The sequence below is a fragment of the Microcoleus sp. MON1_C1 genome (assembly GCF_036701945.1).
Lineage (GTDB): Bacteria > Cyanobacteriota > Cyanobacteriia > Cyanobacteriales > Microcoleaceae > Microcoleus.
In genome coordinates, this window is sequence record NZ_JAUBRO010000008.1 from 115,344 (window position 1) to 165,430 (window position 50,087).

Below are 50,087 nucleotides of genomic sequence, written 5' to 3' on the forward strand. Positions count from 1 at the left end.
CTTGCAACAAACTCAAGCAGAAATTTATTGCCTAGTCCGTTCAGCCGATGCAGAATCAGCCAAAAAACGGATTCAAAGCAGCCTCGAATCCTATTTAATTTGGGATGAAAGCAGCAGCGATCGCATTATCCCAATTGCTGGAGATTTGTCTCAACCACTTTTGGGGCTTTCCGAGGAGCAGTTCGGAGTTTTAGCCAGTAAAATTGATGTCATTTACCACAATGGCGCGTTTGTCAAGTTTACTTATCCCTACTCGGTTCTCAAACCCGCTAACGTTTTGGGGACGCAGGAAGTTCTGAGATTGGCGAGTCAAAGTAAGCTAAAACCAGTCCATTTAATTTCTACGATTTCCGTTTTCTCGGCAATGGGAGAATCTGGGATTAAGCTCGTGCGAGAGGAGGATGAACTCACTCCGGGAGAGGATCTAAAAGGCGCTTACACTCAGACTAAATGGGTGGCAGAAAAGTTAGTAGAGGTCGCGCGCGCTCGCGGAATTCCTGTTAGCATTTACAGGCCAGGCCGCATTTCTGGGGACAGCCAAACAGGGGCCTGCAATCCCAGCGACTTGCTGTACAGGTTAATCGCTGGTTGCGTGCAACTTGGATGTGCGCCCGATGACGATAAGCTGATGAATGTAGCGCCTGTTGACTATGTGAGCCGAGCGATAGTTCATCTTTCGAGCCAAAAAGAATTGCTCGGAAAGACTTTTCATTTAGTCAACACTCAGTCCTTTCAAATGAGTGAATTGCTTGGCTGGATTTGCTCAATGGGTTATCCAATCAAACGAGTTTCTTCTGAGACTTGGCAAGCAGAAGTAATCAATCGCGCGGGCTCTTCTCCAGAAAATGCGTTGTATCCGCTTGTCGGTCTTTTTTCCGAAAAAGTTTCGGAAGCAGAAATGCCTAAATCTGCGACGCTGAAATTCGATTGCCAGAATGCGTTGAAGGGACTTTCTGGAACAAATATTATCTGCCCGCAAGCGGATGCGAGTTTGTTTCGGACTTATTTTTCCTATCTCGTCGATCGCCAGTTAATAGAGGCTCCCAAACATCTGGTCTAAAAATGTAGAGGCGCGAGCGATCGCGTTTCTACCTTGCTCACTTTGAGGAGAATTGTAAATCAAGCATCACTTAGACTTGCGGAATTCCTGATTAGTTTATTCAAGAGAAGGCAAAAGATTTTTATGTTAGGAAGTAGTAATGCGATCGCGATCGCAGGCAGAGCTACCGCAGAAGGAACGCGGCGTTACAGGGAACGGCACAACAAAAATTGTGCAGCCGATCACTTCCGAGAAACTGGCTCGCTCGTTGCCAGCTCGATTGGAATTGGCACTTACCTTGGCGAACCAGATGAGTATACTGACACTCTTGTGGCGTCCGCTGTAGTTGAATCGGTTCGGCGGGGTACCAACCTAATTGACTCAGCAATTAACTACCGCTACCAGTACGGAGAGCGGAGTGTCGGAAAGGCTATCCGGCGTCTCCTGGAATCGGGAGAAGCCTCAAGAGATGAACTAATTATCTGTACGAAAGGCGGCGTTGTTCCGCATCCAACTCCCAACCATGTAGAGTGGTTTTATCAGCAGTACGTTGAGCCAAACAACTCTACTGTCAGCATGGCAGATTTGGCTGCGGAGCGTTACTGCATCCACCCAGAATACATTCAAGATCAGCTTAATTGGAGCCTCGCCAACCTCGGCATTGAGACAATCGATGTCTACTACCTTCACAATCCAGAAAAGCTACTTTCTCAAGTTGAACCCGATACTTTTTATAATCGGTTGCGAGAGGTTTTTGAGGTACTTGAAGGTGCGGTTTTAGCTGGAAAAATTGCTAATTACGGTGTGGCAACTTGGAATGCTTTTCGCGTACCTCCAACTGAAAGGAACCACATCGATCTGGCGCGCGCGAAGTCCATTGCTCGGGAAGTAGCTGGGAACAGAGAAGATCGGTTTCGGTTTATCCAGCTTCCTTTGAATATGGGGATGCCGGAAGCGGTGCTAACCCCAACTCAAACAATCAAAGGAGAACAAGTCTCAGTATTGGAAGCTGCCGATCGCTTAGGCATTTCCGCGATCGCCAGTAGGTCGATCTGTGAAGCGCAGGTTATCGGTCAGATCCCAGAAAAGATTGCTTCGGCCTTTGGCGATCGCTTGCGGACAGACTGCCAGCGGGCGCTCCAATATACCCGCAGCGCCCCTGGCCTCTTGAGTGCCCTTGTAGGGATGAAAGCGCCAAAACATATAGAAGAGAACCTAGCCCTTGCTGCTGTCCCGCGGCTTGGGAGAGCAAGCTTTCAGGAACTTACTGATTCAATTGTTCAAGTGTTAAACGGAAATTGAAGTTCGCCTTGCCGGAGAACGGCTGAACTTAAAATCTTAAATGGCGTTACCGAACCTTACCCCTCTTCTGTCACTCTCCGAGTATTAAAATAAAAGTGTGAAAAGATAAAAACGCTACAAATGAGGCAGAGCAATGGATGTAGGGTTACAAGTTCTCAAACATTTGGCGAGAGACGCATAATCAACAACGAGAGTGATAGAGGACTATTGTGTACAGTATAAAGACATATTTAAAGAAGTAAGAAATTATGAAGGTTGTAAGTATTTACATTTAGGAATAATTGCACCCCTCGCAAGAAAACCCTTACTCTCAATAGGTAAAGTAGTAGCAATAAAATCTGCACATTGGTTGCATCATTTTATTACCAAATCACCTGGGTCGGTAATTGAAATGAAGCCAAAAAGATTAATAAAAATTCTCAAATAATTAAAGGGCAAGAAAATTACCCTAGTAATTAATGAAACAGGAGATAAATAAAAAAAAGGGGGGAAAACTGACTATGTAGCTACACAATATCTGGGAAGTGTAGGAAAAGTAGATAATGGAATAGTTTCAGTTAATGTTTATGGTTCTTCCGTACTTAGTGTGCTAAAATTGGATATTATTGTAACATTTTAGCCCATTAAGTACGGAAGAACCCTGATTACTGACTAATTCAATTATTGATAAATTCACTTTCACAGATAATCGAGTCTCGGTTCTCCAAATCTTCTTGATTCCAGACCGCGTTTAATGCTGCGGAACTTAAGGAAGTTGACATCGTATTTAAGGTTGTGTTGTAGTATTCGGCACCATTATTAAGTTCTACCTGTGGCGCTTCCTTGAAGTATGAATTAATATCAGGCGTGCACCGCTGGGCCTGGTAGTATAAATAAGCTTCAGCATTAATGCACATTACGTGGTAAAAATCTCGATTTGCTGCGGTAACATCTCCAAGTTTATACAGCGCTAAACCCCGGTTGAGATAAGCTTTAACATAGTTCGGATCGAGTTTTACTGCTTTGTCAAAGTCTTCAATTGCAAGCTGCATTTGTTTTAATTTATAGCGAACACAACCTCTGTTATAATAGGCATAAACATTTTGTGGATCGATGCCAAGTGCAGTGTTGTAATCGGCGATCGCCTGCGTATTGTCTCCTAATTGGTGGTAACAGAGACCTCGATTTATGTAAGCTTTGATATATCTAGGATTCAACCGCAGCGTTTCGTTAAAGTTTTCCGTTGCTGCCTCTTTTTCTCCCAAAAGGTAGTAAGCGCGCCCCCGGTTGTAATAGGTTTTATAATTGTGGGAATTGAGAGATAGAGCTCGATTGTAGTCTTCTATTGCTTCTTCGTAATTTCCTAAATTAGCAAGTACAAGTCCCCGGTTGTTGTAGATAGCGTGGCTGTTAGGCTTATTTGCTAAAGCACAGTTTAGATCATCAATTGCTTTTTCGTGTTCTCCGAGATGACGCCAAGCATTGCCTCGATTCAAGTAAGCCTCGAAGAAATTAGGATTGATATCTAGGGCTTGGCTGAGGTCTGCGATCGCTTTTTGGTAGTCTTTCATGTAATAGTAAACCAAGCCGCGATTGTTATAGGCTTTGGCATCGGCGGGATTGACTTGCAGTATCTGATCGAAGTCCTCAAGTGCCGCTTCATAGTTTCCTTTCTTGGCGCTGTGCAAACCGCGCTTGTAAAATTGTTTGAGGTTCATAGGTCAACTTTCAGGATTGCTTGATGCTGGGGGTTGATTCCTGTGCAGTCAGTTTTGAGTTCGACAGCCGTTAATCTGTTGAAAGAGCAGCCACCTGCGGTCAGAGTAACTCTTAAATGATTCCCGGCAATCTACCCTAAACAGGCTTTTTGGTTTATTTTAACAGTAGTTAAATCCTGTTGAAAGGATCTGCACCTCGGCTGGATTTACTTAGTCAGTTCGATTGTTTACCCGACGATCGACTTGATCTCAAAAGTCTAGTTTTACTTGGTGTTCTGTGTCTCTTGATGCGGCGGCGATCGGCTCGATCGGCAAATTAAGTTTGATACCGCTACTCAGTATAAATTGTTGCCAGCAGTCCTACCGAGTAAACTCTATATTTTTTTGACAAACTTCGTCTCAGTATTTGCGGTAGTACGTCTCTACAAACTTTTGTTGCCTAATTACCAATTACCGATTGATTTCCTCTTCCACATAAACAGTCAATTTCTCCAAATCTGGAAGTTCGATCAATTCTTGTTCCTTTTCCTTAACCGACACGGGCATCATCACAGGTTGACGCTGCTCGATCCAGCAACTCGCCAGCGGTAAAGTTTGTTCCAAATCTTCCAAAGGCCTCGGAATTACCATCACCGCGTTCAACTCGCCAATTCGCTCAGCTTCGTACATCCCGGCTTCTACGGCTACTGCTACATCTGCTACTGCACCGCGAATAATTGCCGTACACAAACCGGCGCCTATTTTCTCGTAAGCTGCCAAGTGTACGTCTGCGGATTTGAGCATAGCGTCGCAAGCGCCGACCATTGCCGGAAATCCCCGGGTTTCGAGCAAACCGATCGCCTGATTGCTAAGCCGAGAATAACTGCCTTTTTCCGACAGTTGAGTCAGGCGAAAGCCGATCGGCAAAACCACTTCCAAATTAGCCAAAGGTCTAGCAATCACCAACTTAGAAACAAACTGCCCGAACTGTTCGGCAGTTTGAGCTCCAGCTTCCACAGCCAAACGCACATCCGAAATTCTGCCCCGGACGATCGCGGTACAGTGACCGGAACCAATTTTTTCGTATCCTACTAAAATCACTCCTGCCGACTTCAGCATCATGTCAGCAGTCCCCACAATTGCCGGAAAACTCTTGGTGGATACCAAACCCAAAGCAGTGTCTTTGAAGTATTCCTGGCGCTGCGATCGCTCTTCGTGACTGTTACGATCTGTTTGTCCGTCCATCTTCTATTACCCTTAGAAACTTCCCAAAATAAAAATTTGTTGATAGTTTATAGTTTCTCAGATGAGAAGACAGACTGCACGAGCTACAATACACTGATTGCTGCTGCAAGGCCTGACAAATTGCTGAGCTACCAATAATATGAGATTACCTATTTATATTTGATCTTTCTGCCTTCAGCATAGCTGCCTTTTGCCGAAATGACGGCTACCCGGAACCGCCCGATAGAGTTTGGCCGTTTTCCTCCGATCGATTAAAAGCTTGCCGGTGTGGAAACAGCGTCCCCAGCAGTCGATTGATGTGAGCTTGGCCGTACAGAATAGTTGGCGTTTCCCCTGGTTGGGGCGGCTCTGCGGCGGTGGATTCCGGCGGCTCTGGGGCAGTCTCCGGCGCAGTTTGAGGCGGTGTTTGGGCGGGTTGTGGCGGCTCGATCTGCTCGATCGGTCGATCGACTGGTGGCGTAGGGGCTTCGGGGGTTTCTGGTGATGTTGGCGCTGCTGTTGGCGCTGTTGCGGTTGCTTCTGCGGCGGCTTGGCGGCTGGTATCTCCGATTAGAGAACCTGCTGCCATAATTTGCATTTTGTCGATACAAGGATTGATTAGGGTCGTCCCGGCGCCAATACAGGCATTTTCCCCGATCGTTCCCGCACCTACCACCAGAACTCCTGCACCTAGAATAGCGCCCGCCGCGATTTCCAGAGTACCTTCACGGGCGTGAAGGATAACTCCCATACCGATACAGGCACCGGCGGCGATCGAGATCCGGCTGCCCGGAGCTGCTTGCAGGATTGCTCCAGGGGCGATCGCCGCACCCTCATTCACAACTACATCGCCACTCATCAAAATCTGAGAGTTGCTACTTAATTGCAGTGGCGATAAATACATTCGACTTCACCATGAAAGGAGCTATTTTTTTCGATAAAAGGACTTTAAATTATGGGTTTTCTCGACTGATAAATTTAACCATGTCAATCTAAGAAACGATAATTTACTAATACTGAGAAGCTTGATGCTTTAACGTTTTATAGAAACTTTCAGAAGATTCTAAATTTTGACCAACATTTCTCAATCGAGCTTTTTAACTATCTCAAATCCAACTTCAATCCGCTGGGGTTTCTCCCGTTGGCCCCTGTGCGAGGGCTTAACGGGAGAAACAGGCTAATTACCAGGCAAATTAAGGTCGTTGGATAATTTCTTCGAGTACCCGGCGCTTCGCCTTGGAGTCGATGCCAAGCAAGCGGACGTACTCGCCGCTGTGTTCTTTGAGACAGCTTTCGAGAGCCGAAATCACTTCGGATTCGCGGTTGGATGCGATCGGCGCGCAACTGTTCCAAGAACCGGTGCGGAAACGGCGCGCGTCGGCGTGTTCCGTGCCAATTTTGTAGCCTTGGGAAAGCAGGTTGCGGATTTGGTCGATCGTCTTGCCGGTCAAACTTCCGCTGCTCGCGGCACCAGTCGAAGCTGCTTTGTATCCCGATGTTGCTGCCGACTTAGATGTTGCGGCCGGCTGAGCCGATTGACCAACCGGGCCGTCGGGACGCTGAATAATTTCTTCAACTATGCGTCGCTTAGCTTTCGGGTCAATCCCGATCAAGCGCACGTATTCGCCCGGGTACTCGTTCATCACAGCTTCCAAAGCGGCGATCGCCTCAGATTCGTTTCTCACTTGCAGCGAAGCCCCGCTTTGCCAAGAACCTGTGCGGAAGCGGCGCGCGTCGGCGTGTTCCGTACCCACTTTGTAGCCTTGAGCTAGCAAGCTGCGAACCTGAGCCACTGTTTCGGCACTCAATTTCCCGCTTGACACGGAACCGGCATTGTGGTGTCCGGCTTGTGCAACTTTACCGTTAGATTGGTAAGTTTTTGCACCGTTAGAACCGTTAGAGCCATTGTCTCCCGGTCTTTGGACGATTTCTTCTAGTACGCGGCGCTTGGCTTTGGTGTCAATCCCGATCAAGCGGACGTATTCTCCTTGGTGTTCAGCCATGCAAGCTGACAAAGCCGCGATTACTTCAGAGTCGCGGGTTGAGGAAATCGGGCCGCAAGTGCGCCAAGAACCGGTACGGAAGCGGCGCGCGTCGGCGTGTTCAGCTCCCACGCTGTATCCTTGGGCTAGTAAATTGCGGATGCTATCGGCAAGAGTTGGACTCAATTGGGTGCCGGCATTGGTAGAATATTTGGTTTGAGTCATATTTGGGTCTGTACTTTTCTCGTTGCGAATTGGTGCTAGACAGGCGATGTTCTCAGCGCAGCGATAACCCGTTCTCAGAGCGTCATTGATGCCGATGACATGGGTCGCAAATTGAACGTCAGAATCTTGAACGTCAGGCAAGCGATCGGCTTGCTTCTGATTAGTGATGATGGCTCCCGAAGGCACGTACTTACCGGCGGGAATCTCCACATCTTTAATTAGTACGTGCATCATGACAATGCAGCCTTTGCCCACTCTGGCATTGAACACCGTAGAGCGAAAGCCGATAAAGCTATCCTCGCCCACGTAGGCAGGGCCGTGAATTAAACTCATGTGGGTGAGGGAAGTATTTTTCCCCACCCACACAGAATAGGACTTGCCGTCGTCTCCTGTGACTCGGCCTTGTTCTAGGCCGTGAATCACTACTCCGTCTTGAATGTTGCTTCCTTGTCCGATATAAAAAGGAGTGCCTTCATCGGCGCGGATAGATGTCCCCGGGGCAATCATCACATTAGAACCGATATGCACATCCCCAATAATGTTAGAAAAGGAATGTACGAATGCGGTATCGTGAATTTTGGGCTCAGCCAAGTTTTTCGACCAAGGCGTCGGGGGAGCCGCAACGTTGCGGACTGCCATAAATTAAGTTCTCCTAAACTGAAAAATCTTTTTGTTAGTTGTTAGTTGTTAGTTGTTAGTTGTTAGTTGTTAGTTGTTAGTTATTTTTCCACTAACTGCTAACTGCTAACGGTTGCAACTAGCCGTATGGGTCGTCTTTTTTACTGTAAATGAGGCGATTTTCTACATTGACAGTATCTATAATGCCTACTACCAGAGCATCGATCGGACGGTTTTCGCTTCCGGGTGCAATCCGGGCTGCGCTGCCTCGGGTTACTAAAACCCATTCATCGATACCAGCACCCACACAGTCAGCGGCTACCTCATAGCCGGGAACTGGCGAACCTTCCTCATCGATGAATTGCAGCAGTAGAAATTTCGATCCTCTCAGCGTCGGCTCTTTTTGGGTACTGACAACTGTGCCGAGAACTTTGGCCATTTGCATTTTAGGTAATAGGTAATAGGTAATTGGTAACTGTCATTTTTACAGTGTCACTTGTCTTTTTTTAATTAGCTCTTTCCTCAGTCCGCTGTCCGCTTTTTAGAGCTTCGTCTAGTAACTAATGACTAATGACTCCTGACTCATGACTAATAACCAATATCCCATACCCACCTCAATTAAAAATTAAAAATGCTAAATCAAAAACAGCGCGATTTTTAATTTTTAATTTTTAATTACCAAACGCCCCTAACAGCCGATCGCCTGTCTTAAGATCTGTTGAGGGGGCGAATGCCGCTCACGCCTTCGCGGAACTGTTCTACAGCTTCGGTGTAGCGAATGGGCAACACGTACTCTAAGTTTTCGTGAGGGCGGGCGATAATGTGGGTGGACATCACTTGTCCGCCGTTAACGCGCTTCACTGACTCTACTCCGGCTGCGACAGAAGCTTGCACTTCCGAGACATCTCCTCTTACAATTACCGTAACCCGAGCGCTACCGATTTTTTCGTAGCCTACCAAGGTGACGCGGGCTGCTTTGACCATCGCGTCAGCGGCTTCTACCACTGCGGGAAAGCCTAAGGTTTCGATCATGCCAACTGCAATTGCCATTGGTTTTACTCCTGATTGAATATTGGGGGAACTAAACTGTTAATTTTTGACAATCGCACAAATTTTCGTTTAAGGAATTTTTTGTGCGCTAAGAACTTAGTAGCCTCGGAACTGTTCTACTGCTTCTGTATATCGAATCGGCAGAACGTATTCTAGGTTTTCGTGGGGGCGAGCGATAATGTGGGTAGAGACGACTTCTCCGCCGTTCACGCGCTTGACGGATTCCACTCCTGCGGCGACTGAGGCTTGGACTTCCGACACGTTGCCGCGCACAATTACTGTGACGCGGGCGCTGCCGATTTTTTCATAGCCCACGAGGGTAACGCGGGCAGCTTTGACCATAGCATCGGCAGCTTCCACAACAGCGGGAAAACCTTTTGTCTCAATCATTCCCACGGCAATTGACATTTTTGAATCTCCTTTGAGGATGAGCGAAATTACCGTTACAAATCTTTGAGAAATCTAAAAATTTGGACGGGGAGGCCCACATTTTTTAGTAATGCAGTGTAAAGCTTCCTATCCTATAAGAATAGGGGAAGCTGTCCACCTTGACAATATAAACTAACATCATAATGTTTAATAACAAAAATTAAAATTTTTTATGTTACTTAAAATATTTTAATATTTATTTAATAATCTTAATATAGAGAGGGGTGGATGCCGACGGCGAGGAGGATTAAAGTAAGTAATAATACTCATATAAAGTAGAGTTCGGTATGTGAAGCCGGAGCGGAGCACTGCCGGGAAACTTGGGGATTCCCAAAGGGGGATCGCGGGGAAATCGGCAAAAAAGCAGTCTTGGCCGATCGGCAGGCATTTTTTTCTTTGAGTGCCTCGTCTGCTCAGCTACTAATTTTGTCTTGAGAGAATTATCAGTTTTGATGCTTTAATGTATAGTTAATCTGGAGTGCAAATTATTTTGCCACAACTATACGATCGGGTTTAGTCAAAGTTTTAGGGTCTCGCGCGATCGCCTGCGACTGTTTTTGTATAAAGGCAGCCAGTAATTTGAAGTTTAAGGGATAAATTAAATGACTCAATTTCTCCTCCAAGCCTGTTGGTGGGTACCTTTATATGGCTTGATAGGCGCAATTTTAACTTTGCCGTGGTCTACCGGCACCGTTCGCAGAACTGGCCCGAGACCTGCAGCTTACTTCAATTTGCTGATGACGGTGTTGGCTTTCCTGCACGGGTCAGTTATTTTTACAGCGACTTGGGATCAACCGCCCCAACAGTTGCTCGTGCACTGGGTGCAAGCAGCCGATTTAGATTTGTCTTTTGCAATAGAAATCTCCACAGTCAGCGTCGGAGCAATGGAGTTAGTTAGTGTTCTGAGTTTGCTAGCACAAATTTACGCTCTCGGCTACATGGAAAAAGACTGGGCGCTAGCTCGATTTTTTGGGCTGATGGGTTTTTTTGAAGCAGCAATTAGCGGCATTGCCATTAGCGACTCGCTGCTTCTAACTTACGCTTTGTTGGAAGTGCTGACGCTTTCAACTTACTTGTTAGTCGGGTTTTGGTACGCTCAACCGCTGGTAGTAACAGCCGCTAGAGATGCGTTTTTAACCAAGCGTGTAGGAGACGTGCCACTGCTGATGGGAGTAGTGACGCTTTCAACTTTAGCGGGAAGTTTGAATTTTTCCGATTTGGAAACATGGGCTGAAACTGCAACTTTGTCTCCTGTAGTCGCGACTCTTTTAGGTTTGGCTTTAATCTCCGCACCTACGGCAAAGTGCGCTCAATTTCCCTTCCATTTGTGGCTTGACGAGGCGATGGAAGGGCCCAACCCGGCTTCGATTATGAGGAATACCGTAGTTGTGGGCGCTGGGGCTTATGTTTTGATTAAACTTCAGCCTGTTTTAGCGCTTTCCCCGGTCGCAGATGCTGTGCTGGTGGTTTTGGGTGCGGTGACGGCTGTTGGCGCTTCCTTGGTGGCGATCGCCCAAATCGACATCAAAAGAGCACTATCGCATTCTACCAGCGCTTCTATGGGTTTGGTGTTTATCGCCGTGGGGCTAAATCAAGTTGACATTGCTTTGCTGTTGCTGTTCGCCCACTCGATCGCCAAGGGCCTATTATTCATGAGCGTAGGGTCAATTATTACCACAACTAACACTCAAGATTTAACAGAAATGGGTGGGTTGTGGTCGAAGATGCCTGCCACGACTACGGCTTATTTAGTAGGCGCTGCGGGGATGGTAGCGCTGTTGCCTCTGGGCAACTTTTGGGCGATGCGGCGCTGGCTCAACGGTTTTTGGACGGTGCCTTTGTGGTTGGTAATTGTGCTGCTTTTAGTTAACGGTTTGACAGCGCTAAATTTAACTCGCATATTCGGTTTAGTGTTTGTGGGAAAACCGCAGCCGAAAACTCGCAGAGCTCCGGAAGTCGGTTGGCAGATGGCTTTGCCGATGGTAATTTTGACGGTGATGGGGCTGTTGGTGCCTTGGATGTTGCAGGAGTGGCAACTATTAATTAGTTGGACTGGGCCTTGGGCGGAAACGGGAGATTTTGATGCTTTAAATTTGCTTTTGAAGACGCTGGATACGCCGCTGTTGTTGTTATCTGGGTTGATTGGCGTTGCGGTTGGGGTGGCGATTTATTGGTACGGCGTTTTACCTCGACCGGTACGACTGCCGGTGCCGGCGTTGCAGGATTTGTTTGCTTACGATTTTTATATCGATCGAGTTTACCGCTTGACTGTCGTTTGGGCTGTGGCTTTTATTTCTAAAATCAGCGCTTGGACTGATAAGTATGTGGTGGACGGGGCGGTGAATTTGTTCGGTTTTGCCACAATTTTCAGCGGTGAAGGGTTGAAGTACAGCGGCACCGGTCAGTTGCAGTTTTATGTGTTGACTATTGCGGGGGGGGTTGCTGTGTTGCTGGCGTTGATTATTTGGCAGTTTTAAACCGCAGAGGTTGGCAGATGAATTTATTCTGGATTTGTCTGCTTGGGATCTAGTTTTATTTAATTTTAAACCGCAGATGAGGGCAGATGAACGCAGATGATTTTAGTCTGGGTTTGTCTGCTTTTTTATCTCATTTTACTCAAAATCGATCGGCCACAATTCTGTCACCGCAACTTCCCAACCGGGCAAAAGTTCGGGAATTGAAATCATGTCGCCGTCTCTCAATACCACTGGCTCTGCAGTCGGAATGTAAATTGTTACTGTACGTTTGTCTGGGTCGATTAATATTCCTACTTTTGCTCCGAGTTCGAGAAATGATAAAATTTTTTCTCGCAGGGGTTTGAGGCGATCGGACTGAGATTTGATTTCTACAACTAAGTCGGGAACGAGTTCGGCAAAATACCTTTTACTTTGCTTGAGGCGATCGGCTACCACAAACGAAACGTCCGGTGCTGTAAGATTTGAATTGGGGAGAATAAACCCGCCGCTGGACTCAAACACTCGTCCGAGTTTGCGGGGTTTGACCCAGTTACGCAAAAGACTGCCAAACTCAAGTCCAATTTCGCTCGATACAATGTCTGATGGGCCCCTAACCATAATCTTCCCGTCTACCAGTTCGAGTTGGTAGTCTAGATGTGCTTCCGAGAGTATACCTTGCAGTTCTTCCAAGTCGGCAACGGTGAGGCGGGTGGAAGGAGAACCGGATTTAATTTGCAAATCTTCTCGATCTGTAAGACTTGAGGTCATAGGAGGATTCCAGAGACATTGGAATCTATGTTAACAAGAAAATCAGCCGATCGCTTTTATATGTAGTTGCTTTGCGTTAATGTTAAATATAGCTCTAAATACTGTGTAACAAAGGAAAGTTTTAATTGATGCTCAGTGCTTTAATCTGGATACCAATGTTGGCTGCTGCCCTGATTGGGCTCTGGCCCGGTTCAGTGAGTTCTAAAATAGTTCGGAATGTCGCGATCGCCATTGCGGGTATAACTTTTATTCTTTCGGTAATTTTGGCAGTTCAGTTTGATGCCAGTACCAGTCAGTTGCAGTTTTCGGAATTTATTCCTTGGATAGATGTTTTGGGATTGAATTACAATCTCGGTGTTGATGGTTTGTCTCTGCCTTTGGTAATTTTAAATACTCTGCTGACAGGGGTAGCTATTTACGCTACGGATGAGTCGATCCGCAGACCTCGACTTTATTATTCTTTGATTCTGTTAATTACCGGCGGCGTAACAGGGGCTTTTTTATGTCAAAATTTGCTGCTGTTTTTCCTGTTTTTTGAGGTAGAATTGATTCCGCTTTACCTGTTAATTGCGATTTGGGGAGGCGAGCGCCGGGGTTATGCTGCTACTAAGTTTTTAATCTATACTGCATTTTCGGGAATTGTGCTGCTGGCTGCTTTCTTGGGCACTGGGTGGCTTAGCGGTGCTTCTAGTTTCGATATGGTGGGTGCAGCGGGCGCATCGCATTTGCAAGGAGGATTGCCATTGCCTTTGGTAAGGCAAATTGTTTTGCTGGCAGGGGTGTTGCTGGCTTTTGGAATTAAGATGCCTTTGGTGCCTTTTCATACTTGGCTGCCGGATGCTCACGTAGAAGCTTCGACGCCGGTTTCGGTGCTGCTGGCGGGGGTGCTTTTGAAGCTGGGAACTTATGGGATGCTGCGCTTTGGTTTGGGTTTGTTTCCAGATGCGTGGGCGGTGGCGTCGCCGACTTTGGCGAGTTGGGCGGTGGTGAGTGTGCTTTACGGGGCGAGTTGCGCGATCGCCCAAAAAGATATGAAAAAAATTGTAGCTTACAGTTCGATCGCTCACATGGGCTACATTTTGTTAGCTAGCGCCGCAGCTACTCCCATTAGTATGCTGGGAACAGTTTTGCAAATGGTTAGCCACGGTTTAATTTCGGGGCTGCTATTTTTGAGTGTCGGCGTTGTTTACAAAAAATCTGGCACCCGCAACATCGATGTGCTCAAAGGTTTATTCAATCCAGATCGCGGTTTGCCGATGATTGGCAGTTTAATGATCCTCGGCGTGATGGCAAGTGCCGGCATTCCGGGTTTGGCTGGATTTATTGCTGAATTTTTGATATTTCGGGGCAGTTTGCCAGTGTTTCCGGTGCAAACTTTCCTCTGCATGATCGGCACGGGTTTAACTTCAGTTTACTTTTTAATTATGGTCAACCGCGCCTTTTTCGGCCGCCTTTCGGATTTGGTGGTAAATTTGCCGCAAGTCCGCTGGCGCGATCGCATCCCTTCGCTGATTTTAGCAATAATTATCGCAATCATGGGAGTGCAGCCGGGAGTTTTAGTTGCTTTGAGCGAAAAAACTGCGATCGCAATGGCAGCTAATGTGCCACCGCAAGTTAAAGTGATTGCTCATCACTTAGACTGATAGGATGTCAGGTCGCTCGACCGCAATCCAATTCGTTTGTAGTGAGGAATGCCAGTCATCCTACAAGTGTGAGGACGGCCATACTCACTACAAACAAACGCAGCCTGCATAAACCGTAAAAACTCCGGTTTCTTCGAGAGAGAGTGCTTCTTGGAAGGGAGCTATTTTTATATCACAAAAAAGTAAAGGTTTGTGTTGTTATGTAGCAAACATTACCAAAAATGATATAATAGCAGAGTTATAAACAGTAAAAAAATAGTTTTAAATTCAGGCTAACTCGCGATGAAAAGTACCGTATTAAAACCCTCGGCCCATCCCCTATCCGCATACATTGACCTCTTGGAATCAGGCAAAGCTTTACTGCCTGAATCTACGGAAAATGTGGTTGAAGTTGTCGGCGTGCTGAAAAGTTATGGTATTGTTTTAGATGCCTATTCTCGCAATCTCAATTATATTGCCGAAGAACAGTTTTTAGTGCTTTTTCCGTTTTTTAAATATTTCAACGGAGATGTGACTCTGCCCAAATTAATTCGCTATTTGTGGCACGACAGGATTAATTTTGAGTATGCTGAGTATTGCATGAAAACAATGCTTTGGCACGGCGGCGGGGGTTTGGACAGTTATTTGGATTCCCCGGAATTTAGCAGTTTGGCCGAAAAGGCGATCGCGGCTAAGCTGAAAGGCAATTTTTTCATGCAGGGACTAAACAAAGCATTTCCTGATTTTTTGCCGGAACAAGTGAGGATGCTGGCTTACTACACCGGTCTCGGTCAGTTTTGGCGGGTAATGAGCGATTTGTTTATGGACTTATCTGATTCCTACGATCGAGGGGAAACTAAGTCTATTTCTGATGTAGTTGATTTTGTCAAAGCCGGTTTAGTCGCCGCAGCCAGCCTACCGATTACCTACAGCGTCAAGATTGGCTCTCAAGTCTACGATATCCTGCCAGCGACGGCTAATTTGACATTTTTACCAGATGTAGCCGTGCCTTATGTAGAGGCTGTTTTCTTTCGGGGCACGGCGTTTTTTGGCACAGTTTCATACAATGCTCAAGCTCATCAAATTCCGGGAGAACAAAAAGAATTTGCCTACGGGGCTTTGTTTGCTGACCCTTTACCTATTGGAGGTGCAGGGATTCCGCCAACTCAATTGATGCAAGATATGCGGCATTATTTGCCGGAGTATTTGCAGGAAGTTTATCGCACTAGCTGTCGCGGTGAAGACGATGTGCGGGTGCAAATTTGTCAGAGTTTTCAAAAGTCGATGTTTTGCGTGACGACGGCGACTATTTTGGGTTTAGCACCTCATCCAATGAATACCTCCGATCCAGAGGAAAAAAAGGCTAATCGAGCTTATTTGGAAGGTTGGATGGATCGATTTGGGAATTCTCGCTTGGATTGGGCAAATCAGCCAACTAACCGGGCCTGTCAGTTGTTCCCAGAACGGTAGAAGGGCGACTGGTTTTTAGGGCGCAATGTCTCTCGAAGTTGCAACAATATTACCTGCTTGGGCAATTGCTTTCTTTTGGAGCGCGAAAGCTCATCCTGGCGATCGAAATGATATCACGTCCCGTCAAATAGCTGTTATAAGGCAAGTAGTGAAAACTTCAGTCCTCAAACTTTTATGAGGACTGAAGTCCTGACTACCAAACAATTTTACGGTAGTCATTTTAGCGGACATAATATGACCTGATAAACTGTTTGTTTTCGGGTCATTGTGATTGCTTTTATAAGAGGTATATCCGCTAACGCTTAGACTGGTAATGACAGGATAAAGCACTTCTTATTTCCGAACTATCTAGATTCGGACTAGAAGACTCAGGCCGTGAGAGTCCGTGCCACAAGTTCCCAGCAAACCATAAGTTTCGGCTAAATCTTTGACTAAAGCAGTTTGTTTGGGACTCGGTTTCCAAGGATTTGGATTACCGTAAGCATAGTAAATTTCTACACCGTCAATTCCGAAACTGGCTGCTTCTGGGATTAGTTGATCTGCGGTCGATCGATACCTGCAAGGATGTGCGAGAACTGCTAAACCTCCTGCTTCATGAATAGCTTCAATTACCCTGGCTGCTGAATAACAATAAGTGCCTTCAGTGCTTTTACCTCGTAGGTATGGTTGGAGACTGGGATGTTGCGGATCGAAGGCGTAACCGAGAATGTGTACCTCATTGTTGAGCAAGTCGGCATTAATTTCAGCGCCTGTCCAGAGACTAGGTGCTTCGCTATTTTTGTCGGGATGGTTTAATTTCCAATTATCCAGCCAAATTTGAGCTTTAACGTAGCCTTGGGTGCTGTGGTGGTCGGTAATAGCTAAGCCTTTGAGACCTCCGGCTATGGCTTGTTCCATCAATTTCTCTGGCTGTAATCGCCCGTCGGAGTAGACTGTGTGCATATGAAAGTTATAGGAACCCGGACAGCTATCGGCATCAATTGTCTGAAAGACTTGTTTGAGTGCTGAGATATTCTGGGCTTCTGGTTTGAGACTAGAAGCGGGGGAGGTAGCGAAATTGACAGCCATAAGCGTTATTATAGAAAAAACTAGCTTTGTTTAATATATCTAATAAATTGATATGTTGCACCTCTGGCAAGAGTCGGCTGTAGGATTGAAACACCTAGCGGATTGTTGCGTTCGGCACAAGATATCAATTCACTCGCACATCTTGCACAATTCTTTATCCAGAATTTTATCGTCGGGTGGGGGCGGGTTTATGAGATTATTGATTTTAGGCAATTATATTGGGTAAAACTCGTCTCGGACGGTTTGTTGACAAGGCCACAAGATATCAATTACTCCCACATATTGCATCATTCTTAATAATAGGCAAGATGCCGGTTCTACAAAGAGTAAATTTTATTGTGGGGTGGGTATCCTGCCCGCCCTTGAAAGGTTTGTGGAAAATGCCACAAGATATCAATTCAATCGCACTTTAAACCTGCGGCTGCGGCGGTGGAAAATTCGATCGGCACAAAGGTAACGCCATATATTGCTGTAGAACAGGGTACAATATGCGCTACTCGTTTGGGAGGATTTTTCCGATTTCCAGTCTTTGAGTCAAACTCAATTATACCCGTGGCTCCCTCGGCTTTAAAGTTTGGATCGGCTAAGGTTTTTTGCATTCCTTCGCGAGTGGGTTGCGCCTGCATTTCTAGGGCTTTAATCAGCGTCCGGGCGGCGTCGTAGGTTAAAGCCGATCGAGTATTCACCGGGCCTCCCCACAATTTTTCCGCGTTTACAGGAAATTTTTTGTCAAAGCTTGCTAGCGGATGCCAAAACAGAGATATTCCCAATTTTTCAACAGACTTTAGCTCTTTTGCTACTTCTAGCGTTCTCGGCTCGTACAGCGTCCAGGGCCCGACAATCCAATTGCGATCGCCGTTAGCTTTTATCATTTCGATCGCATTTTCTACGGACTTAGTTACTTGACCGTCTGGAAAGAGTGCTATGGCTTTTATTCCGGCTTTCTCAACTTCTTCGATCGCTGCTTCTGCGTTGAAATCATTTTTGGATAAGTTCTCATAATTTCTGAGTCTATAAGTTTTACCTCCTTTGGCTTCAAATTGCTCGGTAAATTCTTCCCACAAAGAATAGCTGAACGGACTGTCGGGATTGTAAAAAACAGCCACTTTTTTTCGCCCTACGCTCAGCAATTGATTTACTAAGCCTTCAGCTTCTACGCTAGTTGTCGGAGCCGTCCGAAAGAAAAATTTTCGGGGTTTTCGGGTCAGTTCTTCTGTGGTGCTTCCCGGAGAAAGGGCGACTAATTTATGGCGATTGTAAATATCTACTGTTTCCACAGTCATGTCGCTGGTATAATGTCCGATGAGTGCTAGAATATCGGGCCGCTGGACTAGGTAATTTGCTCTTTGAACTGCGTAGGATTTAATATTTCCGTCATCAGCAATGATGACTTTAAGACCTTTTCCGTTAATAGCTTTTGGTTGGAGAAATCCTTTACCGGGAAAGTCTCGATCGCTCTCATTGGAGATGAGACTTAAATTAACTTCGGTTTGAGCTTGAGCAATGCCGCGCAGCAGTTCTTCGGCTAAGTTGGCGTTGGCGATGCTACCGTCTTGATTTCTGCGGATGGGAACAACAATGGCGATGGTATAATACTCTGCACCGCTCGCTTCCAGCAGGGCATTGTTTATGTAAATTAAAGTTTCCGGATCTCTGCGATCTTCCCTCCATGACTGTTTGAGCAATTTAAAAGCTTCGGGATAATTTGAGTCGGCAAATTCGCCAATTCCTCTTTGTTTTGACCAAAGGGCGGAGGTTTGTACTAGAAGTTTTTCGCCAGAACTTACACCATCTGTGGAGGGTGTAGGAAGCGTTGGTGGCGGTGAAATTGGGGAGGGTTCAGCCTGCGTTGGTTGCGTTGAAGTTATGGGGATTAGCGGGGGAATTCTGGGGTTTAAAAGTACGATCGACACTGCTGTAGCAATTCCCGCACAAGCTAACAACAGTCGGCGAAGCCCAGTGTTGTCGCCTTTGGGAGATTCGGGCTGTTCGAGCGAGTCTAAAGCGCTCAAAATCTGAGCGACAGATTGGTAGCGGTGTGTAAAATGCAAGCGCACCATCCCAGTTAAAATATCTCTGAAACCGTCGCTAACTTGTACCGCTGGTCGATTGGGCGTCGAGTAATCCCAGACAATTTCCCCAGTTTCGGGGTCTTGCGGCAGATTGGTAGGACTTTGCCCGGTGAGAGCTTGAATGGCGATTATTCCTAGCGCGTAAATGTCGTTATAAGGTCGCGGAGCCAACCGCGTATTGTATTGTTCGGCAGGCATATAACCGCGGGTGCCGATCGCCTGCGATGTCAATATTTCACCTATACTGTTAGAGGTCAAAGTGCTGATTTCTCTGACAGCTCCAAAATCAATAAGAACAAGTTGACGATCTCTTTTGCGCCGAATTAAGTTAGAAGGTGTAATATCGCGGTGAATAATTTCTTGTTGGTGAACAAAATTTAAAATTTCTAGAAGTTCCCGTAACAAGGCGATCGCCTGTGCTTCCGTCCACCGATCGCACGGAGCGAGTTCTTGACTGAGCGGATCTCCTTTAATGTATTCTTGAACTAAGTAAAAATTGTTGTTGTTTTCAAAGCGATCGAACAATTCGGGAATCTGCGAGTGTGTCCCGAGTATTTCTAAAGCTCTAGCTTCCCTTTCAAAGCGCCCGCGTGCCCTTTCCAAGACGCGCGGATCGTTCGCTATCGGAAAAGAAATTTCCTTAACGACGCACAGAGGATTTCTGGTTTCTCCTAGTTTTGCAGCCTTGTAGGTTCTCGCAAATCCTCCTTCTCCCAACTGTTCTATAATTCTGTAGTTTCCGTGCATTCCGTGCAATATCTGCCCTCGTGGTAGACACATAAATTTTCCCAAATTTATTGACAAATTGTGGTTTTTAATGTCGCTCATAACAAGCCTGAATTAAATGAGGGATGTCTAGCAATCGGTAATTAGTAATTGATAATTAGTAATTGGCAATCGCTCGGCGAGTACCTAACTGACTTGAAAACTGCTCTACAAGCTTTTTCGCTGCGAGATGCAGGCTGATATTATATCAAAAACGGGCAATCGATCGAACTCGCTTTAACAAGTTAGCCCGGGGTGTCAGCCAGCGAAATTTCATTCGGGCGATCGAATATTGCAAGTCGGCCGGGGCGGGTTTACAGGATCTCGGATTTGTACTGAAGATCGGGCGCGAACCCTTTCAAGGTCGTAGTCGAATATGCTGTACTTGTTATTCGAGTACGACCTTGAACTCTACAGAAATTACGGTTAATATGACACACTCTACAGCAAACTGATGACTAATGACTGATGACTGCTGACTAATTAACTTTCCCCTAACTTGCTGAGTACAAAAGCAACCAGAAACCCGCCGACAGTAATTAATCCGGCAAAATCGTGAGTTTCCTCGAAGGCTTCGGGAATCATGGTATCTGAAATCATTGCTAAAATACCGCCCGCTGCTACGGCGGTAGTTGCAGCGATTATTTCCCGAGAAAAGTGGCTAAAAAGCGTATATCCTAACAATGCTGCGATACCGGAAATAACTGCGATCGCGCCCCAAACTCCAAAAACGTAACCGATCGATCTCCCTGCTTTTTTCATGCCGGCGGCGCTGGAGAGCCCTTCGGGAATATTGGAAAGAAAAATTGCCGCTACTGTCACCCAACTGACAGCGCCTCCAGAAATCATGCTGACACCAACGACGATCGACTCCGGTATTCCATCTAACAGCGCGCCGAGGGCTATGGCTAATCCGCCATCGCCTGACTCTGTTTTAGCTGGGTGCAAAGTGCCCGATCGCTTGCGGTGTTTGGCTCCCTGTTGATTCAAAAACCAATTGGCGGCTGTGTAGACAGCAGCGCCCCCCAAAAAGCCGATCGCCGTCGAGTCGAAACCGCCGAGCTTGTAAGCTTCATCCATCAGTTCAAAGGATAGCGCTGAAATCAGCACACCAGCGCCAAAAGCCATAATTGTCGCGATCGCGCGCTGGGGAATGCTCACAAAGTAACCCACCGCCGCTCCCAGTAGCAGCGCCGAACCCCCCACTAAACCCCAAAATCCTGCCTGCAACCACACTGGAAACATCAGCCCTACCTCAGAGGAAAATTTTTTATGCCCGCCTAAAAATTATATATAGGACTTACGGATGGGGGCCATAAAACGGGTTTTTTACCTAATTCACTAAGTACATTCCTCATAGTTAGAGTCGCTAGTGTTCCCATCAACATTAACTTTTTTACCCCCGGATGCGATTGACTCGAAACCAGCGATAGCGGTAGGCTTCTAAGGGAATAGAGGGCTAATTTTTTTAACTAGCATTATTCAATCAATAACAACGAGCTTTGCTCCTTATCGCCGTCTCCGCTGACGGATATCCTGACCCAAGAATTAGATAAGTGAAGCAACCAATCGTTGCTGCAATCATGTGATAAATTACCCGGATTTTGACTGCGTTTGTGCTGTGTTGGATGTCTAGATAAATTAAAAATGAACTGGCAGCAAGGGATGCGAATAATAAACGTTGCTCGCTCAGAAATTTGACTAAAGCTAAGACTGTTAATACCGTCGCATTTTGTAGCAGTGGTAGGAAAAATTATCCCGGTAATTTTAAGCGGCGTCGGAAACAACGATTGGCTCCTTCTAATGGTTTTAAGCTCCAATGTTTTGGCTTCCTTTGATTCCTCTATAAAGCCAATAAAAGAGCCGTGTAAATTCCAGCACCAAGAGCAAATGCCCAAAACCGACTTTCTCGTTCTTCTGGCAATTCTTCTTTGAGGACGTTGAGAACAATTCCTCCGGCTAAAAAAGCAAATAAAACTGCGATCGTAGTTTTTCCAATTTCAGTAGCGCTACCCAACACCCACCCCACAATAATAGCTGCTGCTAGTATCCAGCGTCCGATGCGGTCATAAATATGCTTGTGGTGTTCCCGCAAACCAGAGTCGTTCACTGCAAAGTGCAGCGCCATTGCACAAGAAAACAACAGCAGATTGGTAACGCCCGGTTGTTCCCGATGCAGCAGCAGATAGCCAATCAGAGCGTTGTAGATTGAAAAAGAGCCTATGTGCAACCAAAAAACAGCAGGACTGGTCACATCTTCTTCGCCACGCTGACGAGATAAATTTGCCATTTGCTCCAGGCCGTAAAATACAGTCAATCCTAACAAAGCTATTAAATAAACGTGGTGTTCTAGATAGGAAATAACTCCTGCTTCTACTTTCTCTAATACCGCTTGGTGCAGATTTAATTCCGGTAAAATATGCACAAAAACATAAGCTACCGAAACCCCACTTGCTGCTGAAAGCCAGCCACTGCGAGGAATAGGAGCAAACCGCAACTTGCCGCAAAATAAATGTGTCAGCGCTAAACCAATGGCAATCAGCGCGCTTAAAGCTAAAGTATTAGGAGCCGATCGTAAAGCTGTTGTTATTACCATAATTATGCTCAAGCAAATTAATCCTGTTCTAAAGCTTTAATGACTTGGTGATACCGCTCTTGCACATCTTTCTGGTCTTGATCCTGAGAGATTTGTTCGCGGCTACTATTTAAAATCATCTCCGCCTGACGGCGTAAAGCTTCTCGTTGTTTGGAATTGCGGGTGTAAGTGGCGATGCAAGCTATAGCTTCCAATAAGCGAATTGTTACCGCCACATCTGATTTACTGTACTGGCGAATTTGGTTAAAGGCAGCATCGACTAACCCTTGAAACGTCACTCCTTCAACAATGACGCGCAAATTCTGTTCATCGTCGTAGCGATAGGGCGAGGGAAAATCCCTTTGAGCGAGGCGGGATAATCCGGCGCTGAGTCGATCGATACACCGAATCGCAGTAAACGGATCGTTGATAGCAGGAGAAATCGCACGCAAGGCAATTTCAACTAACTGATCGATTGGAAATTCTACATCTTGATATTCAGTCCGTTCTTTGCCCAGAATAAAAGCATCGTTAATCTGTTGGGTCAGGCTTTGATTCACCCCTTTCTCCGGGAAAACCATCGCTAAATCGCTGCCCTTGACGATAAACTTTCCCGGTCGAGTTGTAAGACGTACAAGCAGATTGTAATGACGGGCAATTTTCATTAATTCGTCGTCATCGATTGCTTGCAAATAACCCTCGCCAGTGGCTTTGATTGGACTTGCTTCCGAGTCAAAATTTGCAGGAATTTCTCCCACTTGTCGCGAGTTGTTCGCTTTACCTTCTCCGATTTTTCCGGGAAACAGACGATCTAGAGCTTTGTCTAAATCGCCACTAACTTGAGTAATTACATGGGACGCTTGAATAATGGTTGATGCGTGATGGATAAAGTAAATCAGTACGCCGATACTGGCAATTGCCAATCCGGTAGCAACTGTAACCGAGAGTTGGGGTACAAAGAGACTGTATCCTTCTCCTTCTGCATGAATGGTTCGCAGTACGAGTAAACAGTAAATAAACGTGCCAATGAAAGTGCCAAGCACGATTTGATTGCCCGTATCCTGCATAAAATTACGCAGCAATCGGGGACCAAAATTTGAACTCGCCAACTGAAGCGCCACAATAGTAATGGAAAAAGCTGTAGCAACAACGCTGACCATTGAACCGGCAACCGATGAAAGAACCGATCGCGCACCATCGGCTCCACCCGTGTAAATCCACCTCCAGTTTGGTGTATTACCCGTGCGGTCAAGTGTCAGCATTGCGATCGCTAAAATCATCGACCCCACCGCCATCAACGTTGGGATAAACCAGTAGCTAGAGTGCAGCGAGTCCCAAAGTTTGCTTAACTTGACATTTTTCATGAGTTGGGGTGGGGTTAAGATTGTCCGTTGCCGTCTTGTTGCGATCGCAGTTCAATTAGTTTTTGCAGAGAACCGCTGATGCTGCGGGGTTTAGGAACTTCGCCACTACCAACGGGCCATCCTTCGCGTTGACGTTTGCGATCGCCATCCGTCTCTTCGGTTTGGTCGTGAAACAAAATTTGCTGCGTAGGAAAGGGCAAGTCGATGCCGTTGGCAGTCAGCTTTTTCTTAATCGCAGACAGCACCTTGTCCCGCGATCGCAGATCGTCAATTCGTCGCGGCGGAGCAATCCACCATCGAGCGCGGATATTGACACTACTTCCTGCAAGTTCCATCAGCAGCACGTCAGGAGCAGGGTCCTTCAAAACCTCATCCACGCTGTGCATGGCTTCCATCATTAACTGCTTGGCTCGGTCAATATCATCGCCGTACCCTATACCAACGTCGTATTCCATCCGGCGTTTATCAAAGGCGGTATTCACCATAACAGAATTGGTGAACAATTCGGCATTGGGAATTACAATCCGGCGGCCATCATAGGTTCGGATTGTTGTAGCGCGAGTTTCAATACTTTCTACCGTTCCCTCAAAGTTTTTAAACACAATCTGGTCATCGATTTGGAACGGTTCCGTCAAAAGAATTAGGATACCAGCTAGGAAGTTTTGTAAGATATCGCGAAAGGCAAAACCAATCGCTACCCCGCTAATTCCCAGCAGTTGCACCAAATCGCCTGCTTTAAATGTGGGAATTACAATCGACAAGGCAATAAACAGACCAACCAGAACAGTAATACCCTGCGCTAACCTTCCCAACACCAGTCCCAAATTCCGGGATTGGCGGTGGTTGCGGGTAACCTGCCTGACCGCTCTCTTAATTGACCGGCCAACAAAGAAAAAGATTGCAAAAACAATTAACGCTAGTATCATATTAGGCAGCAGGACAATGAAGTCATCGATCATGCTCTCAATCTTGTCCCAGACTCCGGATATTTCTGCTGTCATAAAACTTCCTCTTGCATCAGTTGTTATTGATAGTATTAAAATTAGCCATGTCAAACTCTATCTTAAGGCTGTAGATTACTGTAACGTGAGGCTAATTTAGGATTTAGACAGCGACAGTAAATATTGGCGATGGTGAGTTAGGCAGAAAGCTAACGCACCAACAATTTTTTTCAAGTGGATATCGAAGCCACATCTTGACCGTTGAGTTTTTGTGCGATCGCATCCAGCACCTTCTGTTCTGCTTCGGAAACCTCTCCCTTACTTTCGGCAATGCGACGGCATTGAGCTAATAGCGGTACTGCAAAGTCGGGGTTAAGTTGCTCTAACAATGCACCCAATGGTTTGGGGGACTTGATGTTAGCAGCAATCCTTTTGAGAGAATCGGCATTTAATTGCAAGACCTTCAATTCTGGCAGAATATCTTCCCAGTTTTTGTTGGGATAAGTTGCCAAAATCATGTGAACCATAATTTGATCCATCGCTGCTTGCTGCGCGATCGCCACATCGAGATATTTCTCGCTTTGTTGCTGGATCGCTTGCAGCGTTTCGGTTCCAGGTTCTTCAGTCTCTTCCCTCACTTTGGCTTCGTAGAACTGGCGCGCCGCATATCCCAGCGCGTACAGCATCGTAGCATTCGTACTCGCACCAATCATCGCGCCAGCCAGCGGTACGTTGCGTAAAAAGCCCAAACCAGCTCTCATTGCGTTGCTACCGCCTAGCGCTAACCCAAAAATTGCCAAAACCTCGCCTTTTCGGGCTGGCTGTTGCAAATCCATCCCATAAGCGGCGGCAATTTCATAAACCATTTCGGTTTGAATCGCAGTAGTCGCGGCTAAATCGATCGCCAGCAGTGCAGCCGCGACACCGGGTAAAATGCTGCTAGCAAATCCGACACCACCGGCGTGGATCGCTTTTTCCACCATAATGCGATGGGCAATTTCGCTGGGATCTTCATTGGGATACTTTTGTTGGAGTTCCTTGACTTGAGCTTCGGCTTTGGCTAAGTCGATGCGATCGCTCACCCCAACTAACCAATCAAGCCTGAGTACCCCTGCGACTTGTTTAACAAAGGGAAGATTGCCAACATAAGTTACCGCATCTCCGGTTCCTTGCGTCGCTTGTCCAATCAATCGATAAGTTTGTTTAGCAGCAGCTTCCCCCCAATCAACTGCTGTGTCAACAACCGCTTTGCCTGTATTCAGTGCAGATTCTGTTGTCTCGGCAATGAAATTTAACAAACCAGACTTTTGCTGTGAATTAGTTTCTTTGTTTGGCTTTGATTGGTGATCCATCACTGTTTTTTCAATTAACTACAATACGCCAGGTTTTGAGTTTGGACGTAGCCTCTCAGCAGCACTGTAATCGGCACCCAACCATCCCTTCCTAAACTTTCAATCGTCACTCTTCGTCCATTCTCACCAAGACTTTGAATCGTCACATTTCGCGCGGAATCCATGATGCCAATCACTTCGCTGTTAGCCGTCGGTTGTCGCCGAACCTTAAGACCATTCCTCGCAATAACCTGGCGACAGCTATCCGGTACTTGCGTTAGCAAATATTCACCTTGAATCTGTGTTTTATTTGTATAAGTGGCGAACGAGGGAGCAACTAAAACCGTTGCCGTTAACAAGATCGAACTTGTTAACCTTGTATATTTTTGCCATCTCCTCTGCTCTTGCATCGCTTTATCTCCTTTTAAATCTCTATGCCAAAACCTTAGAAAAGGTTTTTAGCTCGTTCATCTTCTCTAAGAAAGAATGACTCACCATCCCAAGGGTATAAAATAATTCGAGTCGCTGCTGTGCTTGTTGAATTTTCTGGTTTTATCATCGCTAATCAAGCATAAACGCGAGGTTTGCGAGCGCCAACAGCAGCACCAATCATTGCCGCGGCCAAACCCAGCAAAGAGCCAAGTAGAAATGACCAAGCAGCTTTAGCTGTATTACCACCGATATCGCGAACTTGATTTGGGTCTACATTCGGCGCTTGATTCGGTATATTAACGCCGCCCTGTTGTTGTACTTGATTGGAAATTTCTCCAGCATTAGCAGCGGCAGCGCCAACAGCACCCGATATCCCGCTTGCTAATAACCAAGAACTAAGTGCTAAGGTAGTTCCCCACAGAATTGCTGCATTCAAAAGTGCTGTTTTCTTAGTCATAGGGCCGCAGCTTTGAGCCATCACCCAACCACTTAAAAATAGGGAAATCAGCAAACGGATAATCGACAAAATTACGACCCCAAAACCAACGGAACCTGCATCCGCCCCTGTTGCACCCGCGCTTAATCCGATCGCCATTGCCAAAGCGCTTAAACCCAGTTGAGTGCCCAGAGCGATCGCAATTCCTGCCAAAATTGACCCCCACCTCACTCGATCTTGGTAATCCACCAGCGGATTGACGATTGTAGGCTCAGTGAGTTGACTGCCCGATCGATCTGGATAAGTCATAAAAGATTAACCCCTGCGTTACGTTGTGACTTTTTCCTTGAGGGTAATTTAATTTTACTTAATCATCATTACCAGAATATCTACCGATGGGCCTAATATTTTTAAGTTGAAAATTTTAAATATCAAAAGTAGTAATTTCGCTCATAAAATCGAAATCTTCTTTTAAAAAAAACCAGCAGCTAGTTTAGAGATGCCCTTAATTTTGTAAGATATCCCGTAGTTAAGGTGATAATAAAACCTAATAAATCCTTGTGATAGTTGGTGCCAGAAAGGTTTTAGGTTGGCTCCACCCAACCTACGAATGATTAGATAAATTTCTTACATTAAGTACAGGGAAGCTAAATTCATCCACCTAAAGATAGAAAACTATAAATAAATATCGCTATCTTGATGATTTTCAATTTGCTGAATCATTCATAAGAAGGAAGTATGAGAACTGATGTCTATCTAAAGTAAGTGCACAAGTTGATGTAGATAGTACAGGAAACAACAATGTTACTTTACAAAATTGAGGATTTTAATCCCAACTACCGCCAAGCAGCTTTTGATGACGACGATATCAAAGGGCTGGATGTGTATGCCGGAAATACCGTTGATAACTCCCATCAACATTAACTTTTTCAACCCAGGATTCGATTGACTCGAAACCAGCGATAGCCGTAGGCTTCTAAGGGAATAGAGGGCGAGTCGGCATCGAGAGATTCATACAGGCGATCGCCAAATAAATCGAACAAATGGCTGTATTCGCGAGATTTCAGCGTAGCGGTACAAGGTTTGTCGGCTAGATTGTGGACAGCAATCACCGTCCTGCCTTGCCAGTCGCAGCAGTGGGCTAACACCGAAGGAGAGTCGGTTTCCAGAATGTGCCACTTGCCCCTACCCAACTCAGGACATTGCTTGCGGATGCTGATTGCACGTTCCATCCAGTTAATTAATGAGCCAGGATCGCGCTGCGCTGCGAGGACATTGACTTGTTTGTAACCGTATTCTCCGTTGGCGATCGCAGGTCTGGCAAGGGCATCAGTTGCAGCCGTCGAGAAGCCACCATTTGCTGCATCTGACCATTGCATCACCGTGCGGACGCTGTCTCGACCTTCCAGCGAAAGATCGTCGCCCATGCCAATTTCTTCGCCATAGCGCAGCATGGGTGTACCAGGCAGGGTGAAAAGCAAGCTGTAGACCAGTTCAATCCGGCGGCGGTCACCTCCCAGCATCGGTGGTAAGCGACGACGAATCCCCCGCCCGAAAATTTGCATAGTTTTATCAGGGGCAAACGCTGCAAAAATTTCCTCTCGTTCCGATGAAGTAATGCGGTCTAGCGTCAGTTCATCATGGTGGCGCACAAAATTAAGCCACTGACAAATCGGAGGAATATCCGGTAAGGTTTTTAGTCCATCGCGCAGCGCTGTGGATTCTTGACGCGCCAGGGCCAAAAACAGATGCTGGTTGAGCAAAAAGTTGAACAGGATGTGCATTCTGTCGCCCTTAGCAAAGTAGATAGAAATTTGCTCGCGATCGACATTTGCTTCTGCCAGCAACACTGCATCACCCTGACGCGATGACACAAACTCTCTCATTTCTTCCAAGAAACCTCGCAGGTTTTCGGGGTCTGCACCTTCGATGCCAATTCCTTTAATTAAAAAGGGAACAGCATCAATGCGAAATCCAGACACGCCCAGTTCTAGCCAGAAACCCATAATTTTGCAGATTTCTTCTCGTACCGCCGGATTGGCAATATTCAAATCTGGCTGTTCCTTATAGAAGTGATGCAAATAGTAAGCGTTTGCTTGTTCGTCGTACTCCCAAATACTGTCCTCGGCATCGGGAAACACCAGCATTTCTGGAGCTGTTTTGGGTGGATTTTCTGACCACACGTAGTAATTGCGATACTTGGAGTTTTTATCGCTTTTGGATGCCACAAACCAAGGATGCTGATTGGAGGTATGATTTACTACCAGATCGATCAGCACCCGAATTCCTCGTTCCCTTGCTTGGTGCATGAACTCGACAAAATCTCCCAGGGTTCCGAGTCTCGGATCGATGTTGTAGTAATCCATCACATCGTAACCATTGTCGCGGTTAGGGGAAGGATAAAACGGCAGCAACCACAAACAAGTAATTCCTAGCGCGGATAAATAGTCTAGGCGGTTGATAAGTCCCTGAAAGTCGCCAACACCATCGCCGTCAGAGTCCATGAAGGTTTCAACATCGAGGGAGTAGACAATTGCGTTTTTATACCAGAGGTCTTTCATTGCAGTAAATTTCTTAAGAGAGAAACTGTGTAACCTGGCTTTGTTCCGAAACCAGGTCACAGGGTTATTTAGGAAGCTGAATGCCACGGTTATAGCTCATCTTTCGGAATATGAGCCTCAGTCCTGTTGTCCCAATTAAAAATATATCTCTCAATATAAAGGTAGATGAAATATCTCTCAAGATAATAAATTAATTACGTTTTTTCAATTAAAAAACGGTCGATCCGGCTGACTATCATTAGCAGGAGCGATCGCTACGAATTTCCGATTAGATGTTCATCCAAATAGCCAAGTTCTTTAGCTTGTAGCTGCCCTGTCTTCGCTCTCTTTCGCCAAGACAGTGCAAAACCACAAACATTAGTTATATCGGTCAGCCCTTGTCATTCCTAACAACCTAGGAGCTATGTTTGCCTTTAGCGATCGCCCATGCTGCCAACTAATCTTCTACCCAATTGAGTAACCCAAGAGAAGTAACAGCTCCAAAAAAGTGAGCGCCAATCAGATTGACGTTTGCCATCGTCACAAAAATATCTAGGGAACGAATCACATTTTCTGGCGAATAAGCTGTCATCGCTTGGGGCTGACTAAGAGTTTTTGCGAGGACTACAGCAACTGTTTCTTCAGAAGCAACAAAGGCGATTAATACCCCCACCAAACTAGAAACTAATCCAATCCGTAAGGTGTGAGTAATATGTTCTTTGCTGGGATAGACCTGGGAATTTTCGGCGTGCAAAAGTCTGCCTAACAGCCTATAGCGAAAATCCCAAAATATTCTAAAGCCCAGCAATAACAGGCCAATTATTGCTAAAACTACCCCGAAACCAATACCTGCATTATTGGTTTGTTCGCCCATGTTGCGACCCAACATAGCAAATAATAAAACAATGCCGGAAACAGCACCCAAGAATAACTGTATCCAGAAGCTAAATCGACTAAACAAGCGAAAAGTTGCGACGAATTCGCTTTGGGTCAGCGGTTGCGACAAGGATTCTGGTTGATTCAGTTGATTCATATATATACACCTTATTGCTGAATTGATCATGAAAGCAAACGACGTAAGAAATAGGTTCTGCTTGTCTTCCTGTCGCCAGCGATCGCCTTGTGGTTAGCTATTAGAGTTTTCCTGAAAAGTCAGTTAAGGGCAAGCAGGATGCCTGATGTTTAGGAACCGACTGGGGCAATTTTCGGTAAATAAAAGGTTGAACTCAACACAGCCACTGCCGTTGTGGTTGATTGGATTTTCCTCAAATCCTCCCGGTTTGGAACAATCAACTTCTTGCGGTAATGGGAATTTAGAGTCTTAAAAATCGACTTAGGCAAAACGTCTCTTGTTTCTGTTCAACATTTCACAATCTTGCTTCTATCTCCATTTAATCTAACTAGCCAGACCTTGCCATCTGTCTGATGCCATAAGAAAATATCCCCCTGATGGAAGATGATTGAGCGAAAATTTATGATACAGCTTTGAGTTAAGTGCGATCGATCGGAGTATGGGCGATAGATGCTTGATTCCCAACTGTGGCACTGGGGCGCATCCATTCTTGCAACCTCCATAACCTAGTTAAGGCAGCTATTCCAGATTCCCTACTATTCATATGCGAGTTTGGAGATATTCGTTGCAAGCAAGATTACCCGGACAAATTTTTGCTCGCCTTCCCAGTATTGACGATTTAACCGAACAAATTTAAACGATTTTTATGTAAACCAATTCGCATTTATTTGTTGTATTCCCACTATATAAGCCTAATTATCCATAGCTTATTAATTATATTTTTGACCATAATCCTGGTAAATCCGATGCCATACCGCTACGGAACTCTCAGCCTTTTTCCGGGTTTTTACCGTCAGCGAGCCGATGAAATTATCTCAAAAGGCGAAGAGGGTTTAATGGGTTTGTTGGCAGGCATTGCATAAAGCATGAGTTTTATTGCTATAGCAATCCTTGCAGGAGTCCTAAATCTTTTACCCACCCCAACCCTCCCCTTAGTAAGGGGAGGGAGTAAGAAATTTACAAATGATTTTGGCTTGCTATATTACGAGCCTTATTGGTTTCTTTACTTTGCAAGTAACACTGCTTTGTGTTAACGAGATTGTGGCATTTATATTCGCTTTTCTTCCCTATATAGGCAAATTTTTAATGGTAATTTCAGCACGGCTGCATTTATTTGATTCGCCTGGGAAACCAGCCTAAGTGTTGTTGCTATATTTCCTAATTGCACAAATTGGAGCAGGCTGTTTTGTCACCCCTATTCTTATGAATAAGCAGGTAGATTTGCTTTCCAATTACACCTTAGCACTCAAGACAGTTTTTAGATTTTTATTGGTTTTTTGGGGATGATTTTTAACGCAGCCCATTCTAATTGTTATTAAAAGTTTGGTTAAATAACTTTTAATCAAGGATATACTATATTGCTGGCAGACTGCTCCATCACGGAAGCTGTCTAATAGCCCATAAAGCTAGATTTGTCAAGGGTAATAAATGTGAAATCTCTCAATCAATCAACCGATGAAACTCCCGCTCAAGACTGATGAAAAAGATCTCTAAACAAGCTAATAATTAAACTTATAGATAATAACATAAATTATTTGTTTAAAAACTCAGTTAACGGGAAAGGAATTCACCATAGGCGTATGCCAGCAGTCGTTAACAACTAAAGTATAAAAAATATGAAACGGGACAACTCACCCACCGACAGCATTAAAGACTCAATTGGACAGGCAGCTTCTCATCCCTGGTTTGAGCGACTGGCAAGATTGGGATATGCTTCCAAAGGCTTAGTTTACTTTATTGTCGGTTTTCTAGCAGCACAAGCAGCCTTTAGTACGGGCGGCAGGACAACCGATACTAGCGGTGCATTATCAGAAATTGTTAACCAACCCTTCGGTAAAATTCTGCTATTTCTTGTAACGATTGGCATTATTGGTTATGCCCTTTGGCGTATCGTTCAGACAATTCTAGACCCAGAACACCAAGGACAGAAAATGGATGCCAAGCGAATTGCCCAACGCATTGGCTACGCCTTAAGTGCTTTAGGTTACGCAGGTTTGGCTTTAACGGCTGTAAAACTGATAATGGGTTCGGCCGTTAGTAAGAGCGATTCAACCGAAGATTTGACAGCCCAAATATTAGCGCAACCGTTTGGACAATGGCTGGTAGGATTGGCGGGATCAATTGTTATTGGTGTAGGATTTTCTTATTTCTACGAAGCATATAAAGCCAAATTTCGCCGCCATTTCAAGCTAGATGAAATGAGCCCAACCGAGCAAAAGTGGGCGACACGGTTGGGTCGATTTGGAATTGCTGCCCGTGGAATTGTTTTCGTTATAATCGGTTTTTTCTTCATTCAAGCAGCAAGGCTATCGGATGCCAGCCAAACGAAGGGATTGGGCGAGGTCTTGGCAATTCTGGCACAACAGCCTTTTAGTCCAGTGATTTTGGCTCTAGTACCTTTGGGTTTAATTGCCTATGGCATCTACTCGGTAATTGAAGCTCGCTATCGGCGAATTTTCCGCTCATAAGCTTGCCCGTTATACGGAAAGTTATGAATTTTGAGTACAAGATTATTTTGGGTGAATTAAAAATTTATCTAACTCAAAACTCAAAACTTTTACTAGGCGTCCTGATTAAATCACCTGCTTTTAAGTCTAGAGATTTTAACTCAAAACTTAAAATTCAAAACTTAAAACTCAAAACTCAAAACCCCTAAAAACTTATGGCACAAATTGGTTATCACGCTTCCCACGAACAGTTTAAGCCCAGCGAACTGCTGAAATATGTCCAAATGGCAGAACAAGCTGGCTTTACCCATGCCCTTTCTTCCGATCACTTTCATCCTTGGAGTGAAGCGCAAGGACAAAGCGGTTTTGCTTGGTCTTGGTTGGGTGCAGCAATGCAAGCAACGCCGAGGCTTTCCTATCGGGTTGTTTGCGCTCCCGGACAGCGGTATCATCCGGCTATTATTGCCCAAGCTGCGGCCACGTTGGCAGAAATGTTTCCAAATCGTTTTTGGCTCACGGTTGGCAGCGGTCAAGCGTTGAACGAACATATTACTGGGGATAAGTGGCCTACTAAGAGCGATCGCAACGCGCGCCTCAAAGAATGTGTCGATATTATCCGCGCCCTTTGGGCAGGAGAAACCGTCACCCATCGCGGTTTAGTGTGCGTAGAAGATGCAAAACTCTATACCCGCCCGGAAATTCTCCCATTAATTATCGGCGCGGCAGTTACCCCAGAAACCGCAGAATGGTTGGGCAGTTGGGCTGATGGATTAATTACTACTTCTCGCCCACCTGAAAAGTTAAAAAAAGTCGTTGATGCGTTTCGTCGCGGTGGCGGAGAAGGGAAACCAATGATTTTGAAAGTGCAGCTTTCCTATGACAGTAATGCAGAGAAAGCACTACAAGGCGCTCACGATCAATGGCGCAATAACATCTTCAAAAGCAAAATGTTGACAGAACTGATAACACCGGATCAATTTGATGCCGCCGGGGAGTTTGTGCAACCAGAGGAGTTATATCAACACGTCCGCATCTCGGCAGACCAAGAGCAGCATATTGAGTGGTTGCAAAAAGATATTGAATTGGGGTTCGATCAACTAATTTTGCACAACGTTAACCGAGAGCAAGAGCAGTTTATTGAGGTGTTTGGCGAAAAAGTAGTGCCAGGGCTGACAACAAGTTGATTTGTAATTATGATGCTACTGATATCATTCCGGCGTGCCGGAATGATATCAAATCCCCGCTTCATCGTCGGCCGTAAAGTCGAATCAAGCTGCCAACAAATAATTCGCGCTATTTTCAGTTTTTTGACTCATAGTCAACAGTCAACTATCACCGACGGTGCAACTGGAATCGATATGACTTACCGACTAGGATTGTCAGAATCCTGAGTGCGATCGCTATCTCCCAAACCCAATGCGGTTCGCCACTTATCGGGATGGCGCGGTATCAGCATTCGGACATCACGATCGGGCAAGCCCATGCCAGCATCTTTGAAGGCAAGAACGATATGAAATGTCTGCTGAGCTTGTTGAGCTGCAACTGGCTCAGATTTTACTAAAAAACTAATCGCATAGATGCTAAACGACAAAGCTAAAAATGCTGTACTTAATTAACGGCAAACGCCAGCAATTAGACATTATAAAGCTCATCTTTTTTGGGAAGTGTAGTAATTTTGTAGGTTCGTATTTGCGCTTCAACGCATATGTGGTTGAAGACAGCGCAACTACAAACCCTTGTTCAATTCATTCGCACTCTAACGCCCTTCCGTCTTCACGTCCAACTCTTCACGACGCAGTGTTTCCGTTGCCTCAACAATCTCCGTTTCAACTTCTTTCCTGATGTTAACTTCTTCGCGCACAAAAGCTTCTTTTTTGAGCTCAGCAGTTTCTTCGTAAACTTCCATACGCATCACCTTTTCCTGCTGGAAGGGAGTATCCCGAGTTACTGGCGCACCTGCATTTTCTGGAGTTATACTCTCAATTACAACTCGCTCTTTTTCTGTGGGAATTGAAACTCGTGCCGTTTCGGTTTCTACTCGCTTGCTAATTGCTACCTCGCCAGCTTTGTGACGGCTTTTCTCTGCAACCAGTCGTTCTTCGTAGAGTCGGAATTTGTAATGCTCGCGCTCGTTCATCTGATACAATTGAGGCTCTTGTTCGTAAGTGTAGGTGTTGCGGTCATGAGCAGCAGCCCTAGCTTGGTTAGAGACAGAACGCGGCATAGAAAGTGGTGCAGATGCCTCTAAAGGCAATGATGCTTCTACAGGTGCAGACGCTTCTACAGGTAGAGTACGATAAACACCCCGCACTTGTTCTTCATAATCGTAATCAACCACCATCCCATCCTCATACGTGGGTAGTCTTTCTGCTTGGTCTTTACTCCTCAAACCCGTCGCGTAGATGCGTTCTGCATCAACATCCACTCGACAAAGAGCAACTGGAACTAATACCTTCTTGCCAAAGATCCAGAAACCCGTGTCAACAACAAAATATCGGAAACGTCCTGTCTCATCAACTAGCGCGGTATCGATGGAGCCAATCTTTTCATCTGTATTTCCAGCATAGATATCCAGACCTTTGATATCTTCGCCATTAAAAGCAGCTTCGCGGTAGCTGGGATTAAAATCTTCAATTTTGTAAAGTAACATAGGAGTCCTTCCCTTTCTATCTACATCAACTTATGCCCCCATTTTAGATAGAACTCAAATTTGATGCTTCCTTCTTATGAAGGATTAAATGAAACAGAATAGTACGATGAGTATATTTATTTTGATTTTTTTCTGTCTTGGGATAGATGAATAGTCATTTTTTATCCGCCTTCCGCCCCCTCAATTTTCACAATCGGTTTTTAACTGTTTTTATCAAACAATAAAATTATAAGGTATACTTTAATACGCTAAATTAACGGATATAAAACATTTTATAGACGAACTTATTACTTTAAAACTAGAGTTGTGTGGGTATTACATATATTCATAACCCTCAAGGAAAAACAAGAAAATAATTGGTTTTTATCTGTTTGAGCTAAAAAAGCAACAAACGACTCGAAAGTTGCAACATCTCTTTAGACTGGGAATAATAACATAAGGTCTTGCGATGTAACCCGCGCCAGATAATGTCTGGACTCCGGTGTTATGCCCTTCGACCGCAAGCCCTAAATATCATTATGAATATATGCAATGCCTCCTATTCAGCAAGCAATTTCCCATAACTGACGACTAATGACTAATAAAAACAAATTCCCCGGCCTAACCAGGGAACGAAAGATATTAAAAAAAGTAATGTTGTTTTAATAAATTGAATAGGCCAAAAAGCGGCGATAATTTAGTAGCAGCGCTTGTTGATTTGAGAGCGGAGGCCGGGGCGGGCATTCCTGTGTAGGTGCCGCACCCGATCGCATTTTCCAGTCTCAAGAAAACAGTTGCATTCATATTTGAGCACCAATTAAGCTTGGCTGCTGTTGCGAGTCTGGCTAGCCAGCTCCAACAGTTGCGCCCAGCGTTTTTGGACTTGTTTGGGAGTGCATTTGAGGGCGGTGGCGATCGCCTTGTCGCTTTCTTGATTCCGCTTCATGTCTAACAGTTGCTGCTGTTCCGGCGACAGTTGAGCGCGAAATGCTTCCCATTTGTCCGAAGTCATTCCCAGCTTTTGATCGACATCAGCACCCAGCCATTCGTGCACGAGTTTCCAATTTTGAGTGCGGGCAAATTTTTCGACGTGGTACTTGAAACGTTGTTGCAAGTAGTCGCGCTGGCGGGAAGACAAACCGAGCGCGCGGTCAATTTCCGAAGCCGAAAGGTCTTGCAATTTTAAAGTTAAGTAATTCACGCATTCTGGCTGATTTTGCGATTCCAGATAGGCGATCAATTCCGAGACTACTCGATCGCGCAGTACAGCATCAGCCGGATCGACAGTTTCCGATACCATTTGCTCGCGCACTTGTTGCAGCGCCGGAGAGCGGCTGTACATTTCCGCTTCTTCTCCCTTGCCGGATTCTACAGCCATTTCAATGTCGATCGCAGTTTCTGGAGGCTGACCCTTGGCAAATCCTTGAGCGCGCAACACGATCAGGCGTTGGCGGTTGCGGCCGGGCAAACCAATTTGGCGCTTGGCGTAGTGTTCGGTGAAAGCCATGTACTCAGCTAATTCTAGCTGCGTGCGGGGCTGGTAGGTGACATCGAGTTGGTGTTCGCGGCGGAAAGCTCGCAGAGATTCGATGTAAAAGCCTTGCAAAAAGTCTTCAATCATGTTATAGCGAGCTTGGAAGTTCAAGTTCGAGCGGAAAGAAGCAACGTGGCGGTAAATCATAGCCGCGAGGTGGGAGTGCAGTTCGACGCGGCCTTGTTTGGAACCGAGGCGGTAGTATTGCAGGGTTTTTTGCAACCGGTGCTCGGCCAAGGTGATTTGCCAAGCTTCAACTTCGCCGGAAATTTGGATGCGATCGCTTTTTTGGCAAATCCGTTCGACTTCCTTAGCAATCCGCATCGCCACTGCTTGAGCGCTGCGGCTGGCAGTTTTCATTTCGGCTTGCAATTCTTTGAGGGCGAAGTTAGCCAAAGCGAGGATATCGATGCTGGGAACAGTATTGATTTCGGCGTTTGGTTCGCTGGAGGCGGCTGGAATGCAGTTGAGGTCAGAAGCGGTGTTGCAGTTGACGGTGGTGGCAGCTTTGACAGTCATGGCGTTTATCGGGTGGTAGGGCACAGCGGGTGTGCGAGGACATTTGTTAGAGAGTGAGGTGGCAGTTGCTGGCGGTTTCGCTTGCTGTGCTGATTCAACTCTCTATACATTGAATGTTACGGAAGTAGAGATAACCGCAGTGATGCCAGTGTTCCACTCTCTCATCCAACAGTTTTTGGCTGCTGAATCTGATTCTAAGCGCTGGCTGTGGAAGATTGGTTTTATTGCCATTAAAGCCTTACTGTACAAGCATTCTGAGCTGTATTTTGGTGGGGCGAGCGCGAAAAAGATTGACGGTGTTCCAGGGCCGCTGAGTGGACGATTTACAAAGTGGTTTTTTAAGGGTTTGATGTTCTGGAATCGGGATGGGAGAAAATGTAGCGAAAACCCATGTCTTCTGAACCTACGCAACAGCAGTTAGGAAACCCGGTTAATCTGAAAATTTGCTCTTAGTAAAACGCGCAACGGCCTTTTTTGAACGAACCGCGAAGACGCAAAGGACACGTTCGGCGAAGCCGTTCCCGAAGGGTAGGAAGACAAGAAAAGTAGGGTGCGGTGCGGTGCACACAGAGGCCTGTCAACCAACTCACCCGCATTCTCTCTCTAATATCAAAGTCACCGGCCCGTCATTGTCGATCGAGACTTGCATCATCGCTCCAAACAAGCCTGTTTCGACTTTTAAGCCGCTCTGGCGCAACTTTTCGACAAATTTATCATAAAAAATTTCAGCTCGTTCAGGAGCCGCGGCTCGGTCAAATGAAGGTCGCCGACCTTTGCGGCAGTCCCCATAGAGCGTAAACTGACTCACAACCAGCAACTCGCCGCCGATGTCTTGTACGGACTTGTCCCAGCGCCCGGTATCCGTGGCAGAGTCGGGAAACAAACGCAATTCCAGGCATTTGCGAGCCATCCAATCGAGTTCTGCTTCGGTGTCGGTGTCTGCAATACCTACAAGCAAATTAAGTCCGCAGCCAATTGTGCCGACAATTTGACCTTCAATTTCGACTTGAGATGATTTTACTCGCTGGATGATGACTCGCATTGACCTGCTTTTTGGTAGCATCCTAGGATTATTTGAACAGCAGCGCAATCGCCGTGTCGCCATGAAAATGAAATTGTCAGCCACTCACCACTAAATCTTAGATTAAGCGTGGGGGCTTCAAAGGCAAGTTTATAGTTGACCCGCCTGAGTCTTAAATGACACGGCAGGCTTAGGCTCGATCACTGGTTCAGGACACTGAGATTGGAGGGTTATGCGCGCACGGCTAATGTGTATGTCAACTAGACAGAAATGACCCAGCATTAAAATCAAAGCCAAAAACCAGGCAGTGTAACCAATAAATTTGAGAAGGGCTAATAAACAATTAGCAAAAAAAAGAAAAATGTCATCTTGAATTTTTACCCAAAAACACCAAAAATTCCTTTGGAGTCGTAATAAAAAGAGCGAAATACAATCACGAATTCTTTTTAGCTGCCGATTGCTCATAGCCCGTCTCCTTGCAAGCTTGTTGTAATAGCTTAGCCGAAAACAAGGAACGTGAGACGGTCAAGGGAAACTCCCAGACCTCGTTGAGTTTGCCAACTATTGCGCTGGTTGTGGGAAGTAGGAGTGGTCAGAGGTGGTGCGAACAGCATAAAGGTGCAGAGATTACGTAAAACCAACGCAACTCTGCACCTTTGAAAGCAGTGGCGATCGTGCTTTTGAGATCGGCGGACAGTATAAGTGTGCGGCTCTGTTTTTGTTAGCAACAATAAAATAGGTCGATCGCTCTTTTTATTCGAGGGCGCTCTTTTTCTTGGAGGGCACTCTTTTTCTTGGAGAGCGATCGACCTTCATTGTCCCCATCCATCTCCAGTTCGCGATCGCGAAAACAATTACACCGCGACGCTCTTTGGTTTAGGTGAAAAGAATATTTTACTGTTAGTTCTTCCCAAAACCTTTACCGCGACTGGTTGAAGGCATACAAAGACAGTTTTCGAGTTGCGATCGCAAAGTCTCGGTATCCAAACCCTGACCGATGAGAACAACCTGGTTTTTCCGCTCGCCTTTCCACTCGTCATCGTCCATCGTAAATCGCTTGCCGCTCAAGTGAAAAATATGCCGTTTGGGGCTTTCTTCAAACCACATAATCCCTTTCGCGCGAAACACGTTTGTTGGCAGTTGGTTGTCTAAGAAATATTGAAATTTCCTCAGAGAAAAGGGCTTCTCGCTCTGGAAAGAAATTGAGGTAAATCCGTCATTTTCTAAATGGTGGGAGTGGTCGTGATGGCTGTGGTCGTGATGGTCGTGATGGTCGTGATGGTCGTGATGTTCGTGATGTTCGTGGTCGTGGTGGTCGTGGTGGTCGTGATGCTCGTGATGCTCGTGGTCGTGACTGCTAGGAGTTTTTTCAGATTGGAAATATTTGTCAGATTCAAACAATCCGACGCTGAGGACTAGCGGTAGGGGAACTTCCGATTTTACGGTTCGCAGAATTCTAGCACCTTCTTTGACATCCCGAATCTTAACTTCCAACAAATCTAAATCTGCTTCTTCAACCAAATCAGTTTTGTTGAGGATAATTATATCGCCGTAAGCTATTTGACTGTAAGCTGCTTGAGAGTTGAACAAATCTAAGCTGTAGTTGGCTGCGTCTACTACTGTCACTATCGAATCGAGACGAGTCAGGTCGCGCAGTTCTGTGCCTAAAAAAGTCATCGCTACTGGCAGCGGGTCGGCGAGTCCGGTTGTTTCGACTACTAGATAATCGAGATTTTCTTGACGTTCCAAAACTTTGTAAACTGCATTAACCAAATCTTCATTAATTGTGCAGCAGATGCAGCCGTTGTTCAGCTCGACCATGTTGTCGTCGGTGGTGACAATCAGTTCGTTGTCGATGCCGATTTCGCCAAATTCATTTACCAAAACTGCTGTTTTCAAACCCTGCTGGTTGGTCAGGATGTGGTTGAGCAGGGTTGTTTTACCGCTGCCGAGAAATCCTGTAATGATTGTAACGGGCAATCCGTGTTTGGGAGCGTCCATCGCCAGTTCTGTCTCGGACTGAGTTGTAGATTGCATAGCTTGAATGTCAAATAAGGTCTAAAGCTTAAACTTGTGGTTCTTATTGTATCTTAATTAGGACAAGGCCCCGTAAACCCAGTTGCTCGGAGAAATGTTGGGTTTGGTGGCCAGGTATCTACGCATCAATCGGCAATCAGCGCGAGAGTGCAAAATAAGTGCGCCGCTAATTATGGACAATTGCTAACGCGGTCGATCGCACTTTTTTATTTTTTTGATAATTTTTTTGTTCCGAGTACCTGTCGCTGTTTGCCTGCAACGAGTTTTCCCGGTAAATCCAGCAGCGACAAATTTGGGCCCACGTCAAGCTGAGTGCGATCGGTCAATTCCCGCTGCTCTATAATAGTTTTAATTATTGAGCTGCCTAAAATATTTAAACCTCAACGAAAACAGGGCGGCGGCTAACTATAGCCACCGCCCTCAAGATAGTATTGCGCTATCTAAGTCTGTGCTTACGCAGGAAGCAAGACTGAATCAATAATGTGGATGACGCCATTATCAGCAGCAACATCGGCTGTGGTAACGGTAGAATCATTGATTTTGACGCCATTGGAAGCATCAATTTTAACTTCTGAACCTTCAACTGTTTTGGCAGATTTCAAATTGACCACATCAGCGGCCATAACTTTGCCAGAAACGACATGATAAGTCAAGATTTTTGTGAGCTTAGGAATGTCCTTAAGCAGTGCTTCTACAGTACCTTCGGGAAGCTTAGCAAAAGCTTCGTCAGTAGGCGCAAAAACAGTGAAGGGGCCAGCGCCTTTGAGAGTATCTACTAAACCAGCAGCTTTGACAGCAGCAACTAGGGTTGTAAAAGATCCAGCCGAAACGGCGGTATCAACGATATCAGCCAAGTGAGTCACCTAGTTTTTGTAATCTATAAATCACTATAACGCTAAAAAGTTAATTTAGCTACATTAATTTTTTCTCTAGTTCTGTGGGGTTTTCTGAATATTTAAGATAGCACCGTGTAATTTAACTCGTTTCATAAAGTACCTATCTAAAGGTAGATCTTTTTTTTGGGATTTTACTGTATTTTAATTCATTAATGTAATCCTAAATATATTAATAAGATAATCGCGCCTGCCCGGTGTTTAAACTAAACGCAGGGGCGATGGCTCGGAACCCCGGAAGCTAAAACATTTTGATTGACTTGGCAAAACATTCAACATTAAGCACAGCGCTAAGGCCCGGTAAAACCCGCCACCCCGACTGATGGCAACAGTTTGGGAAATCCAGATCTAAACTGTTAACAAACATTAACTAGCGGAAGGGTGACATGAGATACAAACTACTAGGTCACAGCGGACTTCGCGTTTCCGAAATCTGCCTCGGAACCATGACTTTTGGGGAAGAGTGGGGTTGGGGGAGTTCCTACGACGAAAGCGGGAAAATGTTGGACGCCTTTGCAGAAGCGGGTGGCAATTTCATTGATACCGCGAATCTCTACACCAACGGTACTAGCGAAAAATATGTCGGTGAGTTCATCGCAGCCGATCGCGAAAAATGGGTAGTTGCCACTAAGTATAGCCTCAACATGAAGAATGGCGAAATCAATGGTTTCGGCAACCACCGCAAAAATATGGTGCAAGCAGTAGAGGCCAGTTTGAAGCGATTGCAAGTTGAATACATAGATTTGCTATGGCTGCACGCTTGGGATTTTACCACACCCGTTGAAGAAGTAATGCGCGCTTTTGACGATTTGGTGCGCGCCGGCAAAGTTCTTTACATCGGCATTTCCGATACGCCGGCTTGGATTATTTCTCAAGCAAATACGATCGCCAACCTGCGCGGTTGGACACCATTTATCGGCTTGCAAATCGAGTATTCTTTAAAAGAGCGAACTCCTGAACGGGACTTGATCCCTATGGCAAAAGCCTTTGATATTGGCGTCACAGCTTGGAGCCCCCTAGCAGCAGGTTTGCTGACAGGAAAATACAACACTTCAGAAACAGCCAGCGAAGCTAAACGGCTGAATTCACCTGAATCGGGAAAAATTAACGAACGAGACCTCCAAATTGCTGGCGAAGTTAGCAAAATAGCAGCCGAAATTGGCAAACCTGCTTCTCAAATAGCCCTAAATTGGCTGCGACAACAGCCAGTCCAAGTTATTCCGATTGTGGGTTCCCGCAAACTCTCGCAACTTCAGGAAAATCTCGCTTGTTTGGAGTTTGAATTAACGCCGGAGCAAATGCAGCAGTTAGACAACGTAAGTGCCATTGAATTGGGTTTTCCCCACGATTTCTTAAAGAGTTCGACGGTGCAAGATTTTGCCTTCGGAGGGGGACTGGCAAAAATTGACCCCCGACTTTAAAATTGCTGCTACCTTCTAGTCTGGGCGGGTTTACGTGGGTATTTGGCGTTCCATTGCAGATATCGGCGAAGCCGCCCTTAGAGGGATGATTGACATTTTTGCTGTGGGCGCGAGGTTAAACTGACGCCCACAGCGCAAATCTCACCACCTTGGTTTCTTGTCGCAGACTCGCGCAAAATCTTAGGTTTATCGTTGCGGTTGCGTGGTTTCTTTGATATTGTTGAGACAGGTGCTCTTCGGTGAGTTTAACCCCACTCTATGAAACTGTCAATGGTTAATCTATCGGAAGTCAGAAATGTCGGTGGACTTTTTGTATATTAGGATACAAAATTTCCCAATTAGCGCTCGGATGAGTGAAAAAAAAGCCAGGTTTGTCAAATCAAAAAGCAACATAAACTTGATGACAAATTTTCTTTCATCTCCAAATAAAGCAATAAAACTCGCTCTTTTTTCACGCCGTACCTGCCAGTTAAGAGTCATTTTACAAGGTCGATCGGCATTTTAACGGCTTTTGAACCCAGCATACAAGCTAAGCGCGTCCTGAGATAGAAGTCATCCTTCAGATAGAAGTTAGGGCAGAAAAACTGGGTTACATTTAACAGCAATAGCAAGTCTAACAATATTAACTTATCTCCAAGTTTCAATTCTGAAAAAAGCAGATAAGCGTGTTTCTCCGCAGCTAAACAGTTTCTTTGTTTGGCTCACTGAATGCGGTTCTTGCTAGTCAATAAAAGTTCTCAGATTTATGCTTGCGACTTTCAGTAAGAGAATGCTGAGAAATATATCCTATTGACAAATTTTAACGGACAAATTTTCATGGACAAATTCCCGAGGCTAATATGTCGCCCCCAGAAAACTCAGTAAACAATAGTTATAGCAATAAAGAGCGAGCATGGGAGATCCGATTTACCTCTATAGATCCAGCCAAATCGCCCTCTCAATTTGCTTCCTCGCCCGCATTGCGCGCCAACTTATCAAAAACTGAGGCTTTAGATGCACCAGATTTAGTTTGCCTGTCTCATTTGCGGTGGAATTTTGTCTATCAGCGTCCGCAACATCTCTTAAGTCGTTGTGCCAAAAGTCGTCGCGTATTCTTTGTAGAAGAACCGATTTATAGCGTGGCTACTGATTGGTGGCTTGATGTCAGCATCCACGAAAGCGGAGTCTGGGTAATAGTACCGCACCTGACCAAAGGAACCAGCGAAGCAACAGCACAAACTGCTCAGCAAGCCATGCTAGATGATTTGTTTCGAGCGGCCGAAATCACCCAGTACATCCTCTGGTATTACACACCAATGGCTGTGAGTTTCACCAACCACTTAAAGCCGCTAGCTGTAGTCTACGATTGCATGGATGAATTGTCAGCATTCAAAGGCGCACACCCCGATTTAAAAGCCAATGAAAACCAACTATTAAAGCGCGCCAGCGTAGTATTTACAGGCGGACACAACCTTTACGAAGCCAAGCAGCACCAGCACCCAAACATTCACGCCTTCCCCAGCAGCATCGAAAAAGAACACTTTGCGACCGCCAGGAATCTTTCACAAGAACCGACGGATCAAAAAGACATTCCTCACCCGCGTTTGGGATTTTATGGCGTTATAGACGAACGCATGGATATCAAACTGCTGGGGGACATAGCCCAAGCAAGGCCGGACTGGCATTTAGTCATTATTGGCCCGGTGACGAAAATCGCTCCGACAACTCTGCCAACCCACCCAAATATCCACTATCTCGGGGGGAAATCTTATCAAGAACTGCCACTGTATCTTGGCGGGTGGGATATCGCAATGCTGCCTTTTGCGATAAACGAATCGACTAAGTTTATTAGTCCCACGAAAACTCCAGAATACCTCGCTGCCGGCAAACCTGTGATTTCTACTCCTATCCGCGACGTGGTGCGGCCCTACGGAGAAAAGGGCTTGGTTCGGATTGCTAGCAATTCTGAAGAATTCGTTGCTTGTGCCCAAGAAATCCTCAGCGAAAGTTCGGACGTTCGCACCAAGTGGCTCAGCCAAGTAGACGCCTTTTTAGCAGACAATTCTTGGGACAATACCTGGGGCGAAATGCTGGGGTTGATCGAAAGTGCGATCGACCAGAAACGGCAGAAAGCCGAAGACCGGATCAAAGTTTTAAGTTAGGAATGTTGAGGTTGAATTTAAAGAGTTACACTTTACGGATTCAAAAATTAACACTCAACAATCCTCGCTTTATCTCCAATTACCAATTATTCCTTACCCTTACCCACAATTAGAGGTGTTTCAATGTTTGACTATTTAATCGTCGGAGCCGGATTTGCAGGTAGCGTCATTGCCGAAAGACTAGCAAATGAAGCTGGAAAAACTGTCCTGATAATTGATACCCGCAACCACATCGGCGGCAACGCATACGATCACTACGACAACCACGGCATCCTGGTACACAAATACGGCCCCCACATTTTTCACACCAATTCGCGCCCAGTTTTCGAGTATCTTTCGCGCTTCACCGAGTGGCGGCCCTACGAACACCGCGTCCTCGCCAGCGTTGACGGTCAACTGCTGCCAATTCCCATCAATCTCAACACCGTCAACCAACTTTACGGACTGAATCTCACCTCATTTGAAGTAGAAGATTTCTTCGCGAAAGTAGCAGAACCAAAGGATTACATTCGCACTTCTGAAGATGTGGTTGTCAGCAAAGTCGGTCGCGAACTTTACGAGAAATTCTTCCGCAACTACACCCGCAAACAGTGGGGAATGGATCCGTCGGAACTCGACAACTCAGTGATTGCGCGCGTACCCACTCGCATTAACCGGGACGATCGCTATTTTACCGATACCTATCAAGCAATGCCGCTGCACGGCTACACTCGGATGTTTGAAAAGATGCTTTCTCACCCAAACATCAAGGTGATGCTGAATACCGACTACCGGGAAATTGAGGGTTTTATCCCTTACGGAGAAATGATTTACACCGGGCCGGTGGATTCCTACTTCAATTATTGCTACGGCAAACTTCCTTACCGTTCCTTGGAATTCAAGCACGAAACACTGAACGTACCCGTACACCAAAAAGCACCGGTCGTAAATTACCCCAACGAGCATTTATATACTCGCTGCACGGAGTTTAAATACCTCACCGGACAAGAGCATCAAAAAACTAGCATTGTCTACGAATATCCCCAAGCTGAGGGAGACCCTTACTACCCGGTTCCGCGTCCAGAAAATGCCGAAATTTACAAGAAATATAAGGCTTTGGCTGATGCAACTCCGGGAGTCTCTTTCGTGGGAAGGCTGGCGACTTACAGGTATTACAACATGGATCAAGTGGTCGCTCAAGCTCTGACAACTTACAAACAAATTACTACCAAGCCGGTAATTGAATTGGTAGAAAATGTTAACGGTTCGGCTTCTAATGTAAGCTCCTCCAATGCAGTTACCCCCCCTCGCCCAGCCGCAGCTTCTCTAGAAGTCGCTGCTGTCAAAAACGGCAACGGCAACGGCAACGGTAACGGCAACTCTGCTAGCAAGTAGTTGGAAGCTGCGAGTTACGGGTAAAAAGGTAAGGTGCCCACAGAGCACCTTACTCGGTTTTCATCAAAAGTTATTTAATAATTCAAACAAGGAGTGATGTAAAAATGAACGTTCTAGTTAAAATTGTTTTGTCTCATGAGGTTTTGGAAAATTCTCAATTTGCTCAGTTTCAGAAAGAAATACAGCGCCTCATTGAAAGCGGTGGGAAAATTCTTATGCTGGATTTCTCAAAAATAAATTTCCTGAAAAATTCCGAGTTAATGGCTGTAGTGGCGATCGTGAAATTAGTTAGGGACAGCGAATGTATACTTTTGATCTCTGCCATGAGCGAACAAGTTAGAATTCTCTTTGAACTCACGGGACTACAGCAAATATTTCAGTGTTTGCCGTTTGCAGAAGACTTTTCTCTCAAAAGTGAGCTAACTGAACCGTTAGGAGGTTTGCACAGTCTTGCTAGCTAGAGGGAGAGGGGGAGAGGGGGAGAGTGGGGAATAGGAAAAATCTTCCTGGTTTATTCTTCTTTCTTCTGACTAATGACTTCAGCACAAGAGAGCCTTCAGATGAGCCTGTATTAAGGTGCAGAACTTTTGCAAATTAATCAGCAAAAAACTTGTCAAAGTGGTGGTAATTGTGGCTAACCTATATATATAACTTCAGGTAGATGTGCCGATGAGTTGGTTAGGAAGAGAATTAGAAAATTGCGAGATAGAAGAGTCTGCAACTCTTGATAGTAAGGTCACAGTTCAAGGACGGAAAACAGGTTATCCCCGCCCTCAACTGCGCCGGAGCAACTGGATTTGTCTCAATGGTCAGTGGAGATTTGCTTACGATGACGCGGGACGCTGCGTGCAGCCGATCGATATTTCTGAGTGGACTCACACTATAGAAGTGCCGTTTGCTCCAGAATCGGCAAAAAGTGGGATCGGGGACACGAATTTTCACCCCAACTGCTGGTACGAGCGCGAATTTGACATACCCCATACAGAAGGAAGAACTCTCCTCCACTTTGGGGCCGTAGACTACCGCGCCCGCGTCTGGGTGAACGGTCAGTTTGTCATGGAACACGAAGGCGGACACACTCCTTTCAGCGCAGACATTACAGCACTTGTGAACCCCAACGGGCCGCAGCGGGTGACAGTCTGGGCGCAGGACGACCCGCAAGATTTGGAGCAACCGCGCGGCAAGCAAGACTGGCAAATAGAGCCACACAATATTTGGTATCCGCGCACGACCGGCATTTGGCAGACAGTCTGGGTAGAATTGGTGCCTCACACTTATATCGAGCGCATCCGCTGGACTCCCCAGTTTGAACGCTGGGAAATCGGTTTTGAAGCGTTTGTCGCGGGCGATCGCCAGTCGGGAATCCAGGTTAAAGTTAAACTGTCGATCGGCTGTATGCTGCTGGTCAACGACACCTACGAAGTCATCAACGGCGAAATCCACCGCCGCATCGCCCTCTCCGACCCTGGTATCGACGACTACCGCAACGAATTGCTGTGGAGTCCCGAAAAACCGACGCTAATTAATGCTCAAGTGCAGTTGTGGGCCGACGGCAAACTGCTCGACGAGGTTAAATCTTATACTGCCATGAGGACGGTCAGCATCCAGCGCGATCGCTTCATGCTAAACGGCCGCCCCTACTATTTGCGACTGGTGCTCGACCAAGGTTACTGGCCCGACACCATGATGACTGCCCCCTCCGACGAAGCTTTGCGCCACGATGTCGAATTAGTCAAAGCAATGGGTTTCAACGGCGTCCGCAAGCACCAAAAAATTGAAGACCCCCGATTTTTGTACTGGGCTGACGTGCTGGGACTCTTAGTTTGGGAAGAAATGCCCAGCGCCTACCGCTTCACTCCCAAAGCCGTTCAACGGCTGACGCGGGAGTGGACGGAAGTCATCGACCGCGACTCCAGCCACCCCTGTATCGTAGTCTGGGTGCCGTTTAACGAATCTTGGGGAGTTCCGAATTTAGTCGAAGCAGCAGCCCACCGCAACTACGTGCAAGCGCTGTATTTCTTGACAAAAACCCTCGATCCGACTCGCCCCGTCATCGGTAACGACGGCTGGGAAAGCATCGATACCGACATCCTGGCGATTCACGACTACGACAACAACCCGCACACCCTAGCCAAGCGCTACGGGCCCGAAGTCCAGCTAGCGGATTTGTTCGATCGCGGGCGTCCGGGAGGCCGCATCCTCACCCTCGACGGCCACCCCCACCAAGGACAGCCGATGATGCTGACAGAATTCGGTGGCATCGCCTGCGCTGGCCGCGAAAACCCGGATTTTTACAGAGTTTGGGGCTACGTACGCGCGTCGGACACCCAGGAACTGCAAAGGCGCTACACTGCGCTGCTGAAGGTGGTAAACCAAGTGGAAATGTTCAGTGGATTTTGTTACACACAGTTGACCGATACTTACCAAGAAGCTAACGGTTTGCTGTATGCCGATCGCACTCCCAAGTTTCCCCTAGAGGCGATCGCGGAGGCAACTCTCGGCGGGAATAGGGCCGAAGACAGTTCACTGCCGCAAGGTATTACTCAATGCTAATTGGTGATTTGTCAAGGAAAAAATGAAAATCTGAGATTTTTTTCTGATTTCATTTTGAGTTTTTGCCGATCGATATACTTCTTACAAAAATACCGTTTGTAGTAAGGACTTGAGTTTTTTATGATTGAAATCTAAGGAATTTAGTCCTGACTACAAACCTGAATGCCCGATTACCCATCCGATTGATGTTTCAAAGTTTTTTCATGGGCGGATTTGAATGTTCCACCCAGAGATTGCGATCGGGAAAACGCCTCGATGTCACAGCCGCCACCGGTCACGATAAATTTGCAGCAGCCGACTAACAACGCTTGCAGGATCAAGGCATTTACACAGTCCGCATTATTGGGGTGAATTATTACGATCGCAATCAGTGGATTCACAATGAAGACCCGATGAAATACACCGATCCGCTGTACCGCCCGTTTCGTGAAATGCTGCAAGAAGTGTTTGAGCGCTACCCCCGCCCCTTATTCATCGCATAAACAGGCACTGAAGACGATTTTAGACCTGTCTGGTTTAATTATGTGTGCACTGAGGTAATGGCGGCGATGAAAGCAGGAGTTCCGATAAAGGGAATCTGCTTGTATCCGATTGTCAACCATCCGGGTTGGGACGACGACAGGCACTGTTACAATGGTTTGTGGGATTATTGCAATGAATCGGGCGATCGAGAAATTTATCAGCCTTTGGCGGATGAATTGCAGTTTCAAAGGCAGCAGATTGAACCGCTGTTGAAGTTGCACGAGTAACCACTTCGATCTAATTCTGTAGGGTGCGCCGAAGCGCACCTTATACTAAATCGGCGTTAAAAATTTCTTAGAGACTCAGCGGTTGAAACCGCTTCTACACAAACGAAGTCCGCCTTCGCGGACTAAGAGATTGAGGGGGTATTAAAGCAGGATTATTATTTATTAACCTTTTATGCCCACTTGTCTATGCGTGCTTTCAAACTTTGAGCTATCGCTGTCATTAAAATGTCTAAGTTATAGCAATCCTAAATGATTTTCTGTGTGTAAGTATATTGACGTATTTTGGGGAAATCAAATGTATGTTCGTTAGTA

Annotated in this window: 42 protein-coding genes and 1 pseudogene (1 of these 43 only partly in view); 17 read left to right on the top strand and 26 right to left on the bottom strand. The window is 45.9% G+C overall.

Annotated elements, in window-relative coordinates; translation table 11 throughout:
* From QUA62_RS06645 to QUA62_RS06655, 3 genes and pseudogenes are all read left to right on the top strand, one after another.
* Window positions 1-1,060, top strand: the end of a protein-coding gene (locus tag QUA62_RS06645; RefSeq protein ID WP_333403165.1) for an amino acid adenylation domain-containing protein. It extends 3,281 nt beyond the left edge of the window; the window shows 1,060 of its 4,341 coding nt (coding positions 3,282-4,341); the start codon falls outside the window, past its left edge; its stop codon occupies window positions 1,058-1,060.
* A 123-nt stretch (window positions 1,061-1,183) separates the two neighbouring features.
* The gene (locus QUA62_RS06650; protein WP_333403167.1) at window positions 1,184-2,341 is read left to right on the top strand and encodes an aldo/keto reductase; all 1,158 of its coding nucleotides are present in this window, start codon (window positions 1,184-1,186) and stop codon (window positions 2,339-2,341) included.
* A 193-nt stretch (window positions 2,342-2,534) separates the two neighbouring features.
* Window positions 2,535-2,912 (top strand): annotated as a pseudogene (locus QUA62_RS06655) (transposase); the annotation flags it as partial.
* 85 nt (window positions 2,913-2,997) lie between these two features.
* On the opposite strand, the gene QUA62_RS06660 reads toward QUA62_RS06655, so the two are convergent.
* From QUA62_RS06660 to QUA62_RS06690, 7 genes are all read right to left on the bottom strand, one after another.
* Window positions 2,998-4,038, bottom strand: a complete 1,041-nt coding sequence (locus tag QUA62_RS06660; RefSeq protein ID WP_190658088.1) for a tetratricopeptide repeat protein — start codon at window positions 4,036-4,038, stop codon at window positions 2,998-3,000.
* Between the two features lie 450 nt (window positions 4,039-4,488).
* Complete coding sequence (locus QUA62_RS06665; RefSeq protein ID WP_190658091.1) at window positions 4,489-5,262, bottom strand: BMC domain-containing protein; 774 nt, start codon at window positions 5,260-5,262, stop codon at window positions 4,489-4,491.
* Window positions 5,263-5,467: 205 nt separating this feature from the next.
* Window positions 5,468-6,145: a carbon dioxide concentrating mechanism protein gene (locus tag QUA62_RS06670; RefSeq protein WP_333403170.1), complete on the bottom strand. Its 678-nt coding sequence runs from the start codon at window positions 6,143-6,145 to the stop codon at window positions 5,468-5,470.
* Between the two features lie 289 nt (window positions 6,146-6,434).
* Window positions 6,435-8,087: a ribulose bisphosphate carboxylase small subunit gene (locus tag QUA62_RS06675; protein WP_333403172.1), complete on the bottom strand. Its 1,653-nt coding sequence runs from the start codon at window positions 8,085-8,087 to the stop codon at window positions 6,435-6,437.
* A gap of 118 nt (window positions 8,088-8,205) precedes the next feature.
* Complete coding sequence (locus QUA62_RS06680) at window positions 8,206-8,511, bottom strand: EutN/CcmL family microcompartment protein (protein ID WP_006635057.1); 306 nt, start codon at window positions 8,509-8,511, stop codon at window positions 8,206-8,208.
* Between the two features lie 263 nt (window positions 8,512-8,774).
* A complete protein-coding gene (locus QUA62_RS06685; RefSeq protein WP_006635058.1) occupies window positions 8,775-9,116 on the bottom strand; it encodes a carbon dioxide-concentrating mechanism protein CcmK in 342 nt (113 codons plus the stop codon).
* A 96-nt stretch (window positions 9,117-9,212) separates the two neighbouring features.
* The gene (locus QUA62_RS06690) at window positions 9,213-9,524 is read right to left on the bottom strand and encodes a carbon dioxide-concentrating mechanism protein CcmK (protein WP_006635059.1); all 312 of its coding nucleotides are present in this window, start codon (window positions 9,522-9,524) and stop codon (window positions 9,213-9,215) included.
* Between the two features lie 623 nt (window positions 9,525-10,147).
* Between QUA62_RS06690 and QUA62_RS06695 the strand changes: the two genes are divergently transcribed.
* A complete protein-coding gene (locus QUA62_RS06695) occupies window positions 10,148-12,022 on the top strand; it encodes an NAD(P)H-quinone oxidoreductase subunit F (protein ID WP_333403174.1) in 1,875 nt (624 codons plus the stop codon).
* Between the two features lie 135 nt (window positions 12,023-12,157).
* Here the strand turns inward: QUA62_RS06695 and QUA62_RS06700 are convergent, their stop codons facing one another.
* The gene (locus QUA62_RS06700; protein ID WP_333403176.1) at window positions 12,158-12,769 is read right to left on the bottom strand and encodes a Uma2 family endonuclease; all 612 of its coding nucleotides are present in this window, start codon (window positions 12,767-12,769) and stop codon (window positions 12,158-12,160) included.
* 128 nt (window positions 12,770-12,897) lie between these two features.
* Between QUA62_RS06700 and QUA62_RS06705 the strand changes: the two genes are divergently transcribed.
* Window positions 12,898-14,412 (top strand): NADH-quinone oxidoreductase subunit M, encoded by a 1,515-nt coding sequence (locus QUA62_RS06705; protein ID WP_333403178.1) that lies wholly within the window; start codon window positions 12,898-12,900, stop codon window positions 14,410-14,412.
* Window positions 14,413-14,694: 282 nt separating this feature from the next.
* Window positions 14,695-15,861 carry a CO2 hydration protein gene (locus QUA62_RS06710; protein ID WP_333403180.1) on the top strand — a complete coding sequence of 389 codons (1,167 nt, stop codon included), beginning with the start codon at window positions 14,695-14,697 and terminating at the stop codon, window positions 15,859-15,861.
* 348 nt (window positions 15,862-16,209) lie between these two features.
* Here the strand turns inward: QUA62_RS06710 and QUA62_RS06715 are convergent, their stop codons facing one another.
* The 9 genes from QUA62_RS06715 to QUA62_RS06755 all read right to left on the bottom strand — a co-directional run bounded on the left by QUA62_RS06715 (window position 16,210) and on the right by QUA62_RS06755 (window position 27,154).
* Window positions 16,210-16,929: a PHP domain-containing protein gene (locus QUA62_RS06715; protein ID WP_333403182.1), complete on the bottom strand. Its 720-nt coding sequence runs from the start codon at window positions 16,927-16,929 to the stop codon at window positions 16,210-16,212.
* Window positions 16,930-17,327: 398 nt separating this feature from the next.
* The gene (locus QUA62_RS06720) at window positions 17,328-19,781 is read right to left on the bottom strand and encodes a bifunctional serine/threonine-protein kinase/ABC transporter substrate-binding protein (RefSeq protein WP_333403184.1); all 2,454 of its coding nucleotides are present in this window, start codon (window positions 19,779-19,781) and stop codon (window positions 17,328-17,330) included.
* A 468-nt stretch (window positions 19,782-20,249) separates the two neighbouring features.
* The gene (locus QUA62_RS06725; RefSeq protein WP_333403185.1) at window positions 20,250-21,011 is read right to left on the bottom strand and encodes a ZIP family zinc transporter; all 762 of its coding nucleotides are present in this window, start codon (window positions 21,009-21,011) and stop codon (window positions 20,250-20,252) included.
* Between the two features lie 598 nt (window positions 21,012-21,609).
* The gene (locus QUA62_RS06730; RefSeq protein WP_333403186.1) at window positions 21,610-22,362 is read right to left on the bottom strand and encodes a hypothetical protein; all 753 of its coding nucleotides are present in this window, start codon (window positions 22,360-22,362) and stop codon (window positions 21,610-21,612) included.
* Between the two features lie 17 nt (window positions 22,363-22,379).
* On the bottom strand, window positions 22,380-23,705 hold the full coding sequence (locus QUA62_RS06735; protein ID WP_333403187.1) for a DUF2254 domain-containing protein: 1,326 nt from the start codon (window positions 23,703-23,705) through the stop codon (window positions 22,380-22,382).
* A 14-nt stretch (window positions 23,706-23,719) separates the two neighbouring features.
* Window positions 23,720-24,706, bottom strand: coding sequence for a mechanosensitive ion channel family protein (locus QUA62_RS06740; protein WP_333403188.1), 987 nt, complete (start codon window positions 24,704-24,706; stop codon window positions 23,720-23,722).
* 170 nt (window positions 24,707-24,876) lie between these two features.
* Entirely contained in the window at window positions 24,877-25,998 is a 1,122-nt protein-coding gene (locus QUA62_RS06745; RefSeq protein ID WP_333403189.1) for a hypothetical protein, read from the bottom strand.
* 14 nt (window positions 25,999-26,012) lie between these two features.
* The gene (locus tag QUA62_RS06750; RefSeq protein ID WP_333403190.1) at window positions 26,013-26,336 is read right to left on the bottom strand and encodes a hypothetical protein; all 324 of its coding nucleotides are present in this window, start codon (window positions 26,334-26,336) and stop codon (window positions 26,013-26,015) included.
* 206 nt (window positions 26,337-26,542) lie between these two features.
* Window positions 26,543-27,154 (bottom strand): hypothetical protein, encoded by a 612-nt coding sequence (locus tag QUA62_RS06755; protein ID WP_333403191.1) that lies wholly within the window; start codon window positions 27,152-27,154, stop codon window positions 26,543-26,545.
* A 492-nt stretch (window positions 27,155-27,646) separates the two neighbouring features.
* On the opposite strand from QUA62_RS06755, the gene QUA62_RS06760 reads away from it, so the two are divergent.
* Window positions 27,647-27,769: a hypothetical protein gene (locus QUA62_RS06760; RefSeq protein WP_333403192.1), complete on the top strand. Its 123-nt coding sequence runs from the start codon at window positions 27,647-27,649 to the stop codon at window positions 27,767-27,769.
* A 5-nt stretch (window positions 27,770-27,774) separates the two neighbouring features.
* On the opposite strand, the gene QUA62_RS06765 is transcribed toward QUA62_RS06760, so the two are convergent.
* From QUA62_RS06765 to QUA62_RS06775, 3 genes are all read right to left on the bottom strand, one after another.
* Complete coding sequence (locus QUA62_RS06765; protein WP_333403193.1) at window positions 27,775-29,406, bottom strand: alpha-amylase family protein; 1,632 nt, start codon at window positions 29,404-29,406, stop codon at window positions 27,775-27,777.
* A 436-nt stretch (window positions 29,407-29,842) separates the two neighbouring features.
* Window positions 29,843-30,418: a DUF3611 family protein gene (locus QUA62_RS06770; protein WP_333281876.1), complete on the bottom strand. Its 576-nt coding sequence runs from the start codon at window positions 30,416-30,418 to the stop codon at window positions 29,843-29,845.
* A 457-nt stretch (window positions 30,419-30,875) separates the two neighbouring features.
* A complete protein-coding gene (locus QUA62_RS06775) occupies window positions 30,876-31,001 on the bottom strand; it encodes a hypothetical protein (protein WP_333403194.1) in 126 nt (41 codons plus the stop codon).
* Between the two features lie 1,072 nt (window positions 31,002-32,073).
* Here QUA62_RS06775 and QUA62_RS06780 point away from each other — a divergent pair.
* Together QUA62_RS06780 and QUA62_RS06785 are read left to right on the top strand one after the other, a co-directional pair.
* Window positions 32,074-32,925: a DUF1206 domain-containing protein gene (locus tag QUA62_RS06780; protein ID WP_333281881.1), complete on the top strand. Its 852-nt coding sequence runs from the start codon at window positions 32,074-32,076 to the stop codon at window positions 32,923-32,925.
* Between the two features lie 194 nt (window positions 32,926-33,119).
* Window positions 33,120-34,088 carry a TIGR03885 family FMN-dependent LLM class oxidoreductase gene (locus QUA62_RS06785; protein ID WP_333403195.1) on the top strand — a complete coding sequence of 323 codons (969 nt, stop codon included), beginning with the start codon at window positions 33,120-33,122 and terminating at the stop codon, window positions 34,086-34,088.
* A gap of 179 nt (window positions 34,089-34,267) precedes the next feature.
* Here QUA62_RS06785 and QUA62_RS06790 read toward each other — a convergent pair whose 3' ends face one another.
* The 3 genes from QUA62_RS06790 to QUA62_RS06800 form a co-directional block, all read right to left on the bottom strand.
* Complete coding sequence (locus QUA62_RS06790; protein ID WP_333403196.1) at window positions 34,268-34,495, bottom strand: hypothetical protein; 228 nt, start codon at window positions 34,493-34,495, stop codon at window positions 34,268-34,270.
* Window positions 34,496-34,660: 165 nt separating this feature from the next.
* Window positions 34,661-35,554 carry a DUF2382 domain-containing protein gene (locus QUA62_RS06795; RefSeq protein WP_333403197.1) on the bottom strand — a complete coding sequence of 298 codons (894 nt, stop codon included), beginning with the start codon at window positions 35,552-35,554 and terminating at the stop codon, window positions 34,661-34,663.
* A gap of 796 nt (window positions 35,555-36,350) precedes the next feature.
* Window positions 36,351-37,586 (bottom strand): HetZ-related protein, encoded by a 1,236-nt coding sequence (locus tag QUA62_RS06800; protein WP_333403198.1) that lies wholly within the window; start codon window positions 37,584-37,586, stop codon window positions 36,351-36,353.
* A 58-nt stretch (window positions 37,587-37,644) separates the two neighbouring features.
* Between QUA62_RS06800 and QUA62_RS06805 the strand changes: the two genes are divergently transcribed.
* A complete protein-coding gene (locus QUA62_RS06805; protein ID WP_333403199.1) occupies window positions 37,645-38,007 on the top strand; it encodes a hypothetical protein in 363 nt (120 codons plus the stop codon).
* Window positions 38,008-38,172: 165 nt separating this feature from the next.
* Here the strand turns inward: QUA62_RS06805 and dtd are convergent, their stop codons facing one another.
* The 3 genes from dtd to QUA62_RS06820 all read right to left on the bottom strand — a co-directional run bounded on the left by dtd (window position 38,173) and on the right by QUA62_RS06820 (window position 41,498).
* Window positions 38,173-38,628 carry a D-aminoacyl-tRNA deacylase gene (gene dtd, locus QUA62_RS06810; protein ID WP_333403200.1) on the bottom strand — a complete coding sequence of 152 codons (456 nt, stop codon included), beginning with the start codon at window positions 38,626-38,628 and terminating at the stop codon, window positions 38,173-38,175.
* 879 nt (window positions 38,629-39,507) lie between these two features.
* Entirely contained in the window at window positions 39,508-40,644 is a 1,137-nt protein-coding gene (locus QUA62_RS06815) for a GTP-binding protein (RefSeq protein ID WP_333403201.1), read from the bottom strand.
* Between the two features lie 452 nt (window positions 40,645-41,096).
* Window positions 41,097-41,498, bottom strand: coding sequence for a fasciclin domain-containing protein (locus QUA62_RS06820; RefSeq protein ID WP_190738996.1), 402 nt, complete (start codon window positions 41,496-41,498; stop codon window positions 41,097-41,099).
* Between the two features lie 425 nt (window positions 41,499-41,923).
* Between QUA62_RS06820 and QUA62_RS06825 the strand changes: the two genes are divergently transcribed.
* The 7 genes from QUA62_RS06825 to QUA62_RS06855 all read left to right on the top strand — a co-directional run bounded on the left by QUA62_RS06825 (window position 41,924) and on the right by QUA62_RS06855 (window position 49,775).
* Entirely contained in the window at window positions 41,924-42,958 is a 1,035-nt protein-coding gene (locus QUA62_RS06825) for an aldo/keto reductase (protein WP_333403202.1), read from the top strand.
* An 839-nt stretch (window positions 42,959-43,797) separates the two neighbouring features.
* Window positions 43,798-45,099, top strand: coding sequence for a glycosyltransferase family 1 protein (locus QUA62_RS06830; RefSeq protein WP_333403203.1), 1,302 nt, complete (start codon window positions 43,798-43,800; stop codon window positions 45,097-45,099).
* A 123-nt stretch (window positions 45,100-45,222) separates the two neighbouring features.
* A complete protein-coding gene (gene glf, locus QUA62_RS06835) occupies window positions 45,223-46,473 on the top strand; it encodes a UDP-galactopyranose mutase (protein ID WP_333403204.1) in 1,251 nt (416 codons plus the stop codon).
* A gap of 104 nt (window positions 46,474-46,577) precedes the next feature.
* Entirely contained in the window at window positions 46,578-46,934 is a 357-nt protein-coding gene (locus QUA62_RS06840; RefSeq protein ID WP_190658147.1) for an STAS domain-containing protein, read from the top strand.
* A gap of 208 nt (window positions 46,935-47,142) precedes the next feature.
* A complete protein-coding gene (locus tag QUA62_RS06845) occupies window positions 47,143-49,026 on the top strand; it encodes a glycoside hydrolase family 2 TIM barrel-domain containing protein (RefSeq protein ID WP_333219174.1) in 1,884 nt (627 codons plus the stop codon).
* Window positions 49,027-49,334: 308 nt separating this feature from the next.
* Window positions 49,335-49,508: a hypothetical protein gene (locus QUA62_RS06850; protein ID WP_333403205.1), complete on the top strand. Its 174-nt coding sequence runs from the start codon at window positions 49,335-49,337 to the stop codon at window positions 49,506-49,508.
* 66 nt (window positions 49,509-49,574) lie between these two features.
* Window positions 49,575-49,775, top strand: a complete 201-nt coding sequence (locus QUA62_RS06855; RefSeq protein ID WP_333403206.1) for a hypothetical protein — start codon at window positions 49,575-49,577, stop codon at window positions 49,773-49,775.
* The last annotated feature ends 312 nt before the right edge of the window (window positions 49,776-50,087 follow it).

What these genes read in the sequence shown, in the direction of transcription:
- QUA62_RS06650 (WP_333403167.1), top strand. Translation starts at nt 1,184, where the DNA reads ATGTTAGGAAGTAGTAATGCGATCGCGATCGCAGGCAGAGCTACCGCA.
- QUA62_RS06660 (WP_190658088.1), bottom strand. Translation starts at nt 4,038, where the DNA reads ATGAACCTCAAACAATTTTACAAGCGCGGTTTGCACAGCGCCAAGAAA.
- QUA62_RS06665 (WP_190658091.1), bottom strand. Translation starts at nt 5,262, where the DNA reads ATGGACGGACAAACAGATCGTAACAGTCACGAAGAGCGATCGCAGCGC.
- QUA62_RS06670 (WP_333403170.1), bottom strand. Translation starts at nt 6,145, where the DNA reads ATGTATTTATCGCCACTGCAATTAAGTAGCAACTCTCAGATTTTGATG.
- QUA62_RS06675 (WP_333403172.1), bottom strand. Translation starts at nt 8,087, where the DNA reads ATGGCAGTCCGCAACGTTGCGGCTCCCCCGACGCCTTGGTCGAAAAAC.
- QUA62_RS06680 (WP_006635057.1), bottom strand. Translation starts at nt 8,511, where the DNA reads ATGCAAATGGCCAAAGTTCTCGGCACAGTTGTCAGTACCCAAAAAGAG.
- QUA62_RS06685 (WP_006635058.1), bottom strand. Translation starts at nt 9,116, where the DNA reads ATGGCAATTGCAGTTGGCATGATCGAAACCTTAGGCTTTCCCGCAGTG.
- QUA62_RS06690 (WP_006635059.1), bottom strand. Translation starts at nt 9,524, where the DNA reads ATGTCAATTGCCGTGGGAATGATTGAGACAAAAGGTTTTCCCGCTGTT.
- QUA62_RS06695 (WP_333403174.1), top strand. Translation starts at nt 10,148, where the DNA reads ATGACTCAATTTCTCCTCCAAGCCTGTTGGTGGGTACCTTTATATGGC.
- QUA62_RS06700 (WP_333403176.1), bottom strand. Translation starts at nt 12,769, where the DNA reads ATGACCTCAAGTCTTACAGATCGAGAAGATTTGCAAATTAAATCCGGT.
- QUA62_RS06705 (WP_333403178.1), top strand. Translation starts at nt 12,898, where the DNA reads ATGCTCAGTGCTTTAATCTGGATACCAATGTTGGCTGCTGCCCTGATT.
- QUA62_RS06710 (WP_333403180.1), top strand. Translation starts at nt 14,695, where the DNA reads ATGAAAAGTACCGTATTAAAACCCTCGGCCCATCCCCTATCCGCATAC.
- QUA62_RS06715 (WP_333403182.1), bottom strand. Translation starts at nt 16,929, where the DNA reads ATGGCTGTCAATTTCGCTACCTCCCCCGCTTCTAGTCTCAAACCAGAA.
- QUA62_RS06720 (WP_333403184.1), bottom strand. Translation starts at nt 19,781, where the DNA reads ATGTGTCTACCACGAGGGCAGATATTGCACGGAATGCACGGAAACTAC.
- QUA62_RS06725 (WP_333403185.1), bottom strand. Translation starts at nt 21,011, where the DNA reads ATGTTTCCAGTGTGGTTGCAGGCAGGATTTTGGGGTTTAGTGGGGGGT.
- QUA62_RS06730 (WP_333403186.1), bottom strand. Translation starts at nt 22,362, where the DNA reads ATGGTAATAACAACAGCTTTACGATCGGCTCCTAATACTTTAGCTTTA.
- QUA62_RS06735 (WP_333403187.1), bottom strand. Translation starts at nt 23,705, where the DNA reads ATGAAAAATGTCAAGTTAAGCAAACTTTGGGACTCGCTGCACTCTAGC.
- QUA62_RS06740 (WP_333403188.1), bottom strand. Translation starts at nt 24,706, where the DNA reads ATGACAGCAGAAATATCCGGAGTCTGGGACAAGATTGAGAGCATGATC.
- QUA62_RS06745 (WP_333403189.1), bottom strand. Translation starts at nt 25,998, where the DNA reads ATGGATCACCAATCAAAGCCAAACAAAGAAACTAATTCACAGCAAAAG.
- QUA62_RS06755 (WP_333403191.1), bottom strand. Translation starts at nt 27,154, where the DNA reads ATGACTTATCCAGATCGATCGGGCAGTCAACTCACTGAGCCTACAATC.
- QUA62_RS06760 (WP_333403192.1), top strand. Translation starts at nt 27,647, where the DNA reads ATGTTACTTTACAAAATTGAGGATTTTAATCCCAACTACCGCCAAGCA.
- QUA62_RS06765 (WP_333403193.1), bottom strand. Translation starts at nt 29,406, where the DNA reads ATGAAAGACCTCTGGTATAAAAACGCAATTGTCTACTCCCTCGATGTT.
- QUA62_RS06770 (WP_333281876.1), bottom strand. Translation starts at nt 30,418, where the DNA reads ATGAATCAACTGAATCAACCAGAATCCTTGTCGCAACCGCTGACCCAA.
- QUA62_RS06775 (WP_333403194.1), bottom strand. Translation starts at nt 31,001, where the DNA reads ATGAATAGTAGGGAATCTGGAATAGCTGCCTTAACTAGGTTATGGAGG.
- QUA62_RS06780 (WP_333281881.1), top strand. Translation starts at nt 32,074, where the DNA reads ATGAAACGGGACAACTCACCCACCGACAGCATTAAAGACTCAATTGGA.
- QUA62_RS06785 (WP_333403195.1), top strand. Translation starts at nt 33,120, where the DNA reads ATGGCACAAATTGGTTATCACGCTTCCCACGAACAGTTTAAGCCCAGC.
- QUA62_RS06795 (WP_333403197.1), bottom strand. Translation starts at nt 35,554, where the DNA reads ATGTTACTTTACAAAATTGAAGATTTTAATCCCAGCTACCGCGAAGCT.
- QUA62_RS06800 (WP_333403198.1), bottom strand. Translation starts at nt 37,586, where the DNA reads ATGACTGTCAAAGCTGCCACCACCGTCAACTGCAACACCGCTTCTGAC.
- dtd (WP_333403200.1), bottom strand. Translation starts at nt 38,628, where the DNA reads ATGCGAGTCATCATCCAGCGAGTAAAATCATCTCAAGTCGAAATTGAA.
- QUA62_RS06815 (WP_333403201.1), bottom strand. Translation starts at nt 40,644, where the DNA reads ATGCAATCTACAACTCAGTCCGAGACAGAACTGGCGATGGACGCTCCC.
- QUA62_RS06825 (WP_333403202.1), top strand. Translation starts at nt 41,924, where the DNA reads ATGAGATACAAACTACTAGGTCACAGCGGACTTCGCGTTTCCGAAATC.
- QUA62_RS06830 (WP_333403203.1), top strand. Translation starts at nt 43,798, where the DNA reads ATGTCGCCCCCAGAAAACTCAGTAAACAATAGTTATAGCAATAAAGAG.
- glf (WP_333403204.1), top strand. Translation starts at nt 45,223, where the DNA reads ATGTTTGACTATTTAATCGTCGGAGCCGGATTTGCAGGTAGCGTCATT.
- QUA62_RS06840 (WP_190658147.1), top strand. Translation starts at nt 46,578, where the DNA reads ATGAACGTTCTAGTTAAAATTGTTTTGTCTCATGAGGTTTTGGAAAAT.
- QUA62_RS06845 (WP_333219174.1), top strand. Translation starts at nt 47,143, where the DNA reads ATGAGTTGGTTAGGAAGAGAATTAGAAAATTGCGAGATAGAAGAGTCT.
- QUA62_RS06855 (WP_333403206.1), top strand. Translation starts at nt 49,575, where the DNA reads ATGAAAGCAGGAGTTCCGATAAAGGGAATCTGCTTGTATCCGATTGTC.